The organism is Streptococcus hyovaginalis DSM 12219 (assembly GCF_000420785.1).
Lineage (GTDB): Bacteria > Bacillota > Bacilli > Lactobacillales > Streptococcaceae > Streptococcus > Streptococcus hyovaginalis.
Genome location: NZ_ATVP01000002.1, coordinates 115343 through 173013, shown reverse-complemented (window position 1 = coordinate 173013; position 57671 = coordinate 115343). Strand labels below are relative to the sequence as shown.

52 protein-coding genes (2 of these 52 running past the window's edge) are annotated in these 57671 nt (G+C 40.6%); 10 read left to right on the top strand and 42 right to left on the bottom strand.

The window, feature by feature from the left end; all coding sequences use genetic code 11:
* Positions 1 to 2139 carry the 3' portion of a Xaa-Pro dipeptidyl-peptidase gene (locus tag G574_RS0102080; protein WP_029690750.1) on the top strand. It extends 144 nt beyond the left edge of the window, so only the last 2139 of its 2283 coding nucleotides appear in the window; its start codon lies beyond the left edge, outside the window; it ends in the stop codon at positions 2137 to 2139.
* A 204-nt stretch (positions 2140 to 2343) separates the two neighbouring features.
* Here the strand turns inward: G574_RS0102080 and G574_RS0102075 are convergent, their stop codons facing one another.
* Positions 2344 to 4005, bottom strand: a complete 1662-nt coding sequence (locus G574_RS0102075) for a peptide ABC transporter substrate-binding protein (protein ID WP_029690749.1) — start codon at positions 4003 to 4005, stop codon at positions 2344 to 2346.
* Between the two features lie 367 nt (positions 4006 to 4372).
* Between G574_RS0102075 and G574_RS0102070 the strand changes: the two genes are divergently transcribed.
* Positions 4373 to 4672: a YbaB/EbfC family nucleoid-associated protein gene (locus G574_RS0102070; RefSeq protein WP_029690748.1), complete on the top strand. Its 300-nt coding sequence runs from the start codon at positions 4373 to 4375 to the stop codon at positions 4670 to 4672.
* 54 nt (positions 4673 to 4726) lie between these two features.
* On the opposite strand, the gene G574_RS0102065 is transcribed toward G574_RS0102070, so the two are convergent.
* The 3 genes from G574_RS0102065 to G574_RS0102055 form a co-directional block, all read right to left on the bottom strand.
* Positions 4727 to 5461, bottom strand: coding sequence for a MerR family transcriptional regulator (locus tag G574_RS0102065; RefSeq protein ID WP_029690747.1), 735 nt, complete (start codon positions 5459 to 5461; stop codon positions 4727 to 4729).
* Between the two features lie 200 nt (positions 5462 to 5661).
* Positions 5662 to 6249: a 3'-5' exonuclease gene (locus G574_RS0102060; protein WP_029690746.1), complete on the bottom strand. Its 588-nt coding sequence runs from the start codon at positions 6247 to 6249 to the stop codon at positions 5662 to 5664.
* A 46-nt stretch (positions 6250 to 6295) separates the two neighbouring features.
* Positions 6296 to 6838 carry a DUF536 domain-containing protein gene (locus tag G574_RS0102055; protein WP_029690745.1) on the bottom strand — a complete coding sequence of 181 codons (543 nt, stop codon included), beginning with the start codon at positions 6836 to 6838 and terminating at the stop codon, positions 6296 to 6298.
* A 132-nt stretch (positions 6839 to 6970) separates the two neighbouring features.
* Here G574_RS0102055 and aao point away from each other — a divergent pair, with 132 nt between their 5' ends.
* Positions 6971 to 8143, top strand: a complete 1173-nt coding sequence (gene aao / locus G574_RS0102050) for an aminoacetone oxidase (protein ID WP_029690744.1) — start codon at positions 6971 to 6973, stop codon at positions 8141 to 8143.
* Positions 8144 to 8614: 471 nt separating this feature from the next.
* Positions 8615 to 8884 (top strand): 30S ribosomal protein S14, encoded by a 270-nt coding sequence (gene rpsN, locus G574_RS0102045; RefSeq protein WP_029690743.1) that lies wholly within the window; start codon positions 8615 to 8617, stop codon positions 8882 to 8884.
* 129 nt (positions 8885 to 9013) lie between these two features.
* Here the strand turns inward: rpsN and G574_RS0102040 are convergent, their stop codons facing one another.
* From G574_RS0102040 to tsaB, 6 genes are all read right to left on the bottom strand, one after another.
* A complete protein-coding gene (locus tag G574_RS0102040; RefSeq protein WP_029690742.1) occupies positions 9014 to 10039 on the bottom strand; it encodes a threonine aldolase family protein in 1026 nt (341 codons plus the stop codon).
* Positions 10040 to 10082: 43 nt separating this feature from the next.
* A complete protein-coding gene (locus G574_RS0102035) occupies positions 10083 to 10406 on the bottom strand; it encodes an AzlD domain-containing protein (protein ID WP_029690741.1) in 324 nt (107 codons plus the stop codon).
* Positions 10396 to 11094: an AzlC family ABC transporter permease gene (locus tag G574_RS0102030; RefSeq protein WP_029690740.1), complete on the bottom strand. Its 699-nt coding sequence runs from the start codon at positions 11092 to 11094 to the stop codon at positions 10396 to 10398. Before G574_RS0102030 ends, G574_RS0102035 begins: the two co-directional genes overlap by 11 nt.
* Positions 11095 to 11174: 80 nt before the next feature.
* Positions 11175 to 12182 carry a tRNA (adenosine(37)-N6)-threonylcarbamoyltransferase complex transferase subunit TsaD gene (gene tsaD, locus G574_RS0102025; RefSeq protein WP_029690739.1) on the bottom strand — a complete coding sequence of 336 codons (1008 nt, stop codon included), beginning with the start codon at positions 12180 to 12182 and terminating at the stop codon, positions 11175 to 11177.
* 105 nt (positions 12183 to 12287) lie between these two features.
* Positions 12288 to 12728, bottom strand: coding sequence for a ribosomal protein S18-alanine N-acetyltransferase (gene rimI / locus G574_RS0102020; RefSeq protein ID WP_084677564.1), 441 nt, complete (start codon positions 12726 to 12728; stop codon positions 12288 to 12290).
* Entirely contained in the window at positions 12706 to 13395 is a 690-nt protein-coding gene (gene tsaB, locus G574_RS0102015; RefSeq protein WP_029690737.1) for a tRNA (adenosine(37)-N6)-threonylcarbamoyltransferase complex dimerization subunit type 1 TsaB, read from the bottom strand. The genes rimI and tsaB overlap by 23 nt, the downstream gene beginning before the upstream one ends.
* A gap of 230 nt (positions 13396 to 13625) precedes the next feature.
* Between tsaB and G574_RS0102010 the strand changes: the two genes are divergently transcribed.
* Positions 13626 to 13856, top strand: a complete 231-nt coding sequence (locus tag G574_RS0102010; RefSeq protein WP_029690736.1) for a DNA-dependent RNA polymerase subunit epsilon — start codon at positions 13626 to 13628, stop codon at positions 13854 to 13856.
* A 48-nt stretch (positions 13857 to 13904) separates the two neighbouring features.
* Positions 13905 to 15602, top strand: coding sequence for a ribonuclease J1 (rnjA, locus tag G574_RS0102005; protein ID WP_029690735.1), 1698 nt, complete (start codon positions 13905 to 13907; stop codon positions 15600 to 15602).
* 179 nt (positions 15603 to 15781) lie between these two features.
* On the opposite strand, the gene G574_RS11880 is transcribed toward rnjA, so the two are convergent.
* From G574_RS11880 to G574_RS0101955, 10 genes are all read right to left on the bottom strand, one after another.
* Positions 15782 to 16330 carry a CHAP domain-containing protein gene (locus G574_RS11880; protein ID WP_029690734.1) on the bottom strand — a complete coding sequence of 183 codons (549 nt, stop codon included), beginning with the start codon at positions 16328 to 16330 and terminating at the stop codon, positions 15782 to 15784.
* Between the two features lie 269 nt (positions 16331 to 16599).
* The gene (locus tag G574_RS0101995) at positions 16600 to 16998 is read right to left on the bottom strand and encodes a GNAT family N-acetyltransferase (RefSeq protein ID WP_029690733.1); all 399 of its coding nucleotides are present in this window, start codon (positions 16996 to 16998) and stop codon (positions 16600 to 16602) included.
* A gap of 39 nt (positions 16999 to 17037) precedes the next feature.
* Positions 17038 to 18384: a type I glutamate--ammonia ligase gene (glnA, locus tag G574_RS0101990; RefSeq protein ID WP_029690732.1), complete on the bottom strand. Its 1347-nt coding sequence runs from the start codon at positions 18382 to 18384 to the stop codon at positions 17038 to 17040.
* A gap of 29 nt (positions 18385 to 18413) precedes the next feature.
* Positions 18414 to 18800, bottom strand: a complete 387-nt coding sequence (locus tag G574_RS0101985) for a MerR family transcriptional regulator (protein ID WP_017769412.1) — start codon at positions 18798 to 18800, stop codon at positions 18414 to 18416.
* A gap of 153 nt (positions 18801 to 18953) precedes the next feature.
* Positions 18954 to 19475 carry an FUSC family protein gene (locus G574_RS0101980; protein ID WP_029690731.1) on the bottom strand — a complete coding sequence of 174 codons (522 nt, stop codon included), beginning with the start codon at positions 19473 to 19475 and terminating at the stop codon, positions 18954 to 18956.
* Between the two features lie 141 nt (positions 19476 to 19616).
* On the bottom strand, positions 19617 to 20813 hold the full coding sequence (locus tag G574_RS0101975) for a phosphoglycerate kinase (RefSeq protein ID WP_029690730.1): 1197 nt from the start codon (positions 20811 to 20813) through the stop codon (positions 19617 to 19619).
* Positions 20814 to 21084: 271 nt separating this feature from the next.
* The gene (locus G574_RS0101970) at positions 21085 to 21921 is read right to left on the bottom strand and encodes an aldo/keto reductase (RefSeq protein ID WP_029690729.1); all 837 of its coding nucleotides are present in this window, start codon (positions 21919 to 21921) and stop codon (positions 21085 to 21087) included.
* A gap of 39 nt (positions 21922 to 21960) precedes the next feature.
* On the bottom strand, positions 21961 to 23157 hold the full coding sequence (locus tag G574_RS0101965; RefSeq protein ID WP_029690728.1) for an iron-containing alcohol dehydrogenase: 1197 nt from the start codon (positions 23155 to 23157) through the stop codon (positions 21961 to 21963).
* A gap of 9 nt (positions 23158 to 23166) precedes the next feature.
* Positions 23167 to 23850 (bottom strand): GntR family transcriptional regulator, encoded by a 684-nt coding sequence (locus G574_RS0101960; RefSeq protein WP_281167061.1) that lies wholly within the window; start codon positions 23848 to 23850, stop codon positions 23167 to 23169.
* A 464-nt stretch (positions 23851 to 24314) separates the two neighbouring features.
* The gene (locus tag G574_RS0101955; RefSeq protein ID WP_156828092.1) at positions 24315 to 24986 is read right to left on the bottom strand and encodes a VIT1/CCC1 transporter family protein; all 672 of its coding nucleotides are present in this window, start codon (positions 24984 to 24986) and stop codon (positions 24315 to 24317) included.
* Positions 24987 to 25076: 90 nt separating this feature from the next.
* Between G574_RS0101955 and G574_RS0101950 the strand changes: the two genes are divergently transcribed.
* Positions 25077 to 25667 carry a TetR/AcrR family transcriptional regulator gene (locus G574_RS0101950; RefSeq protein WP_084677563.1) on the top strand — a complete coding sequence of 197 codons (591 nt, stop codon included), beginning with the start codon at positions 25077 to 25079 and terminating at the stop codon, positions 25665 to 25667.
* A 477-nt stretch (positions 25668 to 26144) separates the two neighbouring features.
* Here the strand turns inward: G574_RS0101950 and gap are convergent, their stop codons facing one another.
* The 13 genes from gap to G574_RS0101880 all read right to left on the bottom strand — a co-directional run bounded on the left by gap (position 26145) and on the right by G574_RS0101880 (position 41964).
* Positions 26145 to 27158: a type I glyceraldehyde-3-phosphate dehydrogenase gene (gene gap / locus G574_RS0101945; RefSeq protein ID WP_029690724.1), complete on the bottom strand. Its 1014-nt coding sequence runs from the start codon at positions 27156 to 27158 to the stop codon at positions 26145 to 26147.
* Positions 27159 to 27359: 201 nt separating this feature from the next.
* A complete protein-coding gene (fusA, locus tag G574_RS0101940) occupies positions 27360 to 29438 on the bottom strand; it encodes an elongation factor G (RefSeq protein WP_029690723.1) in 2079 nt (692 codons plus the stop codon).
* Positions 29439 to 29667: 229 nt separating this feature from the next.
* A complete protein-coding gene (gene rpsG / locus G574_RS0101935) occupies positions 29668 to 30138 on the bottom strand; it encodes a 30S ribosomal protein S7 (RefSeq protein ID WP_017768901.1) in 471 nt (156 codons plus the stop codon).
* 20 nt (positions 30139 to 30158) lie between these two features.
* Entirely contained in the window at positions 30159 to 30572 is a 414-nt protein-coding gene (gene rpsL / locus G574_RS0101930; RefSeq protein ID WP_001142328.1) for a 30S ribosomal protein S12, read from the bottom strand.
* Between the two features lie 753 nt (positions 30573 to 31325).
* Positions 31326 to 34064: an SEC10/PgrA surface exclusion domain-containing protein gene (locus G574_RS0101925; RefSeq protein WP_029690722.1), complete on the bottom strand. Its 2739-nt coding sequence runs from the start codon at positions 34062 to 34064 to the stop codon at positions 31326 to 31328.
* A 139-nt stretch (positions 34065 to 34203) separates the two neighbouring features.
* The gene (gene purR / locus G574_RS0101920) at positions 34204 to 35016 is read right to left on the bottom strand and encodes a pur operon repressor (protein WP_029690721.1); all 813 of its coding nucleotides are present in this window, start codon (positions 35014 to 35016) and stop codon (positions 34204 to 34206) included.
* A gap of 166 nt (positions 35017 to 35182) precedes the next feature.
* Positions 35183 to 36121 carry a 3'-5' exoribonuclease YhaM family protein gene (locus tag G574_RS0101915; RefSeq protein ID WP_029690720.1) on the bottom strand — a complete coding sequence of 313 codons (939 nt, stop codon included), beginning with the start codon at positions 36119 to 36121 and terminating at the stop codon, positions 35183 to 35185.
* The gene (locus tag G574_RS0101910) at positions 36093 to 37385 is read right to left on the bottom strand and encodes a DNA recombination protein RmuC (RefSeq protein ID WP_029690719.1); all 1293 of its coding nucleotides are present in this window, start codon (positions 37383 to 37385) and stop codon (positions 36093 to 36095) included. Before G574_RS0101910 ends, G574_RS0101915 begins: the two co-directional genes overlap by 29 nt.
* A gap of 15 nt (positions 37386 to 37400) precedes the next feature.
* Positions 37401 to 38033, bottom strand: coding sequence for a thiamine diphosphokinase (locus tag G574_RS0101905; protein ID WP_029690717.1), 633 nt, complete (start codon positions 38031 to 38033; stop codon positions 37401 to 37403).
* Positions 38026 to 38688 carry a ribulose-phosphate 3-epimerase gene (rpe, locus tag G574_RS0101900; RefSeq protein ID WP_029690716.1) on the bottom strand — a complete coding sequence of 221 codons (663 nt, stop codon included), beginning with the start codon at positions 38686 to 38688 and terminating at the stop codon, positions 38026 to 38028. The genes G574_RS0101905 and rpe overlap by 8 nt, the downstream gene beginning before the upstream one ends.
* Positions 38689 to 38694: 6 nt before the next feature.
* Positions 38695 to 39567: a ribosome small subunit-dependent GTPase A gene (gene rsgA / locus G574_RS0101895; protein ID WP_029690715.1), complete on the bottom strand. Its 873-nt coding sequence runs from the start codon at positions 39565 to 39567 to the stop codon at positions 38695 to 38697.
* Positions 39568 to 40381: 814 nt separating this feature from the next.
* Entirely contained in the window at positions 40382 to 41230 is an 849-nt protein-coding gene (locus tag G574_RS0101885) for an amino acid ABC transporter substrate-binding protein (protein ID WP_029690713.1), read from the bottom strand.
* 167 nt (positions 41231 to 41397) lie between these two features.
* On the bottom strand, positions 41398 to 41964 hold the full coding sequence (locus tag G574_RS0101880) for a GNAT family N-acetyltransferase (protein ID WP_029690712.1): 567 nt from the start codon (positions 41962 to 41964) through the stop codon (positions 41398 to 41400).
* A gap of 216 nt (positions 41965 to 42180) precedes the next feature.
* On the opposite strand from G574_RS0101880, the gene G574_RS0101875 reads away from it, so the two are divergent.
* The gene (locus G574_RS0101875) at positions 42181 to 42675 is read left to right on the top strand and encodes a VIT1/CCC1 transporter family protein (RefSeq protein WP_029690711.1); all 495 of its coding nucleotides are present in this window, start codon (positions 42181 to 42183) and stop codon (positions 42673 to 42675) included.
* A 53-nt stretch (positions 42676 to 42728) separates the two neighbouring features.
* Here the strand turns inward: G574_RS0101875 and G574_RS11755 are convergent, their stop codons facing one another.
* The 9 genes from G574_RS11755 to G574_RS0101835 all read right to left on the bottom strand — a co-directional run bounded on the left by G574_RS11755 (position 42729) and on the right by G574_RS0101835 (position 55050).
* Entirely contained in the window at positions 42729 to 42929 is a 201-nt protein-coding gene (locus G574_RS11755; RefSeq protein WP_281167060.1) for a dihydrofolate reductase family protein, read from the bottom strand.
* A 53-nt stretch (positions 42930 to 42982) separates the two neighbouring features.
* Entirely contained in the window at positions 42983 to 43228 is a 246-nt protein-coding gene (locus G574_RS11750) for a dihydrofolate reductase family protein (protein WP_245540386.1), read from the bottom strand.
* Positions 43229 to 43304: 76 nt separating this feature from the next.
* Complete coding sequence (gene rsmA, locus G574_RS0101865) at positions 43305 to 44195, bottom strand: 16S rRNA (adenine(1518)-N(6)/adenine(1519)-N(6))-dimethyltransferase RsmA (protein WP_029690710.1); 891 nt, start codon at positions 44193 to 44195, stop codon at positions 43305 to 43307.
* A 17-nt stretch (positions 44196 to 44212) separates the two neighbouring features.
* Positions 44213 to 44659, bottom strand: coding sequence for an HIT family protein (locus tag G574_RS0101860; protein ID WP_029690709.1), 447 nt, complete (start codon positions 44657 to 44659; stop codon positions 44213 to 44215).
* Positions 44643 to 45230 (bottom strand): ribonuclease M5, encoded by a 588-nt coding sequence (rnmV, locus tag G574_RS0101855; protein ID WP_037590568.1) that lies wholly within the window; start codon positions 45228 to 45230, stop codon positions 44643 to 44645. Before rnmV ends, G574_RS0101860 begins: the two co-directional genes overlap by 17 nt.
* 180 nt (positions 45231 to 45410) lie before the next feature.
* Positions 45411 to 46187 carry a TatD family hydrolase gene (locus G574_RS0101850; protein ID WP_029690707.1) on the bottom strand — a complete coding sequence of 259 codons (777 nt, stop codon included), beginning with the start codon at positions 46185 to 46187 and terminating at the stop codon, positions 45411 to 45413.
* A 393-nt stretch (positions 46188 to 46580) separates the two neighbouring features.
* Positions 46581 to 52772, bottom strand: coding sequence for an endo-alpha-N-acetylgalactosaminidase family protein (locus G574_RS0101845; protein WP_029690706.1), 6192 nt, complete (start codon positions 52770 to 52772; stop codon positions 46581 to 46583).
* 220 nt (positions 52773 to 52992) lie between these two features.
* Positions 52993 to 54279: an APC family permease gene (locus tag G574_RS0101840; protein WP_029690705.1), complete on the bottom strand. Its 1287-nt coding sequence runs from the start codon at positions 54277 to 54279 to the stop codon at positions 52993 to 52995.
* A gap of 36 nt (positions 54280 to 54315) precedes the next feature.
* Positions 54316 to 55050, bottom strand: a complete 735-nt coding sequence (locus G574_RS0101835) for a gamma-glutamyl-gamma-aminobutyrate hydrolase family protein (protein ID WP_029690704.1) — start codon at positions 55048 to 55050, stop codon at positions 54316 to 54318.
* Positions 55051 to 55195: 145 nt separating this feature from the next.
* On the opposite strand from G574_RS0101835, the gene ruvB reads away from it, so the two are divergent.
* A complete protein-coding gene (ruvB, locus tag G574_RS0101830; RefSeq protein ID WP_029690703.1) occupies positions 55196 to 56200 on the top strand; it encodes a Holliday junction branch migration DNA helicase RuvB in 1005 nt (334 codons plus the stop codon).
* Between the two features lie 311 nt (positions 56201 to 56511).
* Positions 56512 to 57671, top strand: partial view of an MATE family efflux transporter gene (locus G574_RS0101825; protein ID WP_029690702.1) — the 5' portion only. 190 nt of this gene lie beyond the right edge of the window; the window shows 1160 of its 1350 coding nt (coding positions 1-1160); it begins with the start codon at positions 56512 to 56514; its stop codon lies beyond the right edge, outside the window.

Below are 57671 nucleotides of genomic sequence, written 5' to 3'. Positions count from 1 at the left end.
TTTCGAGATACTGATTACGCTCTCTCAGAAATGATTGCGGACTTTGAAACGGATCTCCTCACCTTCTTTCAATCCAACCAGGAACTCACCGAGGCGCGTTTTTATATGATTGCTCTTCAACTGCTAGAGTTTGTCCCGAATGTTGACTTCATAGATGCTATCACATTTGCTAAAAAAATCACCTTCCCAGTGCCCTTTGATCAGACTGTACTTTCCCTCCACCATCTCCTTGGAACTCGTACCAAGTCTGGAAACTGCTTGATTGACCTATTGATTGCCCAAAACCTGATTCCCGTAACCAATGATTATCATTATTTTAATGGTAAAAGTCTAGCTACTTTTGACACACATGACCTTATTCGTGAGGTCGTTTATGTGGAATCTGGTGTTGACACAGATTTGGACGGTCAAGTTGATCTGGTCAAAGTCTCCATCATTCGACCAAAGACAAGCCATAAATTACCTGTGATGATGACTGCAAGTCCCTACCACCAAGGAGTCAATGAGCCTGCAAGTGATCGCTTAACCCATAAAATGGAAGGGGAACTCCTCAAGAAAGAAAAGGGAAGCATTTCTGTTGAGACCAAAGACATCACTCTTTTAAAATCAGACAATCAGTTACAAGACGTCCAAGAAGTTCAAGAGTCAGAAGAAACCTTCCTCTACCCTAACAGTTATACGCTTAACGACTACATGCTAGCTCGTGGTTTTGCTAATATTTACGTGTCAGGCATCGGTACCATCCAATCTGACGGTTTTATGACGACAGGAGATTATCATCAAGTCCAAGCCTATAAAGCAGTGATTGATTGGCTCAATGGACGAGCTCAAGCCTTTACAAGTCGTGATTGTAAACGCAGTGTTAAAGCTACTTGGACAAACGGAAAAGTCGCTACCACAGGACTTTCTTACCTAGGAACCATGTCAAATGCCCTGGCCACAACGGGTGTCGAAGGGCTTGAAGTTGTCATTGCTGAAGCTGGTATTTCATCTTGGTACAACTACTACCGTGAAAACGGTCTGATTACTAGCCCTGGTGGTTATCCTGGAGAGGACTTAGACACCCTTACAGAATTTACCTATTCGCGCAATCTAGCTGCTGGGGATTATCTGCGTCACAATGCCAAGTATCAAGAACTTCTCAGAGAACAAAGCGCAGCTATTTCCCGCGAAACTGGAGATTACAATCAATTCTGGCATGACCGTAACTATGTCATTCATGCTGACAAGGTTAAGGCGCGTGTGGTTTTTACACACGGTACCCAAGACTGGAATGTTAAACCAATCAACGTTTACAACATGTTCCAGGCCCTGCCCGATAGTGTGTCAAAACACCTTTTCCTCCACCATGGTGCCCATCTCTATATGAATGCCTGGCAATCTATTGACTTTAGGGAATCAATGAACGCCCTACTGAGTCAAGTTATCTTGGGACAAGACAGTGACTTTAATCTCCCAACAGTCATCTGGCAAGATAATACCCAAGAACAAAGCTGGCAGCAATTAGAACATTTTGGAAGCAGTATCTATGAAGAACTCTCTCTAGGAACCACCCAAGATAAGATTCAAAACCACTATGAGGATGATACCTTCAAACGTTATGGCAAGGACTTCAATCGTTTCAAGGCAGATTTGTTTAACGAGAAAGCCAACGCTATCACCATTGATTTGGAACTACCTAAAGACATCCGCCTTAACGGTCGTATCAAGCTCAACCTTAGAGTCAAATCAAGTACTGACAAAGGATTGCTGTCGGCCCAAGTCCTTGAGACTGGCTCTAAAAAATATCTCCAAGCTATTCCCTCTCCTCACGGAAACAGCGTTGACAACGGTCGCTTCTTCCAGATGGAAGCCTTGAGAGAGCTGCCATTTAAGGAAGCTAAACACCGCGTCATCACTAAAGGCCACCTTAATCTCCAAAACCGTAATGATTTGATGACAATTGAAGAGATCACTCCCGATCAATGGATGACTTTCGCGCTAGATCTGCAACCAAGCATTTACCAGCTAAGCTCTGGTGATAAACTACGTCTAGTCCTTTATACTACAGACTTTGAACATACCATTCGGGATAACTCCGATTATCAGCTAACTGTTGATTTGGCAGCATCTCGCATTCTTATCCCATTTGATGCCTAAAAACAATCGAGGCTGGACCTAAGTCCAACCTCGATTTTTAGTTGTATTTATCTTTTATCACATTAAGCTCGTTAACTAAAGGGACAGAAAATGTTTTATCAAATTTGAGAGACCTATGTCCTGCAATCGTTATTTGTTTATGAAGGGAGGCTTTTCAAATGAACCCAGGACACGCTTCTTATCTCTGACGCCTGACAATGTCAATTACTTATGTGCGTGAACAAAGTCAACAGTGAGACCAGTTGAATTACGTACCAACTCTTTCACATCAGGATTTTGAAGGCCTTGTGTGTTGAGGTAGTAAACTGGGTTGTAAAGGGCATTGTCGTAAAGAGCTTTTTCAGCTTCCTTATAGTTCTCAGCGGCAGCTTGTTTATCCATAGCGTTTTCTGTGATGGCAGAATTATAAGCCTTATCGTAATCAGCATTAGAGAACTTACCATAGTTGTAGGCTGCATCAGATGTGAAGAGACCGTAGAAAGTAGATCCTTCTGGGTAGTCACCACCCCATGATACCAGAGCAACTTCAAAGTTTTGATTTTTAGTATCTTCTAAACGTTGTTTGAACGTCACAAATTTCTCTTCAACAGTCAAACCAGGAAGCGCTTCTTCCCATGTGCTCTTGAGATAGTCTACTGCATTTTTCACTGATGGTGAATCAGAATCTGCTGTGACAGTCAAGGTCACTGAATCTTGTCCCAACTCTTTCAAACCTTCTTCAAAGAGTTTTTTAGCTTCATCAGCATCATAAGTATAACCAGGCGCTACAAAATCCGTTAAATCATCACCATTATCAAGTGTCTCAAGACCAGTTGGAACAAGGGCTGTTGCAGCTTTTGAACCTGTGTCGACAGCTGCTTCAACGATACCTTCACGGTCAGTCGCCAAGTTAAGGGCTTTACGGATCTTATCGTTCATCAAAGATTTAACATTACCTGTTTGGTTATAAACGATGTAAGTTGTACGGGCTGTTGGCACATCTACGACGTCTTTATTATTTTTGTTCGAATTGTAGATAGCAGATGTTCCAGAGATATCCGCAAAGTCTAGATCGCCCTGTTTATACATTTGAACGGCTGTATCAGGTTTTTTGATCACATCAACATTGACTGTCTCAGTTTCAACATTTTCAGCGTCCCAATATTCGTCATTCTTAACCAGTTTAAAACCACCATTTGAACCATTCCAACCTTCAACCTTGTAAGGTCCAGAGTAGATCATGTCCTCAGATGTTGTCGCATAATCGTCACCGACTTTTTCTACAAATTCTTTTTTCTGTGGTAAAAAGTTAGAAAAAGCAAGGTAATTCATGAATTGCGGTGCAGGGTTGGTCAAGGTAAAGATAACCTTGTTTCCTTCTGCTTTGACACCAAGCTTGTTGAGGTCTTTTTCCTCTCCACTGTTAATCTTATCCGCATTTTCAAGATGTGCTTCAACTGCTAAATACGCATATTCTGATGCTGTCTTAGGGTCAACAATACGTTGCCATGAGTAAACGAAATCTTCAGCTGTCAACTCACTACCATCTGACCATTTAAGATCATCACGAAGAGTTGCTGTGTAAGTTAATCCGTCTTCAGAAACATCTACTTTTTTAGCCAAGTCAGGACGGGTCCCATTTTTACCATCTAAACGCAACAAGTTACCACCAGAGTTCCCAATAGCAACGTTTGAATATTGGTCTGTATTTTTAGAAATATCCAAAGTTGAAATATCCGTTGGAACATACCAATTAATGGTATCCTTGTCTCCCTCAGCTGATTTTGAAGAACCACCATTACCACAAGCTGCCAAAACTGCCATAGAAGCAAAAGCAACAGCTCCATATCCTAAACGCTTCCACGTAGGTCTTGTTAAAAATGCCATACTTACGACTCCCATTTCTTTATCTTTTTCATTATTAAACAGACGAAATTTTCTAAAAATTTGTCTATGTTAGGTAGTTTAACATAAGTTTTTTTAAAAGGAAATACCTTTTTAGTAATTTTCTGAATTTTATTTCGATTTTATATTTAAAAATCTAAATGTCATATAACTGCATATAAAATGCTTACATGGTTTGTAAAGTGTATAAGAAATGGTTTCAGTTATATATCTACCTATTTTGAACTAATAGTCAAACATGGTATAATAGCAGTTGGACATCTACTAAAACGAATTTTAGTCACGATTGGTCACCATTTAAAAACAAATAGGGCTAAACCCTTGATACGAAAGGAATCTTAAATATCTTATGATGAATATGCAAAACATGATGAAGCAAGCGCAAAAACTCCAAAAGCAAATGGAGAAGAAGCAAGAAGAACTTGCTGCTACTACTTTCACTGGTAAGTCCGCTCAAGACTTAGTTGTGGTTGAGTTTTCAGGCGATAAAAAGTTGACCAACATCTCTTTCGCTGAAGCTGTTGTTGATCCTGAAGATGTGGAAACACTTCAAGACATGACAACGCAAGCTATCAACGATGCCCTCAGTCAAATTGATGCGGCTACGCAAAAAACAATGGGTGCATTCGCTAACAAATTACCATTCTAAACCTCAAAAAAGCCTTCTCCACTTGGAAAAGGCTTTTTTACTGGTCTTACTTGCTTAAACCTCTTTGGCTAACTCCAAGCAGGAGGATTTCACATGACAATGAGGGCAAGTTAGCTTACGTGTTTTTGGGGTGTGGGGAGCCTTAGCAAATGCCCGATAAGTTGGTTGGAAAGTCTTGTGACAAGCAGGACAAAGATAGAAGACCTGTCTTGAAAAGTAATAACTAACCCATGACAAGCCCACAACATAAATGACCCCGACAAACCACGCTAAAGACTTTAACCACGTGATTTGTGGGAACTGTTTGGCTAGGAAGATACTAACAATAAGCATGAAAACGAAAGCAAATGTTGTTGCTAATATTTTCAACTGTAGACGACAGTGTGCTTTTTGGTTTGACATGATGTGTGACATGTCTTGTAAAGTATCAACAGAGTAATCCTCTCGCTTATCCAGCCTGTCAAGCAGATTGACAGCTGTGTCAAGTTTAACTTGTTTCTGGTCAATCTCTTGCTTGAGTTCAGAAATACGGTCTTCCAATAGCAACTGCAAAACTTGGTCCGAGTGCTCTTCGGTTAGGATTTCTTGAATAGCCTTAATGGAAAAATCAAGATCTCTTAGGAAACAAATCCATCTTAGCTTTTCTAAATCCTGGTCCGAATAAAGTCTTCGTCCAACTTCTGTCATATTGCTAGGGAGCAATATCCCACGTTGATCGTAATACTGGACTGTACGAACAGAAACACCAGCTAGCTTAGCCATTTCTCCTGTTGTATAAGTTACAGACATCTCTTCACCTCCTTTAATAGTGATACAGAAAATAACTGACTCTAAGATTTCCCTAGCGGCCGAGCTCTATCCTACTCGTTTCTCTATTAAAGCCTGTTTCTTTATCTGTTCACCTGTATCCTACCACATGACCCAAGGTCATTAGCAAGACCTAACCTAAGATGATTTTTCAGTTTGTTTAAATGCCCTTGACAACTTCGTCAATCAAACAAATCACCTAAAGCAGCAAAAGGATTGTCCCCATGACTTTCCTGCTGCTGGGATAAGTAAGACTTGTTACTATCGAATTCTAAAAATGTTTCATAGACAAGAGCGGTCATGCGCGCATCTTCCAAGCTATCGTGACCTTTTCCCTTAATGCCAAGAAAATCCGCAACCGTCTGTAACTTAAGGTTAGCGATCCCGTTCAAATCACTACTCCTACGTTCAAATGCTTCATCGTACAAATCGACGGCATACTGGGCGGTCAAATCTAGACCATTCTCAGCTAAAATCGGCAAGTCCGACTTATGTGCATTGTAACCAACTAAAGAAGTGCCATTAACGAAGTCTGCAAAATCTGCCAGCACTTGCTCTAATTTGGGTGCATGCGCAATTTTCTCGGACGTAATCCCTGTCAAGCCATTAATAAAACTTTGCAAGGGCACCTCACTATAGACATAACTGTCAAAATGCTCCACTTCCTCATGGTTGACAAACTTAACTGCCGATAACTGAATGATATGGCTGATGTCATTTACTGTATTGAATTCTAAATCAAAGGCTACGTATTGCTCTAGGTTTTTCATCTTTTTCTTTCCTCTATTCTAAAAAAGACCCTTTCGGGTCAATCATTTACTTATTCTTTTTAAACATACGCGCAAAGAGCCCTTTTTTGACGGCTTCTTCATGCTTTTCCTGAATTTCTTGAGCCTCTGTGCGTGCTTGATGAGCCTCTTCTTTGGCTTCCTCAAGTTCCAACTTCAATGTTTCTTTGTCCTGCATAGCCGTCAAGGTCAATTGCTGCTGCTGGTCGATTTGCTTATCCTTTTCCGCAATCTGCACATCCTTCACGCGCATCTGCTCATCTTTAGCCGCAATTTGTGCATCTTTAGCTTTTAACTGCTCATAGAGACGCGTAATTTCTGAATTTTTCTCATCAATCAAGAGTTCCAAAACTTCACGTTGTTTTGTTTCCTCATCAATGGGATCATCTTCAAAAATCGTTTTTTTATAAATTTCTTCCAGTTTAATTAACCCGCTACGATTGACCACCGTCACGCCTTTGTCATTTTTGTCAATATCTTCTTCTGGAAGTGTCTTAATCCGGTTGTTTACCGCTTGACGACTAACGCCTAAAATTTCAGCTAATTCGCTGACTGTCTTTTCAATAGCCATCTTACCCTCTTTTTACTGCTTTTTCTTATAAAGATAGTAACACAAAGGCATTTTGATGTCAATTTGCCTTTTATTACCTTTCCAAAATCATTCTAAGTTATTCTGAACAAGAACTTATGCTAAAATAAGGCTATGACACATTTTGATACAATTATCATTGGTGGAGGTCCTGCTGGTATGATGGCAACCATCTCTAGCGCCTTCCACGGCAAAAAAGCACTCCTTCTAGAAAAAAATCGCCGCCTAGGAAAAAAACTGGCTGGTACTGGCGGAGGACGCTGTAATGTGACCAATAACGGCACCTTAGAAGATCTCATCGAGGGTATTCCGGGTAATGGCCGCTTTCTCTACAGTGTCTTTTCTCAGTTTGACAACCATGACATCATTGCTTTTTTTGAAGACAATGGGGTTAAACTCAAAGAGGAAGACCACGGCCGCATGTTTCCAACAACCGATAAATCTCGAACCATTATCCAAGCTTTAGAAAACAAAATCCTAGAGCTAGGTGGTCAGATTAAAACCCAATGTGAAGTGGTTTCCGTCAAGAAAAAGGACGATCTCTTTATCGTCAAATCCGCCGATACGGCATTTACCTGTGATCAGCTCATTGTGACAACTGGTGGTAAGGCCTATCCTTCAACGGGTTCGACAGGATTTGGCCACGATATTGCTCGCCACTTCAAGCTCGAAGTCACTGAAATCGAAGCCGCTGAAAGCCCACTCTTAACGGATTTTCCACATAAACCACTACAAGGCATTTCTCTAGATGACATCACCCTAAGTTATGATAAGCATGTTATTACGCATGATTTACTCTTTACCCACTTTGGTTTATCTGGTCCAGCTGCCCTACGTATGTCGTCATTCGTTAAAGGTGGTGAAACCCTTTCACTCGATGTTTTTCCCCAAATGACACGTGAAGACATTCAGCAATACCTAGATCAGAACCGTGATAAAGCGATCAAAAATGGGTTAAAGGGACTAATACCAGAACGTCTAGCCGATTTCTTCTCAGAAGGATTTCCCGAAAAAATTAAACAAATGGATCCTAAAGAGACGGAAAGTTTGATTGATAAGCTCAAAGAAACTAAGATTCCAGTCACTGGTAAGATGAATCTGACCAAGTCCTTTGTCACTAAAGGCGGGGTAGACCTTAAAGAAATTAATCCTAAAACCCTCGAGAGCAAGAAAGTTCCAGGCCTTCACTTTGCTGGTGAGGTGCTAGATATTAATGCCCATACAGGTGGCTTTAATATCACATCTGCTCTCTGCTCAGGTTGGGTAGCTGGGGCCCTACACTACTGATCAAATAGAACACTTGTCTTTTAAGAGCGATTAACCAAGTAAGCTCCTTAATCTTGCTTGGTTTTTTGATTGCCTCTATATTAGAATAAATACATAAGCATTCCCTAGCCCCAGTTTATGGCAATCATCTATCTTTAGCCTAGCTAGAAATCCATACAACACCCCAAAATAAGACCTTCGATAGCTCTAGAACAAGGCTTCCAAATCTAACGGTGCCAATTCATGCCTAAGTCAGACACCAGCAACGTCACTCTCAAATAGCAACCTTACTAAACCCTGCTCACCTATCGCCAACACTTTCTGGAATACACCCCAAACTGAAGCATCATCTAACCAAACACCTATGACTGAGTTAATATCGCTACTAGGACAAGCTCGTCATACGGTAAAGATTTTTTAATTGCCTCTTCGTTGACGATTTGATATACTTATATAGTTAACTGGTTAATAACTTTGAAAAGGAGAACTTTTATGGCAAAAAAATCTAAAATAGCTCGTTATGAAAAACAATTAAAACTCATTGAGCAGTACGCTGAACGACGTCGTGAATTAAAAGCTCTAAGTGACTACGAAGCCCTACGCAAATTGCCTCGCGATTCAAATCCAAATCGTTTGAAAAATCGAGATCATATTGATGGACGTCCCCACGCTTATATGCGCAAATTTGGTGTTAGCCGGATCAACTTTCGTCAATTGGCTCACAAAGGTCAACTACCTGGTGTAAAAAAGGCTAGCTGGTAATATTTTACAGCCTTTTGAAATGCCATTTTTATAAAGTAATAAATTCCAGTGAAATGAATCAGCTTTAGCAATAGAATTTTTTTAGAAAAAAGGTGTTGAACAATGTCAACACCTTTTTCTAATCGTTAATTACAATAAGTCTGCTAAAGTCTCTATGTCCTCTTGCGTCGTTGACCAACTAGTAGCAAAACGAACAACTGAATGGTTAGCATCATATTTTTCCCATACACTGACAACCACTGCTTCCTGCAAATGTTTCAGTTGGTTATTTTCTACAATGACGAACTGTTGATTAGTAGGACTTTCCAAATAAAACCGATAGCCCTTAGCTTTCAAGAGTGCCTTTAACTGGTCAGCAAAGACCAAGGCTTCTTTACCTATTCTGACATACAAATCATCTGTAAAAAAGCGATCAAACTGCAGACCAATAAACCGACCCTTGGCTAAAAGTGCACCATGCTGTTTGACAATAGCAGGAAAGTGCTTAGGCATATTTTTTTTAGTGTAAACCAATGCCTCTCCCATAAGGGCACCAAGTTTTGTACCACCGATGTAGAAAACATCACATAGCTCTGCTATGACTGGCAAAGTCACGTCAGTGTCCTTGGCTGCCAATCCGTAGCCCAGGCGCGCCCCATCTAAAAACAAAGGTATCTCGTACTGTCTACAGATCGTTGCCAAGTCTGTTAATTCTGACTTGGTGTAGAGAGTCCCATATTCCGTAGGATGCGTCACATAAACCATGCCAGGAAAAACCATGTGTTCATGCGTTTCATCTTCATAAAAAGCCTCAAGGTAGTCTGCCACATCTCTCGGGATGAGTTTTCCTTCATGGTGTGGGAGTGTGATGACTTTGTGACCAACAAATTCAATCGCTCCCGCTTCATGTGTCGCTATGTGGCCTGTCTCAGCAGAGATGACACCTTCATAAGATTTTAAAAGGCTATCTATCGCAAGCTGATTGGTTTGTGTACCGCCTGCTAGAAACTGAATTTGGGCATCAGGGCAGGCTATAGCTTGCTGAATTTTTGCTGTTGCACGCGCAGTATATTCATCCATACCATAGCCCGACTGACTGATATCATTTGTCTCCAGGATGACTTGTAGCAAGTCTGGGTGAACACCCTTATGATAATCATTTTCAAAATGTAACATGTCTAACCTCACTTTGTTTCGCTACTTTGTATCATATAATCCTTTAAGCCACAGCCCTTAATACCGCCATCAAGATAATACCTGTCAAAACTGCCAGAAGGATATTCTTACTCTTAGCTGCCACCCAAAAAGTAGGCAAAACTGCCAGTATTTCAAGCCAATTGAACTGAGGCAAGTGGCCTCGACGCTCATTAACTAAACTGGATAAGGTCAAGGCAAAAATGATACTTATAGGAAGGTAATTTAAAAAACGAATCAAGCTGTCTGGAAGACCTCTATATTTTATCAAAATAAAGGGTAAAACACGAGGTATCCAAGTAACGATAGCGCCTAAGAAGATACCTGCTAAAATGGTTTCAGTTGTCATTGCTTATCACCCCCACCGTGCAACCTATCAAAGTTGCACCCAAAACAACCATTGCTTCTGAAAGGAAAATCGTTAAGACCAGATAAGAAAGTGTCACAGCAGCCAATAATAAGATTAATGGCGTTCGATTAAGCCAGCGCAACATGCCAGATAATTGACTTTCAAAAATCGACACAAACATAGCCACCAAGGCAAAATCCAAACCTAGCACATAAGGATCAGGGATATAGGAGCCGACCATGGCACCAAGAATAACCGCTAAAATCCAAGTTAGGTAGGCAAGCACATTGTTCCCATGCATCCAAGCTACAGGAATATTTTCTCGTCTCACATTTTCTCCAAGTAGCACACCATAACTCTCATCTGTCAGTAAGGTACCTATAGCTATCCCTTCTCTTAGAGAAATGCCTTTAAAAAGGGTTGTAACATGCAAACTCATCAGTAAATGGCGCAGATTAATCAGGAAAATGGTGATCGCGATCGACACTAAATCCGCATTGGCTAAAGTCAATGCAGCAAATGCAAACTGGGCTGATCCTGCGTAGATAAAAATACTCATCAAGCCCATTTCCCAAGCCGATAAGCCACTACTAGCACCCACAACGCCGCAGGCAATCCCAATCGAAACATAACCAACTGCTGTCGGTAAGGAAGCCTTAGCCCCTTTGAGAAACTCACCTTTTTCCATAGATCTCCTCTTGAAATTTTCAGAATATTCTCTGATTATAACAAAAACACTCCCTGAACTCAAGGAGTGTTTCAGAATGGTTATAAAGTAGGAAAAGTCAAGCTAGGCTTAGCATTTAAGGACATATCGGCATGTCGATCTAAGTCCAGCTCAACCGCAGCCGCTAAAGCAATCATACCGGCATTATCACCACAGAGACGAAGCGGTGGAATCACAACGTTAACATCTGTGATTTCTTGCGCCAGACGTTCTCTCAAACCTTGATTGGCAGCAACCCCGCCGGCAACAACTAAGGTTTCAACAGGATATTTCTCTAAGGCCTTCTTAGTTTTAGCCAACAAAACATCTAAAACTGCTGCTTGAAAAGAGGCACATAGATCCTCTACTAAAAGCGCTTCTTCCTTTTGAGCGGCATTATGGTGAAGGTTAATAAAGGCTGATTTTAAACCAGAAAAAGAAAACTCAAGACTATCGTCATGGAGCATAGCTCTTGGGAAATCATAAGCGTCTTTTCCCTGATGAGCTAGCTGATCAATTTCCCGACCTGCAGGATAGGTCAAGCCCATGACACGACCCACCTTATCATAAGCTTCGCCAACCGCATCATCACGCGTTTCCCCAACAATATGGTAGTCACCAGGCGCCGTCACATAAACTAATTCTGTATGACCACCAGAAACTAACAAAGCTAATAAAGGATAGGTCAGTTGACCTTGCTCACGTGCCGCCATCAAATGCCCTGCCATATGATTAACCGGAACTAGTGGTAAACCGTGAGCCCAGGCAAAGGCCTTGGCAGCTGATAAGCCAACCAATAGCGCACCAACAAGCCCCGGTCCATAAGTGACAGCTACAGCAGATAAGTCTTTAGCTGTAATTCCAGCTTCAACTAAGGCATCGTCGATGCAGGTCGTAATCACCTCTACATGATGACGGCTAGCTACTTCAGGAACCACGCCACCAAATCGTTTATGACTTTCAACTTGGCTAGCGATAATATTACTCAAAAGCTCTGCTTCATTTTTCAAAACAGCCACACTTGTTTCATCACAAGAGCTTTCTATCGCCAGAATAAATCTATCAGACACAATAACTCCTTATTTTTACGTTTTTTAAACCACGATCGGACATCTCTAGCTTATGTTTTGTATCGATTACTTTCAGACATGGGCTGAGACAGCCCTACCAGTCCCTCATGCTTGTCCTTCTCTTTTCATGATAATAGCATCTTCCATAGGATGATGATAATAATTTTTGCGCTGCCCGACAGCTTCAAAGCCAAAGCTCTGATAAAGCTGGCGCGCTCGGATATTTGATGCACGAACCTCTAGAAAAATAGGCTGAGACACAGATGCCAACTGAAGCAGCAACTGCTTAGCCAATCCCTGGCCCTGATAAGCCTTCAAAACAGCAATATTCGTGATTTCTAACTCTCCAAATAGATCTTGAACGGATAAAAAGGCAATAATTCTATCCCCATCGGACAAGAAAAAATAATCGGTATTGTCCTGAGATAAATCATCTACAATCTGTTTTTGAGACCAAGGAGACTGGTCATACACCTCATCTAAGATGGCAAAAATACTAGCCGCTAGAGCGTCTCTATCTATATTAGACCCGCTTGATATAGGCATCTCTAGGACCTTCTTCATGCGTTTTTAGCCAATTTTCTTCAGCTTCTACCTTTTTCAAGTAGTTGGGCAAGAAAGCATCAACGTCAACACTTGGCAAATGCAAGGCCATTTTCCCAATCTCATAAGCCGATGGCAAGCTTGGCTGACAAATAGCTTGAGGCAACGCCTCTAAAATGACTTGCTGAAAGGGCGCCACTTCCCCAACAAAGATCACCTGATCGAAGGCCTTGGCTTTATCGATGATCACCTCAATACTGGCATATGTGTCCTCAGCAAGAGCCTTCCCATTTTGATAAAAACCCACATAAGCATGCTGACGACGTGCATCTATCAAAGGAATCAAGACGGTATCAGTCTTAACAGGCAGTGCTAGGGCTTGCAAACTAGATACACCAACCAGATCTATCCCTAAACTATAGGCCAAGGTCTTAGCTGTCGCTACTGCCACACGTAAACCCGTATAAGATCCTGGCCCCTGAGCAACAACAATCTTTTCCAAATCAGAAGGTTTCCAGCCAACTTGTTGCATCAAAAAATCGACAGTCGGCATCAAACTCGCACTATGGTTCTTTTGAACCGTCAAGGTCATATCTGCCTGCAAATCACTATCCTCTACTAAAGCCACGGATAAGGTCTGATTTGAGGTATCAAACGCTAGAACTTTCATTACAACTTCCTTCGTATCAAACTATTTCTTTATTATAGCATATTTAGAGAGTACCAAGCCTTCTCAAAATTTTTCCGCCAATGTTTTTACTATAGTATCTCTTTGTGGTATAATTTTAGTAATTGTACGATATCACGGTTAATGAATGACACACGCTTCATATAACAAGTCACCCTCATTTAGGGCGTCTTCTTTTGTTGTAGCTTCTTAACCTATTAGAAAGGACATATATGATTTACAAGGTTTTTTATCAAGAAACTAAGGACCGCAGCCCACGTCGTGAGACTACTAAAGTTATCTACGTGGAGATTGATGCCAAAGAAGAGCTCGAAGGGCGTATCAAAGCACGCAAGCTTATTGAAGAGCAAACAACTTATAACATCGAGCACATTGAACTGCTCTCTGACAATCACCTCGAATACGAAAAAGAACATGGTGTTTTTGAATTAACAACATTCTAAACCAAATTAGATAGAAAGGATTGGCACTAAATCAAGTGCCAAAAAACTATGTCAAATATCAATCTAAAACCTGAAGAAGTTGGGGTCTATGCGATTGGTGGTTTAGGAGAAATCGGGAAAAATACTTATGGAATTGAATACCAGGATGAGATTATCATTGTTGATGCTGGTATCAAATTCCCTGAAGATGATTTATTAGGGATTGATTACGTTATCCCTGATTATTCGTATATCGTTGAAAATATTGACCGTGTCAAAGCATTGGTCATCACCCATGGTCACGAAGATCATATCGGTGGTATTCCCTTTTTACTTAAACAAGCCAACATCCCTATCTATGCCGGACCACTAGCACTAGCACTTATCCGCGGCAAATTGGAAGAACACGGTCTCTTACGAGACGCTAAGATGTATGAAATCAATCACAACACAGAATTGACCTTCAAAAACCTTAACGTCACTTTTTTCCGCACAACCCACTCCATTCCAGAACCCTTAGGGATTGTGATCCACACCCCCCAAGGTAAAATCGTCTGTACAGGGGACTTTAAATTCGACTTCACACCTGTTGGTGAGCCTGCAGATTTGCACCGCATGGCAGCACTAGGTGAAGAAGGCGTTCTCTGTCTCCTATCAGACTCCACTAACGCTGAGGTACCTACCTTCACCAACTCTGAAAAAGTTGTTGGGCAATCTATCATGAAGATCATTGAAGGTATCGAAGGGCGCATCATCTTCGCCTCCTTCGCCTCTAACATCTTCCGCCTCCAACAAGCCGCTGAAGCTGCTGTCAAAACAGGGCGCAAGATTGTCGTCTTTGGTCGTTCAATGGAAAAAGCCATTGTCAATGGGGTCGAACTCGGCTATATCAAAGTGCCTAAGGGCACCATTATCGAGCCAAGTGAGATGAAAAACTACCACGCTAGTGAAATCCTCATTATGTGTACCGGTTCTCAAGGGGAACCTATGGCAGCTCTTGCTCGTATCGCCAATGGCATGCACCGTCAAGTAACCTTGCAACCTGGTGATACCGTTATCTTCTCATCTAGCCCAATCCCAGGTAACACCACAAGTGTTAATAAATTGATCAACACGATTCAAGAAGCTGGTGTCGAAGTTATCCATGGTAAAATTAACAATATTCATACCTCCGGTCACGGTGGTCAACAAGAGCAAAAACTCATGCTTCGTTTGATAAAACCTAAGTATTTCATGCCAGTACACGGTGAATACCGCATGCAGAAAGTTCACGCCGGACTGGCTGTTGATACTGGAGTGCCTAAAGACAATATCTTTATCATGGAAAATGGTGACGTCTTAGCCTTAACAAAAGATTCTGCTAGACGCGCCGGACATTTCAATGCTCAAGACATTTATGTTGACGGCAACGGTATTGGCGACATTGGCGCTGCTGTTCTTCGTGATCGTAAAGACCTTTCTGAGGATGGAGTTGTCTTAGCTGTTGCCACGGTTGACTTTAAATCTAAGATGATTCTGGCTGGTCCCGATATTCTTAGCCGAGGCTTCATTTATATGCGAGAATCAGGCGATTTGATCCGTGAAAGCCAACGCATCCTTTTCAATGCTATTCGCATCGCTTTGAAAAATAAAGAGGCTAGCATCCAGTCTGTTAATGGTGCCATTGTCAACGCCTTGCGTCCATTCCTCTACGAGAAAACTGAACGCGAGCCTATTATCATCCCAATGGTACTCACACCTGATAAAGAGCACAATGTTTCTAAATAAACTCAATCAGTTAGCCCAGCTAGCTGATTTTTTGCTAGCCAAAAAAGCCAGACAATAGTCCAGCTTCAACTTGAACAAGGGCTTTTGGAAAATGACCTAATAGTATCATCCTCGTCACTCGCAAAAATTAATATTTTATTTCCTTGATAGAGCCATTTTCCAAGAAATTAATCTATTAATTAAGCATTTGGATAGATATAGGTCACATAACCAGGCGTACCACTGGCTAGTGGATTAAACCAGCCACGATAATTACCAATAGATTGACTACCATTGTAGTTAGCCTCCATAACTTGAATATTGCCGTTGGCATCTATATCTGTCACATAAGCTACATGACCATAGCCGCCATCCGTCCAAACAATCAAGGCACCCACTTGAGGAGTCGTCCCAGTAGCAAATCCAGCTGCAGCGGCGCTAGCTGCCCAATCACCACCATTTCCCCAATTATTACCTGCCCACGGCGCCAGTGTTTTAGCTCCCCAAGTACATTGACCGACTGGGTAGCTATTTCCCACTGAAGAAACCGTTGACGTTGAAGTTTGATAAGGCCATGTCTCTTGATAGCCATAGGAGGAGGAAATATAAGTATTATAAGCCGTGTTATAGTTATAACTATACTGATATGGTGTCGTGTACTGATCAGCATTCGCAGTATTAGTATGAGCTAGGCTGGCAATCGATACCGTTGCAAGTCCTAAAGTTGCCATAAATGTTTTTGTTTTCATAAGATATCATTCCTTTCGTCTAATGTGACTTCACCATGATACCCCAGAAATATAACAAACGATTAACAAAAAAATAACAACTATAGTCAAATGAATTAACTTTCAGACAAGGAACTGAGACGCGGACAGTACTTGAGTAAGGCAAGTCGAAAGTGACGATGTATCAAAGTTAATTCAAAAGACTATATCTCATCGCAATTGCAAATAAGCTTTCTTTAAGATTATTGAAAGATTTCCTTAAGGAAAGTCTAGGCACCTAGTCACCTTGCTCACAAATACTTGATAAACTGATACTTAGTAACTCCCTGCATAGGAACATTCTCCAAGCTAGCATAGATCTGATAGCCATTCTTTAAATAAAATTCCTTGGCCTGGTAGGATTTCGTCGATAGGGTAATGCTAGTCACTCCGTTCTGCCTCGCTGCTTCTTCTAACTCTAGCAACAACTGACTTCCCAGTCCTTTCCCCTGTGCCGCTTTGGCTACCACTAAACTCTTGATATGGACGGTTTCAATGGATTGTATTGCCTGTAAAACAGCAAGAAGATTACCACCTTCTTCCTTAGTCAAAAGGTATTCCTTAGTGACTAATTTGGACATAGCATCACGACCAAAGGTCTCTTCAAATTGCTCGTCAAACACACGTTTGACAAATTCTTCTTCTCTCATAGGAGCTCCTCATTGAAAAAGAAGCCTTACGGCTCCTTCTTAATATAAATCTAAATAATTTTCAATTTCCCATTGTGACACAAATGTAGCATAACTTGCCCATTCAAGACGTTTTGCTTCCACAAAGTTCATGGTAATGTGCTCGCCCAGAGCAGTCTTAACCACATCATCTTCTTGAAGCGCTTTGATAGCATTATGCAAGGTTGATGGTAGATCCGTAATACCTGCTGCCTTACGCTCCTCAGCTGACATAACATAGATATTTGACTCTACTGGAGCTGGTGCATCAATTTTATTTTCAATACCATCTAGACCACACTCTAGTAAAACAGCCATTGCCAAGTATGGGTTAGCTGTTGGATCCACCGAACGCAACTCTAGTCGTGTTCCCATACCACGCGATGCCGGAACGCGGATAAGCGGTGAACGATTACGCCCAGCCCAAGCAATATAAACAGGGGCTTCATAGCCTGGAACCAAACGTTTATAAGAGTTAACAGTTGAATTCATAATAGCTGTATAATTGTAAGCATGCTTCATCAAACCCCCAAGGAAGTGATAAGCTGTTTCTGACAGTTGCATACCATTTTTATCTTCTGGATCAAAGAAAGCATTATTGCCGTTTTTATCAAAGAGTGACATATTACAATGCATCCCTGAACCATTTATACCAAATTTAGGTTTAGCCATAAAAGTCGCATACAAACCATGTTTACGGGCAATCGTTTTAACAACTAACTTGAAGATTTGAATATTATCACAAGCTTCTAACACATCACCATATTTGAAATCAATTTCATGTTGTCCAACAGCAACTTCATGGTGGCTAGCTTCAACCTCAAATCCCATTTGTGTTAACACGTTAACAATTTCACGGCGTGTATTATCCGCCAAGTCAGTAGGAGCTAAATCGAAATAGCCACCTTTATCATTAACATCTAGTGTTGGTTCACCTTTTTCATCTAATTTAAAAAGGAAAAATTCTGGTTCTGGTCCTAAATTAAATGATTTAAAACCAACTTTTTCCATATGTTTAAGCGAACGCTTTAAATTACCACGTGGGTCTCCAGCGAAAGGCTCTCCTTCCGGGGTGTAAATATCACAAATAAGACCGGCAACAGCACCATTTTCATCTCCCCAAGGAAAAACTGTCCAAGTATTTAAATCAGGGTAGAGGTACATGTCTGACTCATTGATACGGACAAATCCTTCGATGGAAGAACCATCAAACATGGCTTTATTTGAAAGCACTTTATCCACTTGTTCATCAGTTGCAGGAATTTCAACGTTTTTCATCGTTCCCAAGATGTCCGTAAACATCAAGCGCAAAAATGTCACATTTTTTTCTTTGATATCTTTTTTGATATCGGCCACTGTGAATGTCATTACTATCTCCTTTTAGGGGCTTTTCAGTGTTATTGACGTGTAATACCCGTAGGTAAACCGGTAAAGTGTGTCGAAGGATGATGAAATCCTCCTTGATTAAGAAGTTCATCATGAAGGATGCGACGAACATCGGCATCTGTTAAAGGTTTTTGCTTAACCCGTTTAGCCTCTTGGCGTTCGGCATATTCATGTTTAATCGCAGCAATATTAAGCCCTTCATCGATAAAGTCCTTGATCTCCAGCAAACGATCCATATCGTTCAAAGAATACATTCTTCGATTTCCTGGTGTTCGTTCTGGTGCAATTAAACCTTGATCTTCATAATAGCGAATCTGTCGTGCTGTTAAGTCAGTCAATTTCATAACCGTCCCAATTGGAAAAACAGCCATTGTGCGTCTCAGTTCTTTTCCTTTCATGTGCCCTCCTTTCTCATATATTATATTCTGAAAATTCAAACCTGTCAATAGTATATGTTAGTTTTTCTGACATAGAAATGAAAAAGAAGTCATTTTGCTTCTGACTTCTTCTCATTATAAACGTTTTCGGCATAAAATAAGCCATTACTAAAATCAATGCCGTGATTTTGCCAACCAATCCCTCATCTTGTTCACGTCCGTATTAACCACAATAGCAACAAACACACCAACAAAAGTCTCCCCTACTCTAGCCAAGGCATAAAGAATGGAATCTCCCGCCGGAACAGATAAAGCAATGATCAACATCGTTGCAACTCCACTAATGACACCTGAGGTATTATTAAAAGAGACATTGGTCATAATCGTTAACATCGTAAATATGGGAATAAAAATAAGCGTCACTAAAAAATGATGGGCAAAAAAATCACTCAAAATGAAATAAAGCAAGGCATATAATCCACCAATCGAATTACTGAGGACGCGCGAGGAACCAAAATGAACGCTCTGCCCAAAATCTTCCCTTAAGCTAAAGACCGCCGATAAGGCAGCAATCTGAATGCCATCTCTGCCCACTAAGCCAAATAGCAATATAACGAAAAAAACAGCAAGGCCAGACTTAAGGGTCCGCATCCCTAATTTAAATTTCTTGGGGTCAAATCGATATCTCTTAAACATATTACTATTCTAACATGATTTAGCAGAAATGTTTATCAAACACCTGAAAAGATTGCGACAAATGGAAGTGGACTCAACACTATTCAAAGACAAAACAGACTATCAAAAAAACGACGGTCACCCGTCGTTTGAGTTATTAGCTTATTTTTCTGTAAGGGCATCAAGTCCTGGCAATACTTTACCTTCAAGCAATTCCATTGATGCACCGCCACCAGTAGAAATCCATGAGAATTTCTCTGCACGGCCAAGGTTGATAGCTGCAGCAGCTGAGTCACCACCACCGATGATTGATTTAACACTTGGTTGTTTCACGATAGCGTCCATCACACCGATTGTACCAGCTTGAAAGTCAGGGTTTTCAAAGACACCCATAGGACCATTCCATACAACTGTTTTAGCACCTTCAAGAGCTTCTTCAAATTTAGCGATTGATTTAGGACCGATGTCAAGACCAAGGAATCCTTCAGAAACGGCTTCACCTTCTGTATCACGTACTTCAGTGTAATCTGCAAATGCATTCGCTTCTTTTGAATCAACTGGCAAGATCAACTTACCGTTTGATTTTTCAAGCAATTCTTTAGCGACATCAAGTTTGTCTTCTTCTACAAGTGAGTTACCGATTTCGATACCTTGCGCTTTGTAGAATGTGTAAGTCATCCCACCACCGATAAGAACTTTGTCAGCTTTATCAAGAAGGTTTTCGATAACACCAATCTTGTCAGATACTTTTGAACCACCAAGGATAGCTACGAAAGGACGTTCTGGTGTTTCAACAGCTTCTTGGATGTAAGCAATTTCGTTTTCAAGAAGGTAACCAGCAACGGCTTTATCAACGTTAGCTGAGATACCTACGTTTGATGCGTGTGCACGGTGAGCTGTACCAAAAGCATCGTTAACGAAGATACCATCACCAAGTGATGCCCAGTATTTACCAAGTTCAGGATCATTTTTAGATTCTTTCTTACCATCAACATCTTCAAAACGAGTGTTTTCAACAAGAAGAACTTGTCCATCTTCAAGAGCGTTAATTGCCTCTTCCAATTCGCTACCTCTAGTAACACCTGGGAAAGCAACGTCTTGTCCAAGTTTTTCAGCAAGTGCTTTAGCAACTGGTGCTAATGATTTACCCTCTTTGTCTGCTTCTTCTTTGACACGTCCAAGGTGAGAGAAAAGGATTGCACGTCCACCTTCTTCAACAATGTGTTTGATTGTTGGAAGAGCTGCTGTGATACGGTTATCATTTGTGATAACGCCATCTTTCAAAGGCACATTAAAGTCCACACGGACAAGGACTTTTTTACCTTTCAACTCAACATCTTTAAGCGTTAATTTAGCCATTAGTAAGACTCCTTATTAATTTTTTACAAAAACTATTATACCATATTTATTCCCAGAAACCTAAGATATGAAAGGAATAAATTAATTATTTCACATTTTTTCAAAGAAGATCTTCTCTTTTCATTTTAGAAATAATATGAGCTAAACCTTTTTAATCGTGTCAAAAACGAGAAACAACCAACATTGTATTTTGGTAAGCAAAAAAGAGAAGAATAGTCTTCCCATATCCTAAGTGGAAAGGTTCTTCTCCTGATTAAAGACCTTAATGGATTTAGAATTCTACCGAATCCGGATCTTTTTGAGTAGCAACACCTTGCACCTTGTCCAATTTATCTTCATCTTCATCCGAAATGACAAAATCAAAAATATCTAGATTTGAGGTGATGTTTTTTGGAGTCACAGATTTAGGTAGCGGTAAAAATTCTTTTTGAAGTGACCAACGTAAAGCAATCTGCGCCACCGATTTCCCATATTTATCGGCTAGTTCATTGGCTAATTCATTTTTAAAAATCGCTCCCGTACCTAATGGACTGTAGGCTTCTAAAAGAATGTCTTCTTGACGACAAAAGGCTACCAATTCATCCTGCGGACAGCCAGGAGCTAACAAAATTTGGTTGACCATCGGTTTAACTTTAGCCGTTTCAAACAAAGCTTCCAAATGATGTTGCATGAAGTTAGACACACCAATCGCACGAACTTTACCAGCCTCATAAAACTCTTCCATGGCTCTCCAAGTTTCAGCATTGGCTTCCTTCCAATTGTCACGAAAAGCCTTAGGATTAGGCCAATGAATGAGTAAAAGGTCGATATAATCAACCCCTAATTTTTGCAAGGATTCTTCGATGGAAGCTTTTGCCAAGTCGTAACTATGATTACTGTTCCAAACCTTGGTTGTCAAGAAAATATCTTTGCGTGCCACACCACTATCTGCAATGGCCCGACCAACACTGACTTCATTTTTATAAGCCTGAGCAGTATCAATATGGGTATAGCCCACTTTCAAAGCATGGCTAATCGCCTGGTAAGCCTCATCCCCATCTGGGATTTGCCAAGTACCAAAACCTAGTTTTGGAATGGTGACACCGTTTGATAAAATGTATGTTTCCATATGAGTTCTCCTTTACTTATAGCATTTTTAGTTTCTTTCTTAAAAAGCAGTCATTGGTGCAAATGAAGCTTCAATAATGCTTTCCACATCTTGAACAGATAGTGGAACAAATACGTGTCCAGATAGATCACCGTGATGAACGGCCAATTCACTCATTCTTGACACCAATTCTTTGCTAACAATACCTACTTCTGGTAGGGTCATAGGAATGGCCATATCCTCTTTGAAGAATTGATAGGTACGTTCTACTGCTTGACGGGCCACATCTTCATCATTGTCACCGTTAATTCCCCACACATTTCGACCATAGGCAGCAAATCTGGCATGCGTGCTAACATCAGTATCTAAACAATGTTTCATCCAACGTGGCGTCAAAATAGCTAGACCAATACCGTGTGTAATATCATAAAAAGCCGATAGCTCATGCTCAATAGCATGACAGGTCCAACCACCCTGACGACCTCGTTCTACCAAGCCATTAAGGGCTAAAGTAGATGCCCATAACAGATTGGCACGTGCTGTGTAATCATCTGGGGTTTGTAGAGCTATAGGACCGTGTTTGAAAACTGTCTTCATCAAACCTTCTGCAATATTGTCTTGAACATCTACCCCTTCTGTCTGATTAAAATATTGTTCGAAGAGGTGACTCAAGATATCCGCTGCACCAGCTGCCGTTTGCCATCTAGGAACAGTGTAAGTCAAAGTAGGATCTAAAAATGAAACACGTGGAATCAATTCCCAACCACCTGTTCCTAATTTCTCATTGGTCTCTGGATTAGAAATCACAGCACCACGGTTCATTTCTGTACCTGTAGCTGCCAAAGTTAAGATATCCACAATCGGTAACGCTTTGCCAACCTTGCTGCTATCTAACACAAGATCCCAAGCATCACCATCATAAAAAGCTGCCGCAGCAATAACCTTAGAAGCATCAACGACGGACCCACCACCGACAGCCAAAATAACATCTAGCTCATGTTGGCGAATCAACGCTGCTCCTTGACGGACAGAATCAATTTTCGGATTTGGAGCAATTCCTGACAGTTCAACAACCGTAAAATCTCTTTCATTCAAGAGACTCAAGACGCGATCGTAAAGTCCCGATTGTTTGATAGAACCTCCTCCATAAGTCAAGAGAATTTTTTTACCAAAGGGAGCAATCGCATCCGGCAATTCTTCCAAACGATCTTTACCAAATCGAATGTCTGTTGGTATTTGCAGTCTAAAATTTTCCATAAAAACTCCTTATTGTTTAAAAAGAACAGTTTCAAAATCAAACATGTCAGGTAAATGGTGCGAGATCGAATATTCAAAAACCTTACAATTATCCAAACTAACCACTTGCTCAACTTCCATTAGAAAGTCCATAACGTCTAGGGCCATTTTTTCCTTTTCCAAGTCATTAGGACGAACACCAGTGACCTTTACAAAAGCACTGTGAATTTTCCTTCCAAGAACCGTTTCAATATAGTGATAAACAGACGACTCTAAATGATCCCTCTTTAAATTTGGAATAATGTCTATAGGCATGTAAGTATACTCCATGATACTCGGCCGTGACTCAATATGTCTCAAGCGTACAATCTTATAAACGAAGTCATCCAGACCAATCGACAATTTTTCTGCCACCTGGGCATTGGCTGATATCACATCAAAGTTGATGACTTCTGTTCTTACCTTATCACCATAATCCTCTGTCGCTCCATTTAAAGTATAGACATGAGGTATCTGAGCACTCTTCCAATCGCGAACGAAGGTTCCGGATCCTCTCCGGCGAATCAAATACCCTTCTGCTACCAGTAAGTCTAATGCACGTTTCAAGGTCATTAAACTCACACCATACACTTGCGACAAACTTTTTCCATTTGGCAGACTGGAATGCACAGAATAGGTGTCATCTTGAATCTTTTGGCGAATATCACTAGCAATCTGTAAATATTTAGGCTTTATATGTTCGATGAGCTATCACCACCTTTTTATATAACATAACATTTTTAACATAAAAAATCTAGTCTTTTTTATTTAAAGACTAGATTTAGTTTATACATGCGAAATCCGTTGTCCAACTCTCCTGAAGTTGCTCATCCTCTAGTTCTAAGCCTCTCACTTAAAAATGATCACTAACCTGTTTGAGTTTATAAGAAACGAAGACTTGTTGGCAAACTCTTTTAACTATTAGTAAGCCTTTTGCGCCCTCAAATACCTCGTATAGCTCAAACAGCTATGCCTCTTGATTTCCCACCTTATAGCTTTCTCCTCTTGCAATAGCATTTAGACCATACTTTCTTAATAAAACAACTATATGGGCTTCCTAAAACTACCATCACCATTCACTATTATTTGTGGATCTTATCTCTAATACAAATTATCCTTTTCAAGCAGGACTACTATAATCACATACCAAAGAACAATCCAATCAGATAAGTAGCAGACATTGTCAACAAACCAAAGAAAACATTTCGTCGAATAGCTGGTCTTATCGGTGCATCCCCTAATTTCGCACTGGTATAACCTGTTAAAACTAGAGCAAGTGCTACCACAATGATGGTTCCCCAAATCCTGACCGAAATAGGAAGAAGAAGAACAGATAGCATAGGAAAAATAGATCCTGCAAAAAAAGCCGCAAAACTTGAAATGGCAGCGTGCCATGGACTAGAGAACATGTCATACTCAATATTATATTTTGCTTCGACCAAGTGTTTCACTGGATTAGTTGCAAATGCTTTTTTAACCATTTGCTGAGCCACACTGTCATCATGCCCATCTTGAACGTAGTAAGTATAGAGGCTTTCTCTGGCCAATTCTGGAGATTGGTGATAAAGTTCCCACTCCCGGTGTGTCGCTGCTTTTTCAGTATCTTTTTGCGTACTGACACTAACGTACTCTCCACCTGCCATTGAAAAAGCACCAGCAAGTATCGCTGCAGCACCCGTTAAAAAGAGTAACCATGTATTACTTGAAGCTGTAGCTACACCAATCACAACCCCAGCAATTGAGATGATACCATCATTAGCACCTAGTACAGCAGCTCTTAAGATATTTAATTTTGTAGAAAAATTTGTCATTGTCATATATCCTTGTCATTTTTTCGTTTCTTTTTTACAATAGTATTATGACAATTTCAGAAAGGAAATGACAGAAACAATTCAAAGAGTTTGTTCAATAATGAACACTTCTTGAAAAGTGTCCAAAAGCCTATGGATAAACGCATGCAGAGAACACAAGAAGCCATTTTTGAGGCCTTCTTTGAGCTTCTAAATCAATATAACTTCCACGACCTTACTGTTGGACAAATCATTGACAAAGCCAACATCGGTCGCTCTACTTTTTACAGCCATTTTACTAGCAAAGACGATTTGCTAGTAGCTGTTTGTGCCAATCTTTTTCATCATGTTTTTGTTGAGTCCTCATACGCAGAACATGTGGCAAGTAGCCATTCTTTAGAGAAAGAATCTCTCCATGATCTGTTAGCGCATCTTCTACATCATTTTCAAGAAAACAAAGAGAAAGTATCCACTCTCTTTAAGTTAGGTGATGACTATTTCTCAAGGAGTCTCTCACAAGAGTTGCAGCAATTTCTAGTGCCACTGATTATGCCTAGTTACATCTCCAAAAAAAATCTTCCTGAAAGTTTTATCCATAATCATATCAAAGCCAGCTTCACTGCAGCGCTTAGTTGGTGGTTAAAAGAAAGCCCTCAGACCAGCGCTGAAGATGTTGCCTCCTATATTTTGAATATCCTTTAATGTCCATCAGTATACCCTAAGCTCTTATCGTTTCTGTCGTAGTAATATAATACGGAAATGATAGGGCTTTTTAATAGACTAAAATCCTTTTATAGGAGACTCAGACTGACACACGCTGCTAGCAGATAACTGCATAAACCTTATATTAGAAAACGTTGAATATAGAGTCAACTTCATGTTGTCTGATAAGCCAAAGACACATCAGGTAGTAATTGATTAATCGTTTTGCTCGTGTGTTATGTTTGAAACAAAGATCATATAAGTGTTCAGAACCTCCTCGCCTTATAACTCTTCTCAGCTCTGAGACAGTGGTTCTTTTCAAGTTGATAGATCATTTTAACATGGACCTAGAAATGAGAGAACTAAATAGATCTCCATTGTTATTCGCCGCAATATTTTCTCCCCCAGATTGTGATTCCACGATCAACAGTAAAATAAAAAAGGAGAGAAAACTCTCCCCTTTTTATAGCAATTCAATTATTTTGCAATTTTTGCAAAGTATTCAAGTGTACGAACAAGTTGTGAAGTGTATGACATTTCGTTGTCGTACCATGAAACTGTTTTAACCAATTGAGTTCCATCTTCAGCTTCAGTAACTTCAGTTTGAGTAGCATCAAACAATGAACCAAATGAAATACCTACGATATCAGATGAAACGATTTGATCAGTGTTGTAACCGAAGCTTTCAGTAGCAGCAGCTTTCATTGCTTCGTTAACTTCTTCTTCAGTAACTTTTTTATCAAGAACTGTTACCAATTCAGTCAGTGAACCAGTTGGAACAGGAACACGTTGTGCGTGACCTTTAAGTTTACCGTTAAGTTCTGGAATAACAAGACCGATAGCTTTAGCAGCACCAGTTGAGTTAGGTACGATATTTTCAGCAGCTGCACGTGCACGACGGAAATCACCACCACGGTGTGGTCCGTCAAGAGTCATTTGGTCACCAGTGTAACCGTGAACTGTAGTCATTGTACCAGCTTTAACACCAAATGATTTGTTCAAAGCATCAGCCATTGGCGCAAGACAGTTTGTTGTACATGAACCAGCTGAAATAACTGTTTCTGTACCATCAAGAACATCATGGTTAGTGTTGAAGACGATTGTTTTAACATCGTTTCCACCAGGTGCAGTGATAACAACTTTTTTAGCTCCATTTTCGTGGATATGTTTTTCAGCACCAGCTTTTGATGCAAAGAAACCAGTTGCTTCAAGAACGATTTCAACACCATCGTTAGCCCAGTCAATTTGTTCTGGATCGCGTTCAGCTGAAACTTTTACAAATTTACCGTTTACTTCAAATCCATTGTCTTTTACTTCAACATCACCGTCGAAACGACCTTGAGTTGTGTCATATTTCAACAAGTGTGCAAGCATTGCTGGATCTGTAAGGTCGTTGATGCGTGCAACTTCAACACCTTCTACGTTTTGGATACGACGGAATGCAAGACGACCGATACGACCGAAACCGTTAATACCAACTTTAACTGTCATTTGTGATTTCCTCCTTATGAAAATCAATAAATAATTATCTAGGGAACGAACCCTTAGTTATTGTGAAAATATTAACTAGTAAATCTACCAATTAACCTTTCAACATGACTATTGTATAATAAAATAATGTAAATTGCAAATACAAGAATTTTTCTGTAAAACAAAAAGAGCACCCTAGGGTACTCTTTTTATTCTGAATGCTTATTCACCAGAATTTTTCTTAATAATTTCTTCTTGTACTGACTTAGGAACATCTTCATAGTGGTCAAATACCATCATGAAAGTACCACGTCCTTGAGTTGCAGAACGAAGAGTTGTTGCGTAACCGAACATTTCAGCAAGTGGTACATAAGCACGAACGATTTGGCTAGTACCGTGAGCTTCCATACCATCAACACGTCCACGACGAGCAGTTACGTGTCCCATAACATCCCCAAGATTTTCTTCTGGAACTGTTACAGTAACAAGCATCATTGGTTCAAGGATAGCAGGTTGTGCTGATTTTGCTGCTTCTTTAAGGGCAAGTGATGCAGCGATCTTGAAGGCTGTTTCAGATGAATCGACATCGTGGTATGAACCATCGTAAAGTTTAGCTTTAACGTCAACCAATGGGTAACCAGCAAGAACACCGTTTTCCATAGATTCTACAAGACCTTTTTCAACGGCTGGGATAAATTCACGTGGAACCACACCACCGACGATAGCGTTCTCGAACTCGAATCCTTTACCTTCTTCATTTGGTGTGAATTCGATCCAAACATCACCGAATTGACCTTTACCACCAGATTGACGTTTGAAGAATCCACGTGCTTGAGTAGAAGCGCGGAATGTTTCACGGTATGATACTTGAGGTGCACCAACGTTTGCTTCAACTTTGAATTCACGTTTCATACGGTCAACAAGGACATCAAGGTGAAGTTCACCCATACCTGCGATAACTGTTTCACCTGTTTCAACGTTTGTTTCAACACGGAAAGTTGGATCTTCTTCAGCAAGTTTTTGAAGGGCGATACCCATTTTATCTTGGTCAGCTTTAGATTTTGGCTCAACCATCAATTGGATAACTGGTTCTGGAACGTTGATTGACTCAAGAATAACTTTTGCTTTTTCATCAGTCAATGAGTCACCAGTTGTTGTATCTTTCAAACCAACGGCAGCTGCGATATCACCAGCATAAACTGTTTCAATCTCTTGACGGCTATTCGCGTGCATTTGAAGGATACGTCCAATACGTTCACGTTTACCTTTTGAAGTATTCATAACGTATGAACCTGAGTTAAGAACACCAGAGTACACACGGAAGAATGTCAAACGACCTACAAATGGGTCAGTCATGATCTTGAAGGCAAGTGCTGCAAATGGCTCTTCATCAGAAGCTGGGCGCTCTTCTTCTTCATCTGTATCAGGGTTTACACCTTTGATTGCAGGAATGTCAAGTGGGCTTGGAAGGTAGTCAATAACTGCATCAAGCATCAATTGAACACCTTTATTTTTGAAGGCTGAACCACAAAGTACTGGGAAGAACTCAACATTGATTGTAGCCTTACGGATACTTTCCATCAATTCTTCGTTAGTGATTTCTTCACCTTCAAGGTATTTCATCATCAAGTCTTCATCAGTTTCAGCAACTGCTTCAACCAATTTTTCACGGTATTCTTCAGCTTGCTCAAGGTACTCAGCTGGAATATCTTCTTCAAGAATATCTGTACCAAGGTCGTTAGTATAAATTTCAGCTTTCATTTTGATCAAGTCGATGATCCCACGGAAGTCATCTTCTGAACCGATTGGCAATTGGATTGGATGTGCATTTGCTTGAAGACGATCATGAAGTGTGCTTACTGAGTAAAGGAAGTCGGCACCGATTTTATCCATTTTATTGGCAAATACGATACGTGGAACACCATATTCAGTCGCTTGACGCCAAACAGTTTCAGTTTGAGGTTCTACACCTGATTGCGCATCAAGAACAGTTACCGCACCATCCAATACACGGAGTGAGCGTTGTACTTCGATAGTGAAGTCAACGTGTCCTGGTGTGTCAATGATATTAACACGGTGTCCATCCCATTGTGCTGTTGTTGCAGCTGATGTGATTGTGATACCACGTTCTTGTTCTTGCTCCATCCAGTCCATTTGTGAAGCACCTTCGTGAGTTTCACCAATTTTATGGATTTTACCAGTGTAGTAAAGAATACGCTCAGTTGTAGTTGTTTTACCAGCATCAACGTGAGCCATGATACCGATGTTACGAGTTTTTTCAAGTGAAAATTCGCGAGCCATTAGGTTTCTCCTATTAATTTTATTTACTTTATTATTATAGCACGATTTAAGAAAAACGGATAGGCAGGACCTACCCGTTCGTGCGGTTTATTCATTGAACTCCCTATGTGAAAGAGTTAGCTGTACTTGAACCTATTTTCCCATAAATTAAAATTGTTTATTCGGTAAAGAATATACTGAGATAAAACTCTGACATTTACAAAATAGATAGATCCAATGCAACTTAATCTTACCAGCGGAAGTGTGCGAAGGCACGGTTTGCTTCAGCCATTTTGTGTGTGTCTTCACGTTTCTTAACTGATGCACCAGTATTGTTAGCAGCATCCATGATCTCTTTTGAAAGACGGTCTTTCATAGTGTGTTCACCACGAGCACGTGATGCATTAACCAACCAACGTAGGCCAAGTGTCACACGACGTTCTGGACGAACTTCAACTGGGACTTGGTAGTTTGAACCACCAACACGACGCGCACGTACTTCAAGTACAGGCATGATGTTGTCCATAGCTGTTTCAAACACTTCAAGAGCATCTGTCCCAGTTGTTTCTTTAATTTCTGCAAATGCATCATAAACGATTGATGCAGCTGTACCACGTTTACCATCAAGCATAACACGGTTGATAAGACGTGTTACAATTTTTGAATTGTATAATGGATCTGGCAATACTTCGCGTTTTGGCGCTCTATTTTTACGACTCATTTTTCCTTATCCCCCTTCTATTATCCTTTAGGACGTTTTGCACCGTATTTAGAACGGCCTTGTTTACGATCAGCAACACCTGCAGTATCAAGTGCACCACGAACGATATGATAACGTACCCCTGGAAGGTCCTTTACACGTCCACCACGGATAAGCACAACACTGTGCTCTTGAAGGTTGTGTCCAATACCTGGGATATAAGCTGTTACTTCGATAAGGTTACTCAAACGTACACGAGCAAATTTACGAAGGGCAGAGTTAGGTTTTTTAGGTGTCATAGTTCCAACACGTGTTGCAACACCACGTTTTTGTGGCGCTGATAATTTTGTGTGAACTTTACGGTGACTGTTGTAACCAATATTCAAAGCAGGTGAATCTGATTTTTCAACTTTAGATTTACGTGGTTTACGTACCAACTGGTTAATTGTAGGCATCTACATTTCTCCTGTAAAATTTTTAGTTTTGGTTGAAAAGAGCGATTGGTGACATCCTCTTTTCCGCGTGTACTTTTGCAACATTTGTCAGCACGTCTCTGTACACTTTTGAGAGACCAAAAGTAAAAAGTACCGTTTATTATAGTACCATATCAGACACCATACGTCAAATGAATATTCTTTGAAATTGCTTTTTGTTTTTAGGCTATGTATTAGTTATTAAGGTACAAATGCCACTTGTCATTAAGGTAGCAACGGTATACAAAACTAATCAAAACGATTGCATAACAGGCCGCCTCTTTAGGGGTGTTCGAAACGTTTAGTATTTCAAATGGAAATCTGCATCATTTTTAATAAAAAGTTAAGAACAACAGTCACTATATTGTGCAATTAGTAGAGGTAATTTAATACAGTGATTGAGTCGTTAAAAGGTCCCAAATCTTTTTAGTTGGTATAGCGTTTTAACAATTTTCATTACAGATTTGGATTCTGCGAAAACTGGAACATAGGAACGTCTAGCTAGCCTAATCACTGCATAATCACGTTCAAATAGTTCCTCACAAACAGTGTTCCTCCTATTCGTCTATTTCCAACCCAAAACTGTTGAACAGATAATTTTCAGGAGGCAATATAAACTGTGAAGATGTTGATAACCTATTTTTTCACGAGATACCCACTACCATTGACAGATAATCAAAAAGAGAGAACCTGAGTCCTCTCTACATGAATTGCTACTTAATACAATTATCGTTATTATTTATAACGTTTTTTAGATACAGCCATCGCAGCCAATCCTACCATTGTTGCCCCTGCAACCATAGCCATTGCAACTGGACGGTCGTTTGAAACTTCTTCAGAACTTGCAGAGGCAAATGTTTCTTCGACTGAATAAACACTATCTTCTGTAGCTGTTGTCGCTGTCGTTAACACTTTATTAGCTGCTTCTTCTGTATGAGACGCATCTTCTACCTCAGTAACAACTTCTTCATTTGAAGAAACAGGTGTGATAGTTGCGTTTTGAGATACTATTGGAGTTGTCTTTGATGCTTGTGTCAGTGCAACGGTTTGCCCTTGTGACAGTGTACGAACACTATCTGCTCCAGTTGTGAATGATACAACTGGAGTTGCTGTCGCTGATACCGGTACTGAAGAAACGGTCAAGAGCTGTTCTGTAGACGTAATCGTAGTACTTGAAGAAAGTTCAACCTCAGAAGCTGACACTGTGGCCGCAGAACTCGCCACTAGTGAATGAATAGCTACTTTGGCAGGTGTTGTTGCAAACACCCCAGTTGAAACCGCATCAGTTTGAGCTTTTTCAGCAGCTTGAAGATCTTTTAGTCGTAAATCAGATTTTTCCAAGTTCAGTTTTGCAGCTTCGTATGCTGTAACAACTTTACCTAAATCAGCCTTTAGAAGGTCCAAAGCTGAAACATTAACAGCCAAATCTGTTTTAGCAACTTCTAGATCTCTATTTAATGCGTCAACAGTTGCCTGTGTACGGTTAACAAGTTCAGGATCACTGTATTTTTTGAGTTGCTTCGATAATTCTGCAATCTCAGACTTCAAGGACGCTACCGTCGCAGATGAAGCTGTTGCAGACGCCTTCATAATTTGATATTTCTTCAACTCTGTCGTGAGTTTATCTTGAGCAACAACCTTTTCTTGTAAACGAAGTGCATTAGTTTGTTTCGCTTTTTCAAGTTGTGATACTAATAAGCTCTTATTCGCAGCTAATTTTGTTTTTAGAGCCGATAGCGAGTTATAGTTTTGACGAGATGTTGCTAATTGTTGATTTAATTTTTTCAACTTATCTTTTGCTCGTACAACCACTTTAGAAGACGCTACTGATGAGCTTTGTGATTTCAAATTAGTAATCTCAGTTTGAATACGTGACATCACTGATTCAACCGCTGAAATTTTAGCGCTATTATCAATAGCCCTGACGGAAACAACAGGAGTTGTGCTAAAGTTTGCCGACTTAACATTAGCAGATGGAATCACATAGATGTGTTGTGCTCGAGATGTTGATGAAACTCCTAAGTAATACGGACCATTATTGCTGTTTTGCAAAAGACTAATCGTATGACCGTAACGTGATGTTACATCATTGAAGAGCATGTAAACGATCGAATTATAGAAGTAGTTTTTAAGCTGATCTACAGTTCTCGCTGTGCCAAAAAAGCCTAAACTTTCATAGCCGCGGTTATCCGAAGCAAGCAATCCTACAGACTGAGCGTTTTTCCCGATAATGGCAGAACTATGTGGATTACTCATTGTTCCAAAACCTGTCCGGCTATACTCAGCTGCTACTGCAGTGGCAAATTGTTGTGCTGACTTTGTCACAGTTAAAGCAGTTAATCCTAATTGTCCACGCACATCATTCAAAATTTCACCAACAAACTGAGCCATTTCATTTTGAACATCAACACTCAAATTATTTGGATCAATATAACGTGTCTTATCTGCTGCTATAGATTTATAGCCATTTACCCCGCCGCCAGTATAAGAAACCCCATAAGTTGATGCTTTGACACCTGACTCAATTTGGTTTGTATACTTTGCAACAGCAGCGTTATAACCAGAAGAGAAAGTCCATCCGCTATTTTCAATAGCCTTCAAAGCTGGGTAAACTTGTGTCTTATAAGTACTTGGCAATACGATTTTATTTGCCCCAGCAACAGAAACTGCTTTAACAGTCGTTTGCTCTGTTTTTAGGCTATTAAGTTCACCTTGTTTCTTAGAAAGTTCTTCCTGTTTAGCAGCTAGTTGCTTAGCAAGATCTGCTTTAGCAGTTGCTGTTGCAGAAGCAACTTCTTTTTCAGCCACTGATACTTCACGTTCTAAACGTGATACTTCAGATTTAACACTCGCTAAGTCTGTCGAAATTTTATCCGGAGCTTCTACAAGAGATGTCAATTCATCCACTTTTGCTGCTGCTTCTGATGCTGCTTGGTTAGCTTCCGATGCCACCAAACTAGCAGAAGCCGCTGTTGCAGATTGTGATGCTGCAGCAGATTGGTCCACGGTGTTTACAGCAGAAACCGATTGGAATGTCGATGTTGTCGAAGCCAACTCTGACGCTAACTCTGAAAGATGTTCTGAGGTTGCTGTCGATTTGATAACAAGAGCTTCAGAATGCTCAGCAACTGCACTAACCAATTGCTGCTCAAGTGTTGCCACTTCAGAGGTCGCTGCTTCTGCTTCTAACGATTGTGACGCTATTTCACTTTCTTTTTCTGACAGTGCAAGGCTTGCACTATCAAGCTCTGCCTGATTAGTCGCGACAACAGCTGTTGCTTCTGCAACTGTTGTAGGTACAACAGTACTATCCGTCGAGCTTGTCGCAGCTGGATCTCCCTGAGTCAATGGAACAAGGAGCTCATCAGCGTGAACATCACCATGATTGGCTAATCCAAACCCCAAGAGGGCGATTGTTGACGTAGCAGCAAACTTGCCTGAATTTTTCCTTACTAATTTTAACTTCTTTAACATAATTTTCCGACCATTCTTGGTTATTTAGTGAACTGCTATTGCTCAATTCAGAACATAGAATTCACTCAGCTTAAAAAGAATAACACAGAAATATTTCATTTTTGTAACACTCATGTATTATTTTTATAATATCCTTCCATCATTCAAAAGTATTGCCAGTTTCAACAACTACCTTGCTGTTTTTTACATCTAATTCCGATACTTTTAGTAGGGATTTATAGGTCACATCCATTTTTTCTGTTTTGGCATTTTCCGCAAACACCGCAACACCTACAAGCTCACTCTCAAATTCGGCAAGTAAACTAATCATTCCCGTAACTGTACCACCACCTTTTAGAAAGTCATCTACAATGAGCACCCTACTTCCCGGCTTGAGACTTCTCTTGGAAAGGAACATTTTTTCAATACGACCGCTGGAACCACTAACATAGTTAACCGAAACCGTTGAGCCTTCTGTTATCTTTAAATCACGACGCACAATGACAAAAGGAACATTCAGTACATTGGCCACAGCATTTGCTAAAGGAACCCCCTTTGTAGCAACCGTCATAACAGCATCAATTTTTTGCCCTTTAAATGCATCTGCAATAATGCGACCAACATTGCGCAAGATCGTTGGGGTACTCAAAAGATCCGTCAAATAAAGATAACCTCCGGGTAAGATACGGTTACTTTCAGATAACTTTTGACATAAATCATCAACAATCACCAGTGCTTCTTCTCTCGAAATAGTGGGTGTGAAGATGACACCACCGCTGGCCCCTGTGACCGTTTCAATTTCCCCGATGTGACTTTCCTCGAAAGCTTTCTTTATGATAGCAATATCTTCAGATATAGAGGATTTTGCTGCTTCATATTTACTAGCAAAAGTGTTTAGGTTGGTTAATTTGTAAGGATTGTTAATCAAATAATTTGAAATAACGACCATCCGTTCACTACGTCTCAATTTCATTGGATCTCCTTTACACACCTGATGACAACTTTTCTCTCCGGTGACTGGTCTAACCACTCTGAATCATTCTGTATCATCATATCTTTTGCTTGTTATTATACCATAACGTTAAGAAAAAGCGAACATTATCCTAAAATGATGTCCGTTTTCTTCTTTTTTCTGTTTTTTAAAGTTTTGGTTTGTAAAATGAACGGTTATCCAACGCAAACAAACGCGATGTCATTTCTCCTTCGCCAACACGACTGAGTGCTGTCAGCATCATCATCATCTCAGCATCAATATTATCGATCATATGAATCATTTCAGCCTCCATGATGCGTGGTCGAATAGGACTGCCATATTCTAACTGACCATGGTGACTCAAGATAACATGACGAAGCACAGTCACTTCCTCTTTGGTATCATCAATGTTAAGCTCCACCAAAACCTTGGTGATTTCTTCATCAATCAAAGCAATATGGCCGATCAAATTACCTCGCACTGTGTACTCCGTATTTTCAGGACCTGAAAGTTCAATAACTTTAGCTAGGTCATGAAGCATGATACCTGCAAATAAGAGACTTTTATTTAGTTCAGGATAGATATCCCCTATGGCGTCCGCTAAACGAACCATGGTAGCCGTATGATAGGCAAGGCCGGATTCAAAAGCATGATGATTTGTCTTGGCAGCTGGGTAAATAAAAAATTCCTGATGGTATTTTCGGTAAAGGGCACGGACAATACGTTGCCAAGTTGCATTTTCAATTTTGAAAACCATCTGTTCTAAATACTCTTTAACATCAGCAACATTGACAGGTGGTCTTTCTCTAAAGTCGCTAGGATCATTGGGTTCCCCTGCCTGGGGTAAACGTAACGTAATCTGATTAACTTGCGGTGTGTTGTTATAAACTTCACGACGACCTTCCATGTGAACCACTTTACCTGCCGTAAAGGTTTCGACATTATGAGGCTGGGCATCCCAAAGGTTTCCTGAAATTTCCCCAGAATCATCCTGAAAAGTCATAGCAAGAAAATCTTTTCCTGCCCTTGTTTTTCGTAACTCTGCTTTTTTGATCAGGTAAAATCCTTCAAAAAGCTCATCCTTCTTCATTTGATTTATTTTCATAAAAATCCTCATTTTCTAATGGGGAGATACCCAAGAGGTTAGTTGTGGCATCATCTTGGTAGGTTTCGATAGTTTGAAGAGCTCGACGTATGGCCTTGGTTCTAGTTGTCAATAGGCTATCTACTGTTTTACTAGCAGTTGATAACTGTTTTTGAGCTTTTGTTAACATGGTCCCAAATTTATCGAATTCACTTTTAACATTCCCTAAAACCTTACTAATATCGTCTGCGTTCTTTTGAATATTAAGTGTTCTAAAACCAACAGATAGAGAGTTAAGCAAGGCCGACAAAGTAGACGGACCAGCAACAACAATATTTTCATCACGTCTAAGACTATCAAAAAAAGACGATTGCCTTACGACTTCTGAATATAGGCCTTCCGTCGGTAGAAATAGAATGCCAAAGTTAGTTGTTTCAGGTGGTTTGAGATACTTTTTATTAATGTCTTTGGCAAACCGTTTGATAGCCGCTAACAATGCCTTACGATGCCCCTCGATTTGTGCCTTGTCTCCAATATCATATGCTTCTTCTAAGCGATAGTAATCATCAAGTGGAAATTTCGAATCAATTGGTAAATAAACATACTCATTCTGATTTGATCCTGGTAACTTGATGGCGTATTCCACACGTTCATTTGAGCCAGACACTGTTACAAATTCACGCTCGTATTGACTATCTGTCAGGATATCCTCAATGATTTGTCCCAGTTGAAGCTCTCCCAAAATCCCACGTGTCTTAGTGTTGGAAAGAACTTTGTTAAGCGTTCCAACGTCCTTAGCAACTGTCTTCATCTCACCCAGCCCTTGGTTGACGGATTCTAATTGCTTGGACACGCTCTCAAAGGAGGCTTGCAGCCGGGTTTGTAAGGTCTTCTCAAGCTTTTCTTCCACCGTCAGCCGCATCTGCTCCAAACGCTTCTCATTGGAATCTTGAAGTTCCTTGACTGTACTGGTTAACTGCTCATTAATTGCTTCTAAACGCTGATCCGAACGATCACGGTTATCTGACAAACTTTGATGCAAGACATCTCGTATATCAGATAGTTGCTGATAGATATCTGTTTGCAAGCGATTGATGTCCTGATTTAAAGCCAGGCGTTGCTCATTTGTTGATGTTGTTAACTGGTATGACAATTGTTCGGATAAATTATCCGCGTGAGTTTCTAGCTGTTTCGTTAGATGTGATTCTAAAACTGACAGTTTTCGATAGAGCAAGAATGACGCGCCTAGACTAACTAGTAACAATAATAACAAAACGACTGACACAGTTGCTCCTTTCTGTTACCGTCTATCTTTTGTTTCGACTAAAACAATATAGCCACTTGATGCAGTGATAGTGATAGGTTGCCCTAGTGTTTCGTTGCTTGAATAGATTTTTTTCTTAAAAAAATTCGCTGACGTTAAGTCGTATTTAGCTCCTTGAATCGTCAAATCAGCATTGTCGCTAGTCATTAGCGAAAAATAAGACATGCCAGCTTGAAGGCGCAAAATATGCTGTCCTTTTGGTAGATAAGAAACATGGTTAGTTTCATCTACTAGATGAATTTGTTCCATGAACGGAGCTAATTCGGGATCGCTAGGCAAAAAAATATTCGACAAGAGGTGATCAACCCTCCCTCCAAAGACACCAAAAACAGTAGTTTGAGCAGTAGGCATCTCAGCAAAGACATGCTTCAAAGCTAACTCGGTATCCGTATCATTTTTCTCCGAAGACGATGAATAAACTTTTGCACCACTAGAGGCAACACGGTTTCTCTCATCATCCGAAATCGAATCGAAATCACCAACCGCCCAGTCTAATGGAAATCCTTTTTCAAGAAGCCTAATCGCGCCACGATCAATCCCCACATAAAGATCAAAATCACCTATCGGCGGCGAGTAATCGCCACCTGCCAACAAAGCGACTTTAACCATTTAAAGCCACACGTAAAGTCTCGACTTGTGATACCAAATCACTCGTCTTAAAAACGTAGGAACCTGCAACAAAAACGTTTGCTCCCGCATCGGCACACGCTTTAATGGTTTGATTATCAACGCCTCCATCTACCTCAATGTCAAAGGTCAACCCTTTTTGGTCACGCCACTCGGCCACCCGACTAACTTTTTCTAAACATTCAGGGATAAAAGCTTGCCCCCCAAAGCCAGGATTAACAGTCATGATCAACACTTGATCCACCAAGTCCAAAACCGGGATAAGCTGCTCAACTGGTGTACCAGGATTAATCACAACTCCTGCTTTCATGCCAGATGCCTTGATTTTTTGAAGAGCTCCATGGATATGCAGTGTGCTTTCCGTATGGATGGTCATGATATCAGCACCTGCTTGTGCATAAGCATCAACAAAACGCTCTGGATTGACCACCATAAGATGAATATCAAATACCAGCTTGCTATGCTTGCGCATGCTAGCAACCACATCTGCACCAAAACTGATATTTGGTACAAACTGCCCATCCATGATATCAATATGGACATACTCCGCACTTGTTTCTTCAATACGCTTAAGTTCAGAAGCAAAATTAGCATAATCCGCAGCTAAGATAGATGGAGCGATTTTATAATGTGACATGGTGACCTACTTTCTTTTTATGGTTTTGGTATATGTTTCACGACGATTTTCAATTTCACTGAGGAATTGAAGATAATTATCATAGCGAGATTGCCAAATATCTCCTTTTTCAAGAGCTAATTTGACACCACAGCCGGGCTCATGTGTATGACTGCAAGAACGGAATTTACAAAAATGGCTAGCCTTCCGAATTTCTGGGAAAGCCTCACTCAGATCTTCAACCGTTTTGACTTCATAGTCCAATGATGAGAAACCTGGCGTATCGGCTATTTTGCCATCGTAAACATCATAAAAGCTCACCGCACGCGTCGTATGGCGGCCGCGACCTAAACTATCTGAGATTTCGCCTGTTTCAAGTGCTAACTCAGGAGCTATAGTATTAAGAAGTGTCGACTTACCGACCCCCGTCTGCCCCATAAAGACCGTTACTTGATCTTTTAGCAATGGTAATAACTCTTTTTGAGAAAGCACAAAATCGTAGCCAATTCGGCGATACTGATCAGCAGTGATTTCCATTTCTGCCATAGAATCTAGCAAATCTAGCTTTGAAATATAAATAACTGGTCGAATGGACTTATGCTCCAAAAGTACCAAAAAACGATCTAGCAAGTTAGCATTGAACTCCGGCTCCTTAGCTGACATAATGACGACAGCTTGATCGATATTAACTATCGGTGGTCGAACCAGGCTATTCTTGCGGTCATGGATCTTCAGGATGTAACCTTCCGAGTTATCCTCAGCTGAAAAATCCACAAAGTCTCCAACATAGGGAGTCTGCCCTTTTTTTCTAAAATTACCTCTGGCTCTAGTTTGAAAAACCTGACCATCAGCCTCTACATAATAAAATCCTGCTAAGGACTTGATAATTCTTCCTTGCAAATGAGCTCCTTTATCATTAAAGTTACTCCCATTATAGCAAAAATATTACTAATCTTCATCAGCGAATACCATCTAATTCCAAATGGCTAAGCGAAAAAACGATCACATCAAAAAATTAAAAATAGCGATACACTCCGTACATCACTATTTTTAGGTCTACACTAAAAGTATTGCCAGCTCTTCTGAAATCAACCAGAATAACTGTAGAAACAAGCCAACATAGACAAGCAGAAAACACAGCTTTTGGAAAAATTTCAACTGCTGGCAAGAAACTTGGCAAATTATCACAAAAGCACCAAGAATTCCTAAAAAACGTAAGAGTAAACAGAGATAAGTCGCTGACAACAGATGCGCTATCGGAAATAAGAGAACTGACCAGAGGTAGAGATATTTGAAGCGCTTCACCCAGCCACCTTTTCGGCATGTTGCAGGCATTACTATAAAGCACGATAGAATAGTAAAGAGATAAAATAAAGTCATCACAAAAGGCATTCCGTTTCCTTCTTTTTATGTTGTTACCTATTTATTCGTTTTTTAAAAGAGAAAATTAGAAAATTTTATCACAATTCCAATAACCAAGATCGTGTTTTTCAACCACTTTGAGAAATGCAAGCAAAAGCCTCCATAAACTGTACAACGCACCTACCTCTCTGGCTAAGTAATCACCTATCTTCTAAACAAAGAGATGCACAAAAGGCTATTAAGACAAGAAAAACACCTGAAACAATGTCGTTTCAGGTGTTTTAATGACTGATATATTGAGACTATCTCTCAAACCAATGCCTAACGGTTATAGTAAAATTCACCGTGAGATTTAGTTTTCTGGTACTTTCAAAGCATCAGCAGTTGGGATGTAGTCCTTGCTACCAAGATATTCTTCTGCAAGATTTGCTAAAGTGCCATCTTCTTGAAGTTCTTTTATACGATCGTTGACAAATTTTTGAAGGTCGTCTTCACCATCCGCAAAGATGTAATAAATGTATGGTTTTTCTTCAGCAGCAATTTCAATGGTTTTCAAATTATCCAAACCTTGTGATTCGATAATGGAATTAACTGTTGGCGCATCGAACAATTTGAAATCTGTTTTGCCTTCATTAAGACCTCGAAGGGTTTGTGTGATGTCTTCACTTGAGAACTTCAATTCAACAGGATTGTCAGCGTGTTCTTTGTTGTATTCTTCCAACTGAGTTACTGTAGAGGTTCCTTGAACCACTTGTGTAGTATGACCACCGATGTCCTCGTAAGAAGTAATGTCAGAGTCTTTAGGCACTGCTAAAACAGCTGGTGTTGTTCCTGTTGGATAAGAATAAAGGTATTTTTGTGCACGCTCTTCTGAGAATGAAAGGTTATTTCCGCTCATTTGATATTTGCCTGCGTCAAGACCTGTAAAGATAGATGACCAAGCGATTTTTTGGAATTTAACTTCGTACTTATCTGAATCTTTAAAGATTTCGCGAGCCAATTCCACATCAAAACCTGTCAATTTACCATCTTTTTCGTAAGAGAATGGTGCAGTTGTACCAACTGTCGCAAAGACAACTTCTTCCTTACCTGATGAATCAGACGATTCTTTTGAAGAATTTGAATCTGAAGAGCAGGCTGCCAAAAACAATCCTGAAACAAGAGCGATACTTGCAATACTTAAAACTTTTTTCAATTTCATGGTGAAAACTCCTTAAATGATGACTTTTGAGAAACTCAAAAGATTTAGATTTATTATATCACTAATTGATCATTCTATTGACTAATTAGTTATACCGATTCATTATCATGCGATAGGCAAAAGCTATCACAGAAAGCAAAACCCTAGCTCAATAGCTAGGGAATCATCTATTTTAGAGAGTCACTGTGTAAGTTCTTAACATAGACAGCCTTATCAATCCACTCGCCGTCTTCAAACATAAACTGCTCTCGAATAACTTCGAGACGAAAGCCCAGTTTTTCAAGAAGTTGCCGTGACGGGTCATTTCCCAAGGAAACATGGGCTTCAATTCGGTGAAAATCTAAGCAAGGATACAAATGCCCAATCAAAGCAGACAATGCTTCACTAGCGTAACCTTGACGCCATTCTTGATTATGAATAAAGTAGCCCAATTCACACCAGTTCATGTTAGCACGCGCCAGTGTCACGATGTCAATCATCCCAAGATGTCTACCCGATTGAGTGAATATCGCTACAATGTACTGCTCATCATTATCGGCTAGTTGACGATGTCTGAGCACTAACTCTTCAAACCAAGTTTTAGTGCAAGGCATCATATCTATGTAGCCATCGTCATAGGCTGATTGTGACGGTTTACGCTCACTATAAGCTCGGTACCACACCTCGTAATCATCGAATGTGAGCGGTCGAATCACCAAACGGTCCGTCTGTATATTCAGTATCGAAAAATTCATCTAAACACCATCTTTCTATTTTGAATGGAGATTTTCCTCCATCTGCAAACAATCAATATGGTTTATCATAACTATCACAACCTTTCACCTTATTTATAGACAATATTAACAAAATGTTCAAGAACAAACATTCAGGCTGTTCAAGGCCTATCTTTTATCTCCAAGAAGTGAGATAATAAAGTCAGAAAATAATATTATGGAAAGGTTGATGACATCATGACTATTGCTCAATACGCTAAATCCGTTACCTATGGTGGTCTGGACGGTATCATCACAACTTTTGCAGTCGTTGCGGGAGCTATCGGTGGCAGTCTTGGAACTACTGCTATTATTATCCTTGGTTTTTCAAACCTTTTAGCTGATGGCTTTTCAATGGCAGCAGGTGACTATCTCAGCTCCACAACCGAAGATGGGGTCAATTCCAAACAAGCACTCAAAAATGCATTAGTGACCTTCCTTTCTTTCAACCTTTTTGGCCTAGTTCCACTACTTGCCTACCTATTACTAATCAGAATAGCGACTTTTTCCGACCAGATTACCCTTATCCTAGCCAGTCTTTTGGTTTCTCTAGCACTAATCACGCTAGGCTGGGTCAAGGCAGTTATTACTGGGCAAGCCAGAAAAACTGAAATCATTAGAACTCTGGTCGTTGGTATCGTAGCCGCTAGCGTAGCCTATGCTATCGGACAGATCTTGGGGACTATAATATAAGCACAAAACAGCTGCGGGGTGATACCCACAGCTGTTCTTTATTTCAAAATACATCAAGATACCTTATAAGTCAATCCTAGAACCCCATTGCTCATTGTAATGGATCGTTCCAAAATTAAGTTGCTTTGAGTATCTTTAAAGAGATGCAAGCCTTCACCAAGTGTTACTGGAGAAACAGACAGCTTTAACTCATCCACCAATTTTTCTTTCAACAGAAACCGGGCTAGGCGAGGGCTTCCCAAGAACAACAAGATCTTGCCCCTCTTGTTCTTCCAAAGCTTCTACTCCTCAATGAGATTATCAGTGATCAATTGCGTATTGTGCCAATCGGCTTTTTCAAGCTTCTGGAGCAGACAACTTTTTGTACTTGCTCAATCCAAGCCGCGTGATTTCTCTCATAAGCAGTGGCTTCAAGATTATCCAACATTGTTGGCCAGTATGCATGCATCATTTCGTAAGTAGCATGTCCCCAAAGCACTGTATCACAAGTCGAAAGTCCTTGATTAGCAAAAGTTTCCAACTCCTCATGATAACGGACAAAACTTATGTCCATAGCGCCTTTTAGCCCCCTCAACAATGCCATCCAATGACATGTGTAAAAAAACGCCTAACTTTTGCATAATGGTTTCCTATTTTCTAAGATTTGATGACAATCCCACTTCTTTGAGAGCATCCGCTAAACGACCAAAGTCTGCGATAGAGAGGGCTTCCCCACGTAGATTTGGCTTTAGCTCTGCTTTTTCTAAAGCTGTTTCCAACTTCACTTTGACATCTTCTGTTTTACCAAATCGGTTAGTTAGGTTGTTCCAAAGAGTCTTGCGTCTATGGACAAAACTAGCTTTTGAAACGTCAAACAAGAAATCCTCGTTCTGCACTTGAATCAAAGGATTTTCCCGACGAACCATCTTAAGAATGGCCGAATCAACGTTAGGTGCTGGCACAAAGACCGTGCGAGGCACGATGAAAGCCACCTTGGCAGTCATGTAGTACTGAACAGCGATGGATAAGCTACCGTAGGCCTTGGTGTTGGGCTCAGCAGAAATGCGGTCAGCAACCTCTTTTTGCATCATGACTACAAACTCTGTAAAAGGAATCTTACTCTCAATCAGGTGCATGAGGATAGGTGTCGTGATGTAGTAAGGCAGGTTGGCCACGACCTTGATAGGAAGATCTGGATTTTTGAATTTTTGAATCTCGGTCTGCAGATCGGCCTTGAGGACGTCTTTGTTGATGACTTGGACGTTGTCAAAGTCGCGAAGCGTGTCAGCTAAAATGGGAACCAAACGATCATCGATTTCAAAGGCCATCACTTCAGCAGCATTTTCCGCTAAAAACTCGGTCAAGGCACCGATACCGGGTCCGATTTCGATAACATTGACGTTCTCATCAATCTCCGCCGTGTCAACAATCTTCTGCAAAATGTTAGTGTCGGTCAAAAAGTTCTGACCGAATGATTTCTTAAAAGTAAAACCGTGACGCTCAAGGACGCTCTTCGTCACGGAGTAATCTGCAATTCTCATGTGTTTTCTTTCTATTCTTATAATACTTCAAGGAGTTTATCTTTTAGTTCTTCTAATTCCTTACCAGTCACACGCTTCTTATCCGCATACATTTCCTCAAATGGCAACCACCAAACCGGACCCTTGCCATTGTGCCCGTAATCACCTAAATCACCGTCTTTTCTCGGAAAAAGATGCCAATGTAAATGACTATCACCATTCCCTAGACTTTCAATATTCATTTTATCCGCTTCAAAAGCTACACTAACCGCTTTTGAAACTTCTGCCACTTCCGATAAATGCTTATCACGAAAATCTTGTGGCAAGTGATGTAACTCGGTCACATGTTTTTTACTCAAAAAAAGAGTGTACCCTTTAAAATGTTGGTGGTCACCGATAACCACATATCCCGTTTCCATCTCCTTGACGAAATAGGGATTAGTGTCTAACTTTATCATGTCGATACGATTACAAATCAAGCACATTGTTATCCTCTTTTATATCCCCCATCACTTCTTCAACCTCTGCTAAGGTCACTCCAAAAAGTTCTAGTCGTTTGAGGAGCTGTTTACCATTGCTATACCCGATACGGAGTTTTTCTCCCAGATACTCTCGACGCTGGCGACTGTCAGCCCCCATGATGAGACCTAGTCGCATGAGGTCAGACTTGGTAATGTCAAAATTATCCTCGTCATCAAAGTGCTGGGTAACTTTTGATAAAGCTTTGTCTAAGTCTTCGAAGCTGGCATGTTCGACACCGAGGGAACGACCCTTGGTGTTGGATTTTGGTGTTGCTTCGTCACGATTGAGAAAGGCGTGGCGGACAGTCGGGATAGCGTCCATGATGATCCGGCGAATGCGTTCACCACTATAGTCTGGATCTGTGAAGACGATGACACCACGAAGTTTATGCAATCTTTCAATGCGCTCTAAATCATCGTCAGAGATGGCTGATCCTCTTGTTTCATAAGTATCAACATCATAGAAGCGTTGAAGGTTTGCGGTGTCATCTTTGCCTTCTACGACCAGGACTTCTTGTATTTTTATTTTAGTCATAATTTTTCTTTTTTTTGAGTTTTTTCTTAAGTGATGACGGACGGTAGCAACCTCTTTCAGAGTTTCATCCCTAAGTTTTGAGCCAATGTCTTAAAACTTCCGTCAGGTAACAGTGATTACTCACTGTTATCTTTTCCACCACGGCGAATCTATCCTTGTTTCGCTCACTTCGTTCGCTCTTTAATCATTTAATCTAAAAAGTCGTTTGGCATTATCTGTCGTTGCTTGTGCGACCTCTTCTACACTAATGCCATGTAATTCTGCGATTTTTTCAACCACATAGCGGGTGTAGGCTGTTTTGTTTTCCTTACCACGTTTTGGCACTGGAGCTAGGTATGGCGCATCTGTTTCGACAAGGATTTTGTCCAATGGCAACTGCTGCGCTGCTTCTTGAACATCTGTCGCTTTTTTAAAGGTAACGACACCCGAAAATGAAATCATCATGCCTAAATCAACAAACTTCTGGGCCTCTTCTAGCGAACCAGAGAAAGAGTGCATGATTCCCCCGCGTGGACCGACTCCGGCTTCCTTAATCACTTGGTAAGTATCCTCAAGGGCGTCCCGAGTATGGACCACAAAAGGCAAATCTAAAGCTTTTGAAAGAGTAATCTGACGTTTGAAAACCTCGATCTGAACCTCTTTAGGGTCTTCCATCCAGTAATAATCAAGACCAATCTCACCGAGGGCAATCACCTTATCATGCTTGAGAACTTCTTTGAGATAACTTTCAACCTCATCATTGTATGAACCAGCTTCTGTCGGATGCCAACCAAGAGTTAAGTAAACTTCCGGATACTGGTCTGCAATCTCTAAAGCTCTCTCAATGGTCTCGCGGTCAAAACCAACCACGTTATGTTTGGTAACACCCATCTCACGCGCTAAGTACAACTCTTCTTCAACCCGACCGTCAAACTGCTCAACATTGAGGTGGGTATGAGTATCAAAAATTTCTAACATTTTGTCATCCTTTTTTACATTTCATAGCTATTGTCTGATCGTTACTTTTTCTATTATAGCATACCCTTGAAAAACACTATCGCTATTAGATAACCTATCAAAATTACTTTATCAAATCTACCTCAAATCTATGAAGAAATAGTAAAATTTGATCGCATAGCTAAGTAAAACATTTGCATATCTAAACTTCTGATATCATATTTATGCCACACAGTACTCTAAATTGTAGCAACCAAGGATAACATACCTCTAGAGAATTAACAGGTCATCAATTAATCCCCTCTTTAATGAAAACTTCTCATTTGATGTCGAAATCACTATTAATCCTTAAAGCACCTCAAAAACCTCCCCACTATATAAGTAGGGAGGTTATGGGATTAGGAGAACTTCGTTCTAATCCTCACGTTTTCTTATGCCTAATCCAAAGCCGAGTAAGCTCATGGCTAAGCCTGTTACCACAAAGGCAACTGCTGAAACATCACCCGTGTTTGGTAAGGCAGCTGGATAACTGTTTTCAGCCTGAGCTGCAGCTTTACGTTGACCTAGTTTGGCCTCTGGACTAGTCAGGCTCTTAACAACCTTGGTTGGAACCGGTCTGTCATAACCAAGTTGCTCTAATACCGCTGCTAGATCAAGTGCTGGGGCTGGGGCTGCATAGGCTGGCTCACCCTTATCTGTCACCAACTCTTCTTCTGGTGCGTCTAGAGTTGGATGAGAAGTAGGATCTTGGTAGTCACTACCCGCGGCTAGCTCTTGACCATTGGTGAAACCATCATTATCATCATCCGCAGCAAGATCGAAGATTGGGGCTGGATCTGAATAGGCTGGTTCACCTTTATCCGTCACCAACTCTTCTTGTGACACAACTGGCTCTTCTACAATTGGTTCTTCCGTTACTGGAGTATCAATAGCTCCAAGATTACTGAGTTCATCCACTAACTCTGCAATAGCATTTGGCGTCACAACATCTGCAGCAACATAGCGAGCATAGCGATCTTTAATAGCATTAACAGCTTCAGTACTAACTCCTCGTCCTAAGGCAGCCATTAGAGCAGCTTCATAAGGTTGGCTATCTACTTCAACATTTGGTGTAATCGGAACAAAGAAACGTAATTCAGAAGCAGAAGCATACTTATCTATCTCTGTATCATTGTTACCATACGAGCTTGTTGGAACGAGGATGATTTCTTTAGCTGCTATTGTCCTACCAAAATCAATGTACTTAGACTCAGCATCATTAGCCCAATCTGTGAAGCTAAAGCGATGACTGTTACCATCAATATCTGTAATAGCAAGCGTTCCTGATCTGAGACGACCATTATTACCTGATGCACGTGGTACATATTCAAAACGAGTAATATCAACCGGATTAGTCAATGTGACAGTTACTGGTTGATCCATGACAAAGGCTGTCCACTCTGAATGCCACAAAGTAGAGAGATCATTATCAAAGGCTAATAAAATGGATTGACTGCTATCTTGTTCAGACCCTTCATATGATTCAATATCATCAACTAAAACTTGTGTTTTCTTAGCTTCCAAGGCCATTCGAGCTGCCATAAGATTGTCGACAATAGCTCTAGCTTCTTCAACTGTGGTCGTAGTCGGACTCGCATCGATCATTTTACGCAACGCATCTTGATAAGCTTGATAAGACTCATTCGTGTAAAGATTAGCATCCAGAGAACCGAGGCTACTTTTAGCCATTTCAAAGATAAGGTTCGCATCTGGTTCCACCATCTCAATCCGCAAATTATCTAACATGAAGTCTCCATAGCCTTCAAAGTTAGACTGGTTGCCAGATGTACCTTTGCTATCACGTGGCGTTGATGTAGAGTAAATACCTACCCAAGTGTCTCCAGATGCTGCACCCGTAACATAAAAGCTGACATGTTTGGCGTGGTCAGAATCCTCCCATGAATTCGTTAATGGATAGGCTGTTAAGGACCCCGCAGACTGATTCAAACCTTCACCAATGATAAAGGCAAATGCATTCGTTGTGCCAGCCTCGTAATCAAAGGAAACTTGATAAGTTTTACCTGCTTCAAATCGGAAATTTTGAGGAATGGTTTGGTAGAGAATGGCGTTACGCCCATCAAGACCATTCGTTTTAAGACTCCATTTACCATCAATCACATCATCAATTTTCTTGCCATTCCAACCACGTTGTGTGTAAGGTTCATGTTTTTCAGCCAAGTGGGTACGGTTGTCTTGAACGTACTCCACACCACCTATAACAAATGGAAAGATTCCTTGTCCCACTTGTTCAAAATCTTGGAAGAAAACTCCGTCTGCTGTGTCATGTCCTCCCGCATACATGGTTGAGGCATTTTCAAAGATGCGAATATCATCAAAATAAGATAGGTCTTCGCCAGATTCACGCGCCAATGATAAGGTTACATTTGATACATCATCTCCAGTCGTAAAGTAAACATACATGTTTTGGAAGTATGAGGCATCATCAACCGTAGCATTTTGACGCAAAGTATTGTGAGCATTAGCTTGCACAAAGTTCACAGCAATAGATTTATTAGTAAAGTTCGTAACAACCGAATCACCAGTATTAACTGTAATACTTGCTCTAGCATCTGAACGATTATCAATTCCTACATAAGCTGCATAGGTCGTATGAGGTTTCAAATCTGTCAAACCTTGTGTCAAAGTAACTGTTTCAGAGTTGTTACCAATGGCAAGCATTGGATTATCTCCCTGTGAACGGATAATACGTGCAGCATCCGATGGTCCCTCTTTTTTCCAAGCATCTAAATTGCCAGAGTTAAATCCTGTATCATAGATATGCATACCTTCAGACCAGCTAACCTCCTGTGGCGCTTGTGGTTTGCGATAAACGACATATGGCGTATTAGCCAAAGCTTCTATTGCAATCTTGCCATCTATGACTTGAAGAACGGTTTCATCAACACGACCAAGATCAGTCAGACGATACAAATAAACAGTATCCGTATCCCAATCATCTGGCAACGTCCACTCAGAGAGCCCTCCAGTCTCAGAAAAATGATAAAGCTTGGTTTGGTCAGACGCTAAATCATCACCAACCGCCGTCCAATTCCACGGTATCAGATACTTGTTATTATCGTAAATGACTTTGCCATCCAGAGTCATCGTACGGTATGAGTAATCAGAAGAATTTGGATCATTTGATTTTCGAGTAATAACCAGTTGATTTCCAGAAGCATTTTTTAGCCTGATTTCCATTTCGGGAGTGAAATCATATGTGCTACCATTTGTTGTCATTTTAACGGTTTCACCATCTATCCAGTTGGTCACCTCAAAGTGTTGAATGAATTTGGTTGGAACATCCGTTCTAAAGAGGTTAGTGATATAGCCAGCATAATCGGAACGACCTTGCCATCCTTCAAAGTCCTTCATATCATAACCAAACAACAATGGTGCTACAGCAGATCCTCCATAAGAAGGATACTGACCTACCCAAGAATCTTTTTGATGATTGCGGATAAAACGGGCAATATTGGAATTGATCCCCTTTAAAGTTAAACCTCCATATGTTAAATCGGCTGCCCAATGCTGGAAAGTCGAATCATATTCCCCAGCATAACCCCATTCAAACGTTGCGCGCCAGCCAAGATCATTCAATTCTTTAGATAGAACATGGGTCATCCAAGCACCGTTATCACCTGATTGCCCGTTACCCCAGACATCCACATACACAAAGTCCATATCATCGCCGATAGCATTTCGCAAATCTTGGAAACGCTCAAAGCGACCATTAGCAAGATCATATGCAGCATTTATATTAATGCCTTGATCTAGCCAGTTCCAACCATAAGAATAGCCTCCAGCATCCGTCTTTCTCAAACGATCTTCAGTGAAGTAAATAGACTCCGGATAAGTTTCAGAAGCGTTAACATGAATACCTAGACGTGCACCATATGCTTTAGAAGCTGCCAAGAGAGTTCTAAAATCTTCTATACCACCTATTCGTTTTCCAATATCGGCATAATTCAAATGACCAGAGTCATGCCCTTCGGAACCGTAACCTTTAAGTAAGACAGACTGGCCTAAACCATCCGTGTGCAAGTTAATTTTCTTAATGCCATCAAGTGTCATGAGGAAGGGATTTTGTGCTTGAGAACCAAAGTTCATAGCAATACGATACGCTACTAAATCAGGCACATATTCCCAACCCATTGGATTATTCATAATATCACGATAGGCAATCGCACCATCTTGCCAGTCAACAACATTATCATCATTAACATCTTGTGTGAAAACTAATTTTGCAGAAGGTAATTCAAGTGTTCGCTCATCGTAAACTTGACCATTATAGCCACGTTCGTAAAGATAAGGTGACGACGTAATACCAACAAAATTATCCCCATTGGCAGAATATTTAGTTGCCTTAAGACGATCATAAGAAGATAAATTTGTAGAATATTGTGAATTAGACCAAACACCTACCGCTACTTTGTCAGTTGAGACAAAGCCGTACATAAAGCGTCGATTCAAATCAGCCATTGTACGTGTGACATCCAAATGACTATCTCCGACTATAGTCGTATTGGTGGAAAGTGCAGAGCCAGAGAATTTAGCACCATCTTGACTAGAAGATACTGACACGAGTTGCATTCCTGGAATCTCAATAGTTTCTAGCAGTTTACGCATATCATCAACTGTGCCACCATGTTCAATACTGTTATTGTTGGTAATCTTTGTAACATCAAAATGCACTTGATTATCAATAACTTTAATCTGTAAGTCAATAGCAGCATCAATCAGATTAGTCTCGTCTTTTACCACTAAATGGTAAACAGCGGTCGCATCATCCACCTTTTCATAACTAACATCTGGAGTTAGTTCAACACCGTTAATCTTAATTGTCCTAGATTCAATGAGTTGTCCATAAATATCTTCATCAGCATAGTGATAGGAACGAATACGTGGAAACAGTTTATCAACTTTAGCTTCAAGAACATCAGAGAAGATTGTTTCAAATTGTGTATCATCTTCGATGACGATGATACTTGTATCAACTGTTTCATCCACTGTTTCGACCGGGAGATTGTCCTGGTTATCCATTTTGATATCAACCATAGAAGGTTGACCTGCATTGCCCACTTTTAAAGCAATTCTATTAGATGCCCGCAACTCATCCAAAACCGTTTGAGGAATATTAACAGTATTAAAGGCATTCTCACCATTAACAGTTGCATTGAGTTGTCCGTCTACTTTCAAGCTAATAATTAATTGATTTTCTGTATCCTGTTTTGGATAGTTTAGAACACTATTTTCCAAATAGGCTGAGCCAGATTCTGCCTTGTACTGCCAATACCAACCGTACTCATCATAACCCACAAAAAGAGATTTGTCGGGGTTATGGTAGTTCATGAAGACACCAAATTGACCTTGTCCGGGTTGAGAGCGATCCACAAAATCAAGGGTTAGTGAAACCGTGCCATCCTCTGAGACAACAAGTCCCTCTTTTTCAAATGTTGCAACATTAGCAGATTTGTCATTAGCTTCTGTAGCATTCAGACGCTGGTAACGAACTCCGCCTGTTTCTTTAATAGCGACCTCACCTGCAATTGTTGAAGTGGGATACCATTCATCAGGTACTGTTTCTAACGGATGTTCCCCAACCTTAACATCAATTTTGGTCACCTCAGAGTCGAAGCTGCCAAGCTTTAAAGCAATTCTACCATTGCCAGACAAACTCTCTCTAACCGCAGCAGGGATTTGGAAGGCTTCAAATAACTCTTGGTCGTTATTGCTAGCACGTAGCAATCCATCTTGTGTATAGTGAATGACTAAATGGTTCTGGCTACCTTTTTCGGGAGCTGCCAAGCGATTTCCTTGGTACCAAGTCGATTCGGCAGGTGATTTATACTCCCAAAACCAACCATTTTTGTCATAGCCAACGAGAAGAGTGTTATTAACATCAGCATAATTAAGAAGTACACCGAAGCGTCCTTGCCCTGTTTCAGACTGTTCAATAAAATCAAAAGTTGCTATTGTATCGTCATCTAAAACCATTGCCAGATTATTTTTTTCAAAGACAGCAATATTCGTTCCATTATCATTTTCAGTCGTCGAAGATAAGGCTGAATAAACCGTTTCTCCAATAACCTTCTCCTCGACTTGACCAGGTCTCACAGAAGTTGACTCCCAATGCTGAATGGGCTCGCTTGGTTCAGCCACTCGTTCCTCACTGCTTCCGACTCCACCTGTATTCTCCCTTGTATTCAATGACTGATCTGTCTCCGGTAAACTTGTCTCCTCTTCAGGAGAAGAATCTACTGCTGGTTGTACCACAGTATCAGTATTTGCTAATACCTCCTGAGCATTCCCTGTATCAGACTGACTCTGATCTAAAGTGCTATTTTCTGTCTCTATTATACCTGGTTTCAAAGCAGTACCCGGAGTCGTTGGTGTTTCTACAACAGAGCTCTGGACTTCTTGTGAAGTATCTACAGAAGCATTGTTTTCCTCCGCTAATGCAGCATGACCACCATAAAGAAATGCTGCTCCAACAACAACAGAACAAACACCAAGCTTTAATTTACGAATACTAAAAAAGTGTTTCTTCTCAAAAAAATAGCGTCTCATTGCCTACCTCCTTTAAATTAATTATCCTAAGCACTTTTTGATAACGCTTTCAAAAAGTATAACACTTCCATCTTGTTATATCAACACTAATAGAGTTAATATATTGTTTGATCTTGGTAAAAGTTTAGTAAAAATCATTGAACAAGATTAATATCATGTGTGACATGACTACCAAGACAAAAAAATAACATCTGATACATAATCAGACGTTATTTGCTTACTATTTCTTATAAGACCCCGTCACAAAGTAAAACGGTACAGCAACCAATAGTGCTCCCAAGCCCCAAAGAAGTTGTTCACCACTAACTTGGAAGAGTAACCAAGCACTGACGAAAAGAGCTAAAACTGGGATAAACCACCCAAATGGTAATGTAAAGCTACTGGTCACCTCCTTTTTAGTTTTAGCAAACACAAGAACGGCTAAACAGGTTGGAATGTATTGCGCAAAACGCGAAATCGCTGAGATCATCGCTAAACTTGAGAAAGTTCCTGACCAAGCAATAGCTAGAACAATGATGGCCGAAATGATAATGGCCACATAAGGGGCGTTGAATCGATTTCGCTTAGCCACAACAGCTGGTAACATCCCATTTTCTGCCAAGGCACTACCTGAACGAGGTGTCAAATATACCGAAGAAATCAAGAGTCCACCCGTCGACAAAAGCGTTCCTGCAGAAATGAGGGCTTTCCCAAAACCACCTGCCACACGCTCAAAGGCATCCTGGATAGGAACAGATGAGGCCGCAGCCGCTTCAGGACCCAGAATCCCAATCGACACTATCTGTATTAAAACATAAAATAGGGAAACGACTAAGATACTTAGAAAAACAACCTTAGGTAAATTCTTCTTAGGATTCTCCATATCTCCCGCAGCAACAACAATCCCTTCAAATCCTGTAAAGGCATAAAATAGCGTTACAGCTGCTTGGCCAAAAGAACCACTGACGTATTCTCCTCCAGGGAACATTGGGTTAAAGTTATTTCCCTTGATAAAGAAAATACCGACTGCCACAAATAAGATCAAGGGTAACAACTTAGCAACTGTTACCGTATTAATGAGAATCTTTGAGAGATTAACCCCAGCAATATTAGTTGCGGATAAACCGATAATCAGAATACTGGCTACCAGCATCTTTCCTGTTTGAGTCGCAAAATATGGAAAAATAGAACCCAAAGCTGTGGTAAAGGCGACTGCCATAGTGGCTTGGGCAATCAAGCGAATGGCCCATGTAACAAAACCAACTTCGAAACCAACGAAATTGCCAAAAGCTTCTTTGGCATATAAGTAAGGACCGCCATCTCGATCAAAATAAGTGGCTGCTTTAGCAAAACAAAGGGCGATACTGATCACCAATAGAGCATCAAATAAGAGCACAAAGATAGAGGCAACCCCAATCAGTTGCACGCCCGAACTCGGGAGCAAGAAGATCCCTGAGCCAATAATCGCGGTAATCCCAAAGAGCAACATACTCCAAAAGCCCATAGGCTTGATTTGTTTTTTATCCATAAACTTTCCCTTAACCTTTTCCTACTTAATCTCTTCTTAACGGCACTTAGCTACAAATTGCTTGAAAATCTCCAATTGTTTGGCGTCTTCACGCCACATGTTTTCAGGATGCCATTGCACGGCCGTAATCAACTGGTCATCAGATTCAATAGCTTCCGTCACACCGTCAGCTGCTGTTGCTGTGACACGATAACCTAGTGCTACATCTTTTACCGCTTGGTGATGGCGTGAATTCACATAGGCTTTTTCTCCGAAAATACCATAAAACTCACTGTCCTTAGCAATAGTCGCAAAGTGCGTTGGAAAATGCCCTGGTGCGCTCTGCGAGTGCTTCATATAGCTATCTGGGTTCTGCTTGGCTAAATCTTGATAAAGATTGCCACCAAAAGCCACGTTAATAATCTGCAAGCCACGGCAAATCCCAAAAACTGGCTTTCCTAAATCTTTAGCTACCTCAACGATAGCTTTTTCATAGGCATCACGCTGATAAGCAGTACGGCCAAGTTCACGAATAGGCTCTTCATCATAGAAAGTAGGATCGACATCCGGTCCACCTGGAATGATAAAACCATCAAACAACGGGGCTGTTTCCTTAGCAAAGCCTTCTGCTTTTCGCGGATCATCTGGAAATGGTAAAATCACAGGAATGCCACCAGAAGCAATGACCGCCTCTTTCAGATCGCGTGGCGCAAAATCAGCATAAACTTGATTAATAATCGCTGATGGTTCAACAATACTATCAGCCGTTATCGCAATAATTGGTTTTTTCATCATAACTCCTCACACATTAAGTTTAATAGTATACCATGTTTTCTGAAAATTTTAACATTAAAAATTTAATTTTCCTTTATTGCCATTTCTGTGATAGACCGATACTTCCTTTGCCTCTCTCTTTCTTTAATGGTAAAATAAGCACATGACAAGAATTTTAGACAAGGATTTAATGGGCGATGAGGAACTCATCGAACGCACACTCCGCCCACAATATTTTAGAGAATACATTGGTCAAGATAAGGTGAAAGAGCAACTGGAAATTTTCATCAAGGCTGCTAAAATGCGTGACGAAGCTCTAGACCATGTTCTTCTTTTCGGACCTCCAGGACTTGGTAAAACAACCATGGCTTTCGTTATCGCTAACGAACTTGGTGTCAACCTCAAACAAACCTCTGGTCCCGCTATTGAAAAGGCTGGTGATTTGGTCGCTATTCTCAATGAGTTAGAACCAGGTGATGTCCTCTTCATTGATGAAATCCATCGTATGCCTATGGCAGTGGAGGAAGTTCTCTATTCTGCTATGGAGGATTTCTATATCGACATCATGATCGGTAGCGGAGAAACTAGCCGTAGTGTCCACTTGGACTTACCACCATTCACCCTTATTGGTGCCACTACCCGTGCCGGTATGTTGTCAAATCCCCTGCGCGCACGCTTTGGGATAAACGGACACATGGAGTACTATGAGTTAGAGGATTTGACCGAAATCGTTGAACGAACTGCCGACATCTTTGAAATGACTATCACCCACGAGGCAGCTATTGAATTGGCTAGACGTAGTCGTGGAACCCCTCGGATCGCCAACAGACTCTTAAAACGCGTGCGCGATTTCGCTCAAATCATGGGTGATGGCATTATTGATGATAAAATAACCGACAGAGCCCTCACCATGCTGGATGTTGACCACGAAGGACTGGATTATGTCGATCAAAAAATCCTCAAAACTATGATTGAGATGTATAATGGCGGACCAGTCGGCCTAGGGACTTTATCTGTCAATATCGCAGAAGAACGTGAAACCGTCGAAGACATGTATGAGCCCTATCTGATTCAAAAAGGCTTTCTCATGCGTACCCGAACAGGACGCGTAGCAACTACTAAGGCTTACGAACATCTCGGATACGAACGTTTTGAAGAAAAACAGTAAAACTGATTATAACGTCTAATCTCACTATACGGCGGTCGTCATCATTTCTTGATGTAGTGGTTGAATTGGATGTTTCAAAAGATTCCATGCCCCTTTTAATTATAGATAAGTTTTGCGGAGCAAGTCTCAGTACGTCGATTTTTCGCTCAGGAATAAACCTATTCAATTCTACAGGTTCAGCCCTAAAATGTGAGAGCAAGGATGCATTCTTTGTAATTGTTGGGAGTTCTTTAACACTCCCCTTTTTTAATGTCTCATTGGAACAAGGTTACCAATACCTCATGACAATTTGTTAAGGAAAGAACATTAATATGCATGATTTAACCAAAGGAAGTCCTATCAAGGTAATCCTTTTATTTACTATCCCACTTTTAATTGGAAGTTTTTTCCAATTAGCTTATAACTTCGCAGACAGTATCATCGTTGGGCAAACTTTAGGAAAAGAACCCTTTGCCAGTGTCGGTGCTACTGGTAGTTTAACCTTCTTAATTCTTGGCTTTGCTCAAGGATTGACAGCCGGTTTAACCATTGTCACTGCCCAAAAATTCGGCGCTAAGGATGAGAGCAGCATTCGCAGTAGCTTCGTTCACGGTCTCTTCTATTCTTTACTAACAAGTTTAGTCCTGACAAGCCTAGCCTTATGGTTTCTACGCCCTAGTTTAGAACTCATGCGAACACCAGATAATTTGATTGATCATGCCCAAAGTTTCTTAACGGCCATTTATGGCGGTATGATTTTTACGATTTTTTTCAATTATTTATCAAATGTGTTGAGAAGTTTAGGGGATTCAAAAACCCCATTGATTGCTTTGATTATCGCTAGTCTTATCAACATTATTTTAGACTTTATCTTTATCCTTAACTTCCACATGGGGGTATTCGGTGCTGGTCTCGCTACGATTATCGCACAAGCTTTCTCAGCCATTTATCTAGCCATTTATATTTATCGTAAAGTTCCTTATTTCCATATGCGCCTATCAGATTGGCGTTTGGACAAAACAAATCTCAAAAAACATGCACAATTAGGTTTTCCTATGGGATTTCAAGCCAGCATCATTGCTATCGGTGCTATCATCTTGCAAATCAGTCTCAACCAGCTGGGCACCGATGCTATTGCAGCCCAAGCCATTGCCAGTAAAACTGACCAGTTAGCCATGTTGCCGATGATTAACTTAGGGCTAGCTATGTCAACATTCACCGCACAAAATTATGGTGCCAAAGCCTACAAGCGGATTCTTCAGGGCTTGTATCGAACAATTATCATTGCTATCCTCTGGGCCATCTTCTTTGCTGCTATTTTAATTTTCTTCAATCGTTTCTTTAGTGGTCTGTTCCTGTCTGATGGTAGCCAAGCCGTTTATGATCTGGCCCTGTCCTATTATGTTATTAACGGCCTCCTCTACTGGATTCTAGCCATCTTGTTTGTCACACGAAGCTTTATTCAAGGCCTAGGTAAAGGGTTAGCGCCTAC

Coding starts and splice junctions, on each gene's coding strand:
- G574_RS0102075 (WP_029690749.1), bottom strand. CDS start 4,005: ATGGCATTTTTAACAAGACCTACGTGGAAGCGTTTAGGATATGGAGCT.
- G574_RS0102070 (WP_029690748.1), top strand. CDS start 4,373: ATGATGAATATGCAAAACATGATGAAGCAAGCGCAAAAACTCCAAAAG.
- G574_RS0102065 (WP_029690747.1), bottom strand. CDS start 5,461: ATGTCTGTAACTTATACAACAGGAGAAATGGCTAAGCTAGCTGGTGTT.
- G574_RS0102060 (WP_029690746.1), bottom strand. CDS start 6,249: ATGAAAAACCTAGAGCAATACGTAGCCTTTGATTTAGAATTCAATACA.
- G574_RS0102055 (WP_029690745.1), bottom strand. CDS start 6,838: ATGGCTATTGAAAAGACAGTCAGCGAATTAGCTGAAATTTTAGGCGTT.
- aao (WP_029690744.1), top strand. CDS start 6,971: ATGACACATTTTGATACAATTATCATTGGTGGAGGTCCTGCTGGTATG.
- rpsN (WP_029690743.1), top strand. CDS start 8,615: ATGGCAAAAAAATCTAAAATAGCTCGTTATGAAAAACAATTAAAACTC.
- G574_RS0102040 (WP_029690742.1), bottom strand. CDS start 10,039: ATGTTACATTTTGAAAATGATTATCATAAGGGTGTTCACCCAGACTTG.
- G574_RS0102035 (WP_029690741.1), bottom strand. CDS start 10,406: ATGACAACTGAAACCATTTTAGCAGGTATCTTCTTAGGCGCTATCGTT.
- G574_RS0102030 (WP_029690740.1), bottom strand. CDS start 11,094: ATGGAAAAAGGTGAGTTTCTCAAAGGGGCTAAGGCTTCCTTACCGACA.
- rimI (WP_084677564.1), bottom strand. CDS start 12,728: ATGCCTATATCAAGCGGGTCTAATATAGATAGAGACGCTCTAGCGGCT.
- tsaB (WP_029690737.1), bottom strand. CDS start 13,395: ATGAAAGTTCTAGCGTTTGATACCTCAAATCAGACCTTATCCGTGGCT.
- G574_RS0102010 (WP_029690736.1), top strand. CDS start 13,626: ATGATTTACAAGGTTTTTTATCAAGAAACTAAGGACCGCAGCCCACGT.
- rnjA (WP_029690735.1), top strand. CDS start 13,905: ATGTCAAATATCAATCTAAAACCTGAAGAAGTTGGGGTCTATGCGATT.
- G574_RS11880 (WP_029690734.1), bottom strand. CDS start 16,330: ATGAAAACAAAAACATTTATGGCAACTTTAGGACTTGCAACGGTATCG.
- G574_RS0101995 (WP_029690733.1), bottom strand. CDS start 16,998: ATGAGAGAAGAAGAATTTGTCAAACGTGTGTTTGACGAGCAATTTGAA.
- glnA (WP_029690732.1), bottom strand. CDS start 18,384: ATGACATTCACAGTGGCCGATATCAAAAAAGATATCAAAGAAAAAAAT.
- G574_RS0101985 (WP_017769412.1), bottom strand. CDS start 18,800: ATGAAAGGAAAAGAACTGAGACGCACAATGGCTGTTTTTCCAATTGGG.
- G574_RS0101980 (WP_029690731.1), bottom strand. CDS start 19,475: ATGTTTAAGAGATATCGATTTGACCCCAAGAAATTTAAATTAGGGATG.
- G574_RS0101975 (WP_029690730.1), bottom strand. CDS start 20,813: ATGGCTAAATTAACGCTTAAAGATGTTGAGTTGAAAGGTAAAAAAGTC.
- G574_RS0101970 (WP_029690729.1), bottom strand. CDS start 21,921: ATGGAAACATACATTTTATCAAACGGTGTCACCATTCCAAAACTAGGT.
- G574_RS0101965 (WP_029690728.1), bottom strand. CDS start 23,157: ATGGAAAATTTTAGACTGCAAATACCAACAGACATTCGATTTGGTAAA.
- G574_RS0101955 (WP_156828092.1), bottom strand. CDS start 24,986: ATGACAAATTTTTCTACAAAATTAAATATCTTAAGAGCTGCTGTACTA.
- gap (WP_029690724.1), bottom strand. CDS start 27,158: ATGACAGTTAAAGTTGGTATTAACGGTTTCGGTCGTATCGGTCGTCTT.
- fusA (WP_029690723.1), bottom strand. CDS start 29,438: ATGGCTCGCGAATTTTCACTTGAAAAAACTCGTAACATCGGTATCATG.
- rpsG (WP_017768901.1), bottom strand. CDS start 30,138: ATGAGTCGTAAAAATAGAGCGCCAAAACGCGAAGTATTGCCAGATCCA.
- rpsL (WP_001142328.1), bottom strand. CDS start 30,572: ATGCCTACAATTAACCAGTTGGTACGTAAACCACGTAAATCTAAAGTT.
- G574_RS0101925 (WP_029690722.1), bottom strand. CDS start 34,064: ATGTTAAAGAAGTTAAAATTAGTAAGGAAAAATTCAGGCAAGTTTGCT.
- purR (WP_029690721.1), bottom strand. CDS start 35,016: ATGAAATTGAGACGTAGTGAACGGATGGTCGTTATTTCAAATTATTTG.
- G574_RS0101915 (WP_029690720.1), bottom strand. CDS start 36,121: ATGAAAATAAATCAAATGAAGAAGGATGAGCTTTTTGAAGGATTTTAC.
- G574_RS0101905 (WP_029690717.1), bottom strand. CDS start 38,033: ATGGTTAAAGTCGCTTTGTTGGCAGGTGGCGATTACTCGCCGCCGATA.
- rpe (WP_029690716.1), bottom strand. CDS start 38,688: ATGTCACATTATAAAATCGCTCCATCTATCTTAGCTGCGGATTATGCT.
- G574_RS0101885 (WP_029690713.1), bottom strand. CDS start 41,230: ATGAAATTGAAAAAAGTTTTAAGTATTGCAAGTATCGCTCTTGTTTCA.
- G574_RS0101880 (WP_029690712.1), bottom strand. CDS start 41,964: ATGAATTTTTCGATACTGAATATACAGACGGACCGTTTGGTGATTCGA.
- G574_RS0101875 (WP_029690711.1), top strand. CDS start 42,181: ATGACTATTGCTCAATACGCTAAATCCGTTACCTATGGTGGTCTGGAC.
- G574_RS11750 (WP_245540386.1), bottom strand. CDS start 43,228: ATGGACATAAGTTTTGTCCGTTATCATGAGGAGTTGGAAACTTTTGCT.
- rsmA (WP_029690710.1), bottom strand. CDS start 44,195: ATGAGAATTGCAGATTACTCCGTGACGAAGAGCGTCCTTGAGCGTCAC.
- G574_RS0101860 (WP_029690709.1), bottom strand. CDS start 44,659: ATGTGCTTGATTTGTAATCGTATCGACATGATAAAGTTAGACACTAAT.
- rnmV (WP_037590568.1), bottom strand. CDS start 45,230: ATGACTAAAATAAAAATACAAGAAGTCCTGGTCGTAGAAGGCAAAGAT.
- G574_RS0101850 (WP_029690707.1), bottom strand. CDS start 46,187: ATGTTAGAAATTTTTGATACTCATACCCACCTCAATGTTGAGCAGTTT.
- G574_RS0101845 (WP_029690706.1), bottom strand. CDS start 52,772: ATGAGACGCTATTTTTTTGAGAAGAAACACTTTTTTAGTATTCGTAAA.
- G574_RS0101840 (WP_029690705.1), bottom strand. CDS start 54,279: ATGGATAAAAAACAAATCAAGCCTATGGGCTTTTGGAGTATGTTGCTC.
- G574_RS0101835 (WP_029690704.1), bottom strand. CDS start 55,050: ATGAAAAAACCAATTATTGCGATAACGGCTGATAGTATTGTTGAACCA.
- ruvB (WP_029690703.1), top strand. CDS start 55,196: ATGACAAGAATTTTAGACAAGGATTTAATGGGCGATGAGGAACTCATC.